Here is a 57,671-nt window from a genome sequence, read left to right on the forward strand (position 1 = left end):
TTCAAGTTTACGAATTGACCAGGACGAATTCTACCTATATCTGATTCATAAACTTCTAATCTTGCCTGCATCTTGCTGCTTTTTCCTACTTCCATCACCCCGATATCTGAGGGACGCTCACCCACTTGAGCATGAACCCGAAGGATCTGACCCTCAATCGGCGAACGTAATTGTGTTTTCTGCAAATCTGCATTAAGACCCTTTAATTGAGCCAAAGACACCAACCTTTCTTGTTGAAGCTGGATCAATTCGTCCTGTGCGTCATCAACACTCAATAAAGCCACCGCGCCAGACGAGGCTGGTTGCCGATATCGATCCAACTCACGTTCCTGAAGCTTGATCCGAGCATCAAGACCCTGGACCTTTGCCTGAATTTCCGCCATGTCCGCCAGTACCTCCTGACGATTATCAAATTCCGCTAACACTTGCCCATCGAGGACCAGATCACCTTCTTTGACAAGGAGTTGGGATATACGAGGGGCACCGACAACACCAAGTGTTGGTGCAGCGAGTTGAAGGACATCGCCTTCAGGCTCAAGGATGCCGAGAGCAGCAACAGTTCGGATTTGCGGTCGCTCGACAGGTTCAGAGGGGGCTGACTCTGAGATTTCAGAGGTTTTGCGGAATTGTAAATAGCCCAGACTTACGGCGGCTATGCCAAGACCGGCAACAAGAACAATGAGACGAGATTGCATCTGAGCGGCGCTTGCAATTAACCGTTTAACGTTTGCCCATCATAGGGGGATTAGGTTTCTGCGCTATCCATGCTGGACGTGGTCGCCGCAAGACGTGATGCCAGAATCTGTAAAGTATACATGGCATTTTTTGAGTCGTTCTGAATACAATTGATAAATTGGCGGCGACTTAGAATCATAACCTCTAAATTATTAGAGGCAACAACACTCGCCGATCGCTTCTGATCCAAGATCAGCGATAATTCACCAAAAAGATCTCCCTTACCTAAGGTGGCAACCACTTTTTTCGACCCATCAGAGTTAGAGGAAACCTCAACATTGGCGGACCCATCGACAATAAAATAAGCACAATCCCCCACCTCGCCCTCGTTAACAACAACTTCGCCGTCGTCAAAATATTCTCGAAAGAAAGGCTCCATAAATCCAATAAAGGCTTGACGCTCAACGAAATCAATAAAACTTTTACGGACTTCAAGCATATTAATTTTCATTGGCTGAATGGCAAGATCATGATGATGAGATTGAACGACATCACCAATTTTTTCAAAGCCAATACGTTGCATTACCCGTGTCAATGCTGGGTTAAATGGTGCAACACAATGGCTGATATTATTTCGGTGTGCCCAATAATAGGTTAACATCATCATGCCATTTAATATTTTTAGATTTCCACGTAGTTCAGGGTCAATCGCAAGCTGACTCAGCGACGCAGTCGCGGCGTTTTTGGGAGAAAACGATCGGAAATCGAAATATTCATCGGCGGGGAAACCAATTGTTGGATCATCCCGATTGAGTCTGGCTGTCCCTACAATCTGATCGGCCGCCATAGCAATTACAAGAACTGAAGTGCCACAGCAATCAAAACGGTCATACAAGCGTCTATCGGGTGCTGGAGAATAGCGACCATCGTGCTCGACAAATACTTTATGTCGCAATTGCAGAGCTTCATCAATCTCTGCAGCTGTCTCAGCAAGCTTAATCTTAATACTCATATCAGCCTTGTGATGAATGTTCTGACATAGCATTAATTATATATTCACCACGATGAAAACGTTGACGCAACAGACCAGAAGCCAACATACTGGCTATTTGTCGATCGTCCACACTCTCTATCAAGTGATAATGATGTTTCTCGAGGAAAGGGGAGATCAAGCTTTGTGCACATGTCCAACCAAGCGACTCTTGCTTAATACGCAAATATAATCTTAAGAGCCAGCCACTGTCATTGTTTGGGGAATCGAGAGGCTCTAATGCGGTAAAGATTAATTGTGATCTTTGACTTGTCAATTGGGAAACAGAAGACAGCAAAAGCTCAACATCAGACAAAGATAAATACATCAACACACCCTCGCACACGAAGACAGATTTAAGACTTTGATCAAAAAATTGACAACCTGATAAAGCATCAAGCAAGTTTTCACGAGCAAAGTCGACCGCAGCAAAATAATAATTTTTTGTCAATTTTATTTGTTCAACAAGAGCTTCATTCTTATCTTTGCTAGTTGCCGGATGGTCAACTTCAATAAATCGAATTGAGCCAAACTCCGTCGACAATCTCCAGGCCAAAGTATCAAATCCAGCACCAAGAACAATAACCTGTTGGGCACCATCAGAAATCGCATCACGTACACAATGTTCGATATACATTTTTCTGAGCACATAGTGAAATGCCATTCCTGGAAGCGTTAATCGCTCAAATAACCGCAGAAGCAATCTATGAATAGGACTTTCTAGACGTCGCAAAAGTTTTCTCCCCGCCCTCGAAGATCGAAGAATAAACTCGTTGCTATCTAAAAGTGACCCTGGAACGTGACCTCGATCTTCTGAATACCTGCCGCTGTAAACGATTCCCTGAGAGACCGTGTAAGCGGTTGAGCTTGCTTCGTCGGCTTTCACAGTAAATTACCAAGATGTTTAATACCTAGCCGTAGCAGGGCAAGATTGCTAAGTTCATGATAATTTCTTCGACTTTATGGCGTATTTTTTTAGGAACTGCTAACCGTCAGACGCGAGTCATGACCGCATCAATCGACCATCCACCGAACCAATTCCCCACTCGCCTAAGACAGAGCATTGTATAAACCAAAAAAGATCTTGCCAGCAACGTAGTGAATCAAAGTCACACCAATTAAATTTCTTGTTCGTGAGTAAACAAAACCGAACAACAAGCCACTTGCGAAGGTAGCAACAATCGGAGTAAAACCAAGTGGATAATGAAGGACAGAAAAAATTGCAGATGCCAACACAATTGCTAATGGCTTTCTCCACTGAAATTGAATCACTTCTTCAAGTGATGTTTGAATTGATCCACGAACAAAGAATTCCTGAAGATAGCAGTGAAGTAGATAAAAATATGTTTGCAAACGACTCAAGTGCATGGCTTCGAAAACATCAACCGCACTAATACCAAAGGCATTAGGGAAGGAGTAAATAGCGAGAAAAGAGAGAACGACTATAGAAATACTTCCAATCACACCATCGAGAAGGCTTTTAACAAAATGTTCTGATGTCACCCCAAATGCAGCCAAGGGCTGCCGCGTCGCAGCAACAAATATCAATGGCGGAGGGATTACAAATAAAATAAACAACCAACTCCATAGCCCATCAGTCGGGTAATTTATGGAAGCCATGAATGAAAGAAATATCATAGCGATACTGAAGCCGGACAAACACAGAAGTATCGTCGAAGAAGCATTCGAAGCCTTCTTTAATTGAAGCAATAAGGTTTGATTTGTTGACTCAAGCTTTCGTGCTGTGTCAACAGCGGAATTCCTCACCAATAAATTGTAAATATCAGAATATTTCCTTATCTGATTCAGAGGAAATAAAAGGCAGTTTGTCTGACCACGAGCCTCCACATTCATACTTGCAGGGCGCCCAAGCAGAGACTGACCACCAACAAATTCCCCGGGCTCGAATAAGGATGCTACGACATACTTTTGATCCCCGATTTGATCAGTAACATCAAAACGACCCTCCAATAAAATTACAAAAAAATCATTAATTTTACCTTTCTCGATGATCAATTCGTCCTGATCAAAAAGCTTTGTTTCTGCAAGCGAAAGCAGCTCTGCAAACGTCTGATCGTCCAAGCTGTTGAAGATACTTGCTGTTTTCAGACCGTTCATGCCAACAGCATCGCGATGTCTAACCAAATCTAATCAAAAAATGTTGCTTCAGCAGTAAATGTGCCAATCCAATGAAATCAAGGCTCAACATGGCTTTTCAGGATCATCAAAAAGAAGTTCTGTAATGTAACGATCAGCCCAAGTGACGTCAAAGGCTTTTTCAAGAATCCGACGGGTTTTATCATTGCGTTTTTGTTGAACGCAGTAATTAAGCTGCCCTTCATAGCGATCCAGCGTTGAACGGTGTGATGACGAATCTGGAGAAGCAGACATCACCGCTGAACCAAGACTCTCCAGGTAACGCGAAACAACAGATAGGAATTGCTTCTCCTCATCGAGACCATCGGGCCGAATGAAGCAGACATGGGGGGAAAAGATGGTTCCCCAACCTGGCAAGGTCCGCTCCTGGCGGAACGTCGGACGTGGCAGAGCAGAGAGATCGCTTTCGATCACCGCTGGGAGGTGACCACACACCGGTGACACATCAACGATTGCGGCTGAAATCCCTGCGGGACCTGCAACGACATCAGCTCCGAAGATCGGCAAATCGAATCTGGGATCAGGAAACCAAACGCAGTGCAGGATCTGCAATCCCATTCCCAGACGGGCGATCTCCAGATGCATCTTGCGCAAACCACGGCAGCGCTTGAGCTCATTGCGAATAAAAAGGCGTTCCCCGTCCAAGGAGCCACTGATCTGTTCCAAATCCGACGCCAGCCTGAGTGGCTTGAGGTCGGGTAAATCGATCCAACTGCCGCGGATGCAGTCCGCCAGCGCATAGACCAATGGGTGCATGCCCTCTGATCCATCCGTCATCGGGGGCTGCATTCAGTCAGACAGGCACAGAATGGAACTTTGCCACGCAGTTCTGAACTCCCTCCCCTCCGGTCCGTCGCTGGATCACTGGTCGTTGAACAACGGTGTGGGCTGCGTTGAGGCCCTGATGCCCGATGCCTCCCTCACCTGCCTTGATCTTTGGTGCCAGGCGGGAAGCAGCTGGGAACGGACACGGGAGGAGGGGCTGGCCCATTTTTTGGAGCACATGGTCTTCAAAGGAAGCCAGCAACTCGCGGCAGGGGCCTTTGACAGAGAGATCGAAGCCCTCGGTGGCAGTAGCAACGCTGCTACAGGTTTTGACGATGTTCATTTCCACGTTCTGATCCCAGCAGACCAGGCCAACCAGGCCCTGGACCTGCTTCTCGACTTAGTTCTTCAACCATCTCTGGCTGACGACGCCTTCGGATTGGAACGCGATGTGGTGCTTGAAGAGATCGCCCAATACGCCGATCAACCGGATGAGCAGGTCCTGCAACAACTCCTCTCCAAAGCCTGTCCAGGTCATCCCTACGGCCGGCCAATCCTGGGTAAACCCGCTTCATTGCTGGCCATGACACCTGAGGTGATGCGGGGGTTCCACACCCATCATTATCGAGGCAGCAACTGCTGTTTGGCCGTTGCCGGACCAGCTTTCAATGGACTTCGCGACAGGATTAACGCGTCGGCTCTTGCAGATCTGCCTGGCGCTTCCTACAAAGAAGTTCCCTCTCCGTTAGCGGCCGTGGAGCCCGGGCGCCATGAGATCAGGGTTGATCGGCTGGAATCCGCCCGTCTGCTAATGCTCTGGTCGATGGCTCCTGCAAGCGAGCAGACCACGGTGATGGGCGCGGATCTGGCCACCACCGTCCTGGGAGAAGGTCGGCGCAGCCGTCTCGTCTCCGAACTACGGGAGAACCTGCAGATCGTCGAAACTGTCGACATGGATCTGACCGTTCTGGAACAGGGAAGTTTGGTAACCCTGGAGATCTGTTGCAGTGAGGAGAATGTGGCCCGCGCCGAACGGGCCGTGAAAGACCAGCTCAAGCGCGCAGCAGACCAGCCGATCGAACCCTGGGAACTGGAACGGAGCCATCGCCTGGTGGGTAACGGTTTGCGATTCGCGCTCGAATCGGCCACACAGGTGGCGGGCATGGCCGCCAACCAAATGCTTTGGGATCGTCCTCAAGGTCTTCTCCAGCCGCTTGAGGTCCTGAAGAGCTGGACTGACGTCACATTGCAGGAGCGATTGTTCACCCATCTCCAACCCGATCAGGCCTGCACGCTGGTGGCTCTCCCCGGAGAGGCATCGTGACCGCCAGGCCTGAGCTCCTTCTTGAGCCCCTCAGCACGCCGGATGTGATGGCGGCCAAATTGCTGATTCCTTGTGGAAGTGCTGCGGATCCAGAGGGCCAGCGCGGCGTCCACCAGCTGCTGGCTTCGGTCCTGAGTCGTGGCTGTGGGCCCCACGATCATCTGCAACTGGCTGATCTCGTGGAAGGGAGCGGCGCCGGACTGCGCTGTGAAGCCCATGAGGATGGTCTGTTGATCAGTCTTCGCTGCGCCAGCAGCGACGCCTCCGAGCTGATGCCGTTGATGGCCTGGATGGTGACCGCTCCACATCTTGTGGAAAGCCAGATCGCCCTTGAACGCAATCTGAGTCTTCAGGCTCTGCAGCGCCAACGGGAGGATCCATTTCACCGTGCTTTCGATGGGTGGCGACAGGTTGCCTACGGCAATGGCGGCTATGGACACGATCCCCTGGGTTTGGAAACCGATGTCGCCAGCCTCGACCGGGATGCACTCCAACCCCTGGCCGAGGGCATGAAGCATTCTCCCGCCGTCCTGGCGGTGGCGGGACTCTGGCCGGATCAACTGGAATCAGATCTGATGCAGTGGCCCGGTTTCCGTGACTGGAGCTCGAGCAACAGCGAACCATCCGTCGAGCCTGGAGACCCACAGTCGATCGGACAGACCCGTCGTGAGACCTTGATCAGTCAACCGCTGGCGACGGAGCAGGTCGTGATCATGCTCGGACAGCCCACCGTTCCCCATGGTCATGCCGACGACCTGCCCCTGCGCCTGCTGCAATGCCATCTCGGCGTGGGCATGTCAAGCCTGCTCTTCCGCCGGCTGAGGGAGGAGCACGGCGTCGCTTACGACGTTGGTGTTCACTTCCCGTGCCGCGCTCACCAGGCTCCCTTCGTCATGCATGCTTCCAGCGGGGCGGACCGCTCCGACCTGTCTCTGAGGCTGCTGATGGAGAGCTGGCAGGAACTTCTCTCCGATCCCCTCTCCGACGCCGACCTCGATCTAGCGAAATGCAAGTACCTCGGGCAGATGGCTCACGGACGCCAAACAAGTTCGCAACGGGCCGAACGACGTGTTCAGCTTCGAGGACTCGGTCTGCAGAACGACCATGACGACCTCTGCAGGCAGACCATGGAGGCCGTAACGAGCACAGATCTGATCAGGGTGGCGCAAAAGCACCTTCAGGCTCCTCGGTTAAGCCTTTGCGGCCCCAGTGGTCGGCTCACCGAGCTGGAGCGCGTCTGGTCAAACAATGCAGATTCAGGGCGCTGAATCCGGCTGATCAACGCAGACAAGGCGGTCCTCAGCAATCAGGAACGTGCCGCGCCTGAACCGAACGGCAAGCACGTTGAGTGGATGGAGAGCCACTACTTCACCAATCTCCCCAGAACTGATCAAGTCAGGTGGGCGCAGCATCGGCATCGGATCGGCCGTTTTGAGATACGGAACCGAGTCCTTCAGTCGCATCTTGTCGCCGATCGAAGCCATGAGATCTGGGCAGGGATTGCATTCTCGAGCAGGATGGGCCGAAACGATCCACCCCTGTGCGGGCCCTCGCAACCTGGAGCGGTGCTTTAGCCGGACTTTTGCTGATCCTGATCGGCAGCCTCCTACCGTCGGCCATTCTTCTGCCCGTTTCCCCCCATCTCGTCGATCTACCCGCCACCTGGCAGGTTCCGTCCCTGCTCCTCTGTGCCCTGGTCAGCGGCCCACGCGCCGGGGTGATCACCGCAGTGGCCTACCTGACCATCGGGCTGGCGGATCTTGAGGTGTTTCAAGGGGGAGGTGGAGTGACTTATCTGATGAATCCTGGGTTTGGATTTCTGGCCGGATTCATTCCTGCTGCCTGGTTGACAGGACGCCTTGCTCAGCAGAACGGGATGGGCGATGTGGTCGCTCAGACCGGAGCCGCGATCGCCGGACTACTCAGCATTCAGCTGTGCGGAATGCTCAACCTGGGACTCGGGGCTCTCTTCAGCCGCTGGACCACGCCATTGCCACAGCTGCTGTACGAATTCTCCTTGGGCCCCCTTCCAGCCCAGTTGCTTCTCTGTGCAGCGGTCGGCGTGCTGGCCGTAGGGCTAAGGCGCCTGCTTCTGATTGAAGGATGAAGACCCGGGCCATCGATCGTCTTGCAGTTCTCACGCTGGCTTCTGTCGTCGTGATCCTCGATCAATGCAGCAAGGTTTGGATGACCGGTCTGCTCAGTGGAGGGCAGACAAGAACCGCTGTGCCCGGTTTGCTGGATCTACAACTGGTTCGCAACACCGGAGCGGCGTTCAGCTTGTTCAGAGACTCCACTCTGCCCCTGGCAGTGCTGAGCCTCACCGTCAGCGTGGCCGTGATCATCTGGCTCTGGAGACAGCGGCGGCTGCCGGCGTGGCAGGCGCTTGCTGTTGCATTCCTGCTGGGGGGAACCATCGGCAATGGACTGGACCGTTGGCGCCTCGGCTATGTGATCGACTTTCTGGCCCTCGTGCCGATTCGTTTTCCAGTTTTCAACATCGCCGATATCGCGATCAATCTCGCCGTGGTCTGTTTCCTGCTGGATCTACTCATGCACCGGGAGACAGCACGGCGTGACTGAGCTCCGATCTGATTTAGACACGGCAAGCCTCATCATCCACCAGCTGGATCGAGCGGATCGCCGCATTCCCCTGCATGGAGAGAGCTACCGGCTTGGCCGTGAAGGACAACTGGAGATCGCGCTGCGTCATCCTGCGATCAGCCGTCTGCACGCTCTGCTCGAACGGGACCGGAGTGGTTGGAGCCTGACCGATCAGAACTCAACCAACGGACTTTGGTGGAAAGGACGCCGTGTTCGCACCCTGGAACTCCGAGACGGAGACCAACTCGCATTGGCTCCCAGTTCGGAACCAGGTGCACCGACCCTTGAATTTCATGACCCTGCTTCCAAACGGACCCGTCGCCTGAGAGGGCTGGCTGCTGCAGTGGTGGCAACAGGACTCGCCACAAGTGGAGCAATCCTCCTGCTAGCGAATGTCAGCGTGCCTGTGCGCGGCCGCCTGGCGACAGTGCAGGGACCGATCGCGATCTACGACCTCAACGATCAGCCGATCGAATCGGTTCATTCTCAACGCCACCGCGAACTTGATTCGGTCAACGCCTTTTCCCCCGCATTGATCGAGGCCCTTCTTGCCAGTGAAGACAATCGGTTCTGGTGGCATCCAGGCATCGATGCCATCGGCACGTTACGAGCCCTGATCACCAATGTCTCCGGAGGGCAGCTGCTGGAGGGTGGCAGCAGCCTGACCCAGCAACTGGCTCGCAGCCTTTATCCAGAGCAAGTGGGAGAGGGAGACACGCTTGAGCGCAAATGGAGGGAGCTGATGGTGGCTCTGCAACTGGAAACTCGATTCAGCAAAGCCGAATTGTTACTGAGCTATCTGAATCGGGTTTATCTCGGGGTTGGCTTCGGCTTTGAGGACGCCGCTCAGGTTTATTTCAATCAATCCGCGGCTGATCTCAACCTGGATCAGGCAGCACTTCTGGTCGGTCTGCTGCCATCACCCAACGGCCATGACCCCTGCCAGTTCCCACAACGAGCCCTGGAGGCACGCAATCGGGTGCTGAACAAGATGGCCGATGAAGGACGCCTGTCGATCGATGAAGCGAGAAGAGCGCGTCGTCGTCCGATCGAGTTGTCTGCCAAGACCTGCAGCCAGGTCCATCGCAGCAATGCTCCTTACTACAGCGATCAAGTTCGACGAGACCTCACTGATCTGGTGGGTGCGGATGTTGCCGATGAAGGCAATTTCCTGATTGAAACGTATCTGGACCCTGTGCTTCAGACCGTTGTGGAACGGCAGTTGCGCACGTTGCTGAACACCAAAGCAGAACTTGGCGTCAGCCAGGGGGCTGTGGTCGTGCTCGATAGCCGAAACGGTGGAATTCTCGCCATCAGCGGTGGTCGTGACTACCGCTTCAGCCAGTTCAATCGCGCCACGATGGCCTTGCGCCAGCCCGGCAGCACATTCAAGCTGTTGACCTATCTCACCGCTCTCGAGCAGGGCATCTCGCCGGAGAGTCAGCTGGATTGCAGTCCGCTGGACTGGGGTGGTCAGCGTTTCGATAGCCCATGCCAAGGCCAGCTTTCCCTCACCCGTGCGTTCGCCTCCAGCAGCAACACCGCCGCGCTTCGCCTCGCCAAGACGGTCGGACTAGAGCAGGTGATCAGACAGGCCCGAGCCCTGGGTATCACCACAGATCTTGACCCAGTTCCCGGTCTCACCCTTGGTCAGAGCGAGGTCAGGTTGATTGAGCTCACAAGCGCCTATGCAGCCGTCGCCAACGATGGCCTATGGCTCCCACCCACAACAATCCGCCGGCTTGTGGACGCTGAAACCTGTCAGCAGGAACAGGCGCAATCGTGCCGAAGTCTTCTTGGCGCAGGTCAGGGCAGTCTGAACAAAGCACGCAGGGCCATGAAACTGCAGACGGCCCTTGCGATGCAGGGGATGCTCCGGACAGTGGTTCGAAGCGGAACTGGCCGCAGCGCCTTCCTGGGAGGTCAGGAGGGAGGCAAGACAGGAACCACCAACGAGGGGCGGGATCTGCTCTTCGTGGGCTACGAACCATCCCGCCACTGGGTACTTGGAATCTGGCTTGGCAATGACGACAACAGTCCGAGTTCCAGCTCCAGTGCGCTGGCCGCAGCCCTCTGGAGGGACATCATCCGAGCCGCTGGTCGAGGCAGCGTGACGAACTCGTGATCAACCGAAGCAAAGTGCTTCTGGTTCTCGGCGCAGGCCTGCTGGGGTTGATCGTTCTGGGAACACTGCTCCAGATGATCAGGACCCTCCTCTGGGACCTGAGTTACCTGTTGCCGGGCTGGCTGATCACTCCGGTTCTGCTGCTCACAGTGGCCCTGATCGCCGCTTTGATTGTGCAGTTCGGTTGGCCCTGGTGGCAGGCCTGGCAGCGACGCCGATCCAAGCCAAGCGAACAGCCGGCGCGCGATCTCGAGATTCCGAAGGATCGGCGTCAAGCCGCAAACCGGAGTCTTGGAAGCCTTGATCAGTTGCTCGAACGACTGGAGAATGATGTACAACGCGCTGGCCTTCAACAGGAACGTGAGCGTGTTGAACAGGAGCTGAACCGCGGCGATCTTGTCGTCGTGGTGTTCGGAACCGGATCAAGCGGGAAAACCTCGCTGATCCGGGCGTTGCTTCAGGAGATGGTTGGAACCACCAGCGCAGCGATGGGCTCAACCCGGCAAAGCAGCCGCTACCGGATGCGCCTTCATGGACTGACCCGAAGCCTCCAGTTGGTGGACACCCCGGGAATTCTTGAAAGTGGGCCGGATGGACGGAGCAGGGAAGAGTCGGCCCGACATCGGGCAGTTCGCGCTGATCTTCTTCTTGTCGTTGTTGATGGAGATCTACGGGCTTCGGAGCTGGAGGTGATCCGGTCGATTGCGGACCTGGGAAAACGCGTTCTTCTGATCCTGAACAAGCGGGATCTAAGGGGTGTCGACGAAGAGCGGAGACTCCTTGACATCCTGCGCTCCCGTTGCAAGGGAATGCTGCAACCCTCTGACATCCTGGCCTGCAGCGCTGCGCCCCAGTCCATTCCTCGTCCAGGGGGCAGACCGCTGCAACCCGATGCTGATGTGAACGAACTGCTTCAGCGTCTTGCCTCGGTTCTGCACGCTGAAGGTGAAGAGTTAATCGCCGACAACATCCTGTTGCAGTGTCGTCATCTCGATGCAAGGGGACGCGATCTGCTCACACGGCAACGCCGCCAGGAAGCGCAGAGGTGTGTTGATCGCTACAGCTGGATTGGCGCTGGCGTCGTGGCGGCCAATCCCCTACCAGGCGTGGACCTGCTGGGAACAGCCGCGGTGAACGCTCAGATGGTGATGGAGCTGGCGCGCGTTTATGGCATTGAGCTTGCCAAGGAGCAGGCCAGGGAGTTGGCGGTTTCAGTCGGTCGAACGCTGGCCGGACTGGGAGTGATCAAAAGTGCCGTGACTGTGATCGGTACAGCGTTAAGCCTCAGCCTGCCGACCATGTTGGCCGGACGGGCAATCCAGGCCGTCGCCGCCGCATGGCTGACCCGCGTGGCCGGTGCCAGCTTCATCCGCTATTTCGAACATGATCAGGACTGGGGTGATGGCGGCATGCAGGACGTGCTTCAGGAGCAATTCGACCTGAACCGCCGCGATGCGTCCCTGAAACGATTCCTGGCAATGGCTATGCGCCAGGTTGTGGAGCCGCTTCAGCAGATGAAGGCGCAACGTTTGCCGCCTCGGCCAGAGCCTCCGGCGGCGGGGGGCGCATCGGGCCGCGGGCGTCGAGAACCGTGATCATTAGGAGATAAACAAGACCGATCGCGATAGAAATCGCGCCGGTCAAGATCGCGACCCAGCGAGGTCGCTGTGACGGCTGGGGCATCAATGGGATCAGTGTTAGGTGGATCAGATCACGGATTGATTGATCAGTGAGGCCAGCTGGTCCAGATGCTCACTGGTTGTGTGGGGATTTCCCAGCACCGCTTTCAGACAATGACTGCTTCCGTACAAGGGGCGAGAGAGCATGAACCGGTGCTGGATCAAGATCCGACGGGTGGTTTCAGACCAGCGATCCGACTGCTGATCAGAATGGCCGGAGGGTCGAAAGGCCACCAGGTGAAGGGAACCGTTGTGAAGGGTGAACTGATGAGGGTCCAACCGTTGGGTGAACTGTCGGCAGCGATCGAGAGCTGAACGAAGCACCGTTTCAATGCCGGTTTCGCCGAGCTGACGCAGACCGAGCCACAGCTTCAGAACCTCTGCCGGGCGTGTGCCCTGAAGACCAACCTCTCCGCCATGGTGCTCGCCGAGAGGAGCTTCCATGTAAGGAAGCCCGGTGGAGAACGCAAGACGCAATTGGGTGGGGTCGCGCATCAGCAACAACGAGGATGCCTTGGTGATCCCCAGGAGTTTCTGCGGGTTCACGGTCAAAGAGTCGGCGCTCGAAAGGCCGCGCACCAATTCGGCGGTTGAAGGGGCAAGGCCGAACACCGCACCAATCGCCCCGTCAACATGCAACCAGATTCCATACCGCTGACACAGGCCAGCGATTTGGTCCATCGAGTCCACGGCACCACGCACGGTGGTGCCGGCGGTCGCCACCACTGCAAGACACGGGCGGCCCTGGTGATGCAATGCCACCAAACGCTCTTCAAGAGCATCGAGGCAGAGGCGCCCCTCCGAATCAACAGACAGTTGCTGAAGCGCATCGTCACGCAGTCCCATGACACGGACGGCCTTGAGCAACGACACATGAGCATCACGGCTGCAAAGCACCACCCCCCTCTGACGATGCTCGGGCTTAACGCGCTCACGAGCTGCAACCAGAGCCATCAGGTTGCTGAGCGTTCCGCCACTTGCCAAAACCCCGGTGGTGCCATCTGGAAAACCAAGTCGTTGAGCAAACCAACGACAGAGCTCGAGCTCCAAGGCGCTGAGTCCAGGTGATAGCTCCTCAGCGAGGAGATTGTTGTTCAATCCTGCACAGATCAGATCTGCAGCGATCGATGCTGTTAGCGGAGGTGGATCCAAATGAGCAAGGGCCCCGGGATGGGAGGGCTGATATGCGCCGTCCATGACGATCTGCAGATCATCCAGGAGCTGAGGCATGGAAACACCATGCAAAGCGGGGTTGACCTCCGGAGCGGGTCGAATGGTTGGCAGCGGTGTCCTCTGATCAGAACTACCCAACCAGCGACACAGCAATTCACTGGACTGGTGAAGAAAGTCACGCAGTACAGGATCAAAGGCATCCGGTGATGCGAACGGGGCCAGGTCCGTCGATCCTGATTTGAATCCGGGACCTGCGTGCAAAGGAGAAACTGGAATTCGCCCAATCCTTGCGTCTCGGGGGTCCCTGTTCACAGATCGAATGTCAATGGATCAGAGAAGACAGAGTGTGACTGACCGAACCCTGGAGCAGTGGATGAACATTCTGCTGTTGAGAGCAGAGCAGGTCGGAGAGGAGGGTGAGGTTCCGGTCAGCGCCGTGGTCCTTGATCGCACCGGGCGTTGTATTGGCCATGGGCGCAACCGCCGCGAGTTCAAGAAAGATCCATTGGGACACGCAGAATTGATCGCCTTGCGTCAGGCAGCGTTAATTCTCGACGACTGGCGATTCAACGGCTGCACATTGATCGTGACGCTGGAACCATGCCCCATGTGTGCAGGCGCCTTGGTTCAGGCACGCATGGGCAGCGTTGTGTTCGGTGCGCACGACTTCAAACGTGGAGGATTAGGAGGAAGCCTCAATCTTGCAGCCCATCCAAGCGCTCATCATCACATGCAAGTGATTGGTGGTGTTCTGGAAAAGGACGCACGCCAATTGATTGAATCTTGGTTCAAACGACGACGAGCCAAAACGAAACACACTCAATGTGAACATTTGGCGTGATGAGTATCTAGACATATTGATCTGGACGCATTGATCAGGACATATCAATCACCTTGCAAGGGTACAAGAAGTTAATAGAGTAAAACCTCAATGGCAAGAGGCAAAGTATATCTTGCCATTGAGCTTGATTTCAAATCAACGTGTGAATCCAGAGAAGCGCTCAAGGATCTTTGGACTCATCGCGGACAATGCGTCGAGAAGATCTTTTGAAGGAAATCCGTACACCGTTACAGATTTAATAGCTGCTGCAGCCAGAAAACGCTCTGCATATTTGGACCCAAAGGTCTGAATATGACCAAGAGCAGTTGGAGAATCGGCGTACCGCTCGTGGAGATGGAGCTCGCCGAAAGCGGAATCAACAGACCATTCGAAATTCAGGGTTCCTGGTTCATTGGCCAGGAAATCCGAAGACATCTCCTCAGAAAGGGAGACCAATTTGTCTCGATTTGAAGCTTGGACCTCACATTGGATAACCCAAGAAACCCACGTTTGAGAAGCTGACATAGATTCAGAGAGCGAAATTTGCAATCAAATAACAAAGGGCAAGCGATTATCGGCCTTCACGAATAATGTCAACACACTTTTCAGCAATAACATAAGCAGTCAGCATCGGATTACGACTCACATGGTCAGGGAAGATCGAGCAATCAGCAACGCGAAGATTCTCAACGCCATGCACATGAAGCGAAGAATCAACAACGGCATGATTATCAGACACTGGGCCCATTTTGCAGGTACCAGATGCGTGCCAGATCGTTGCCGATCGATCCGTGATGTACTTTTCAATGACGCGTGTATCTGCAATCATTTCATCATTGAGAACAGCAATGCCGTCTGAGATATCCTTGAGGGCACCAGTTGTCAACAACTCATAACCTTTTCGAACACCCTCAACCATCTTGCGGATGTCTTCGCCGTGAGAATTCAAGCGGTGGTCGATGCGTGGCTGGACATTCGGATCCGTTGATTCAACAATGACTCGACCACGGGATTCGGGTCGATTAATAACAACACCAGCCCCAAACATCAAGCCTCGGGATGGATCTGCACCAGGGAATCTCTCAGCACCTAATTTACCAAGGCAATAAATCTGCATGTCATCGATTGTGGCACTGCCTGTAGCCGTATACCCAATGACCACTTGGACGTCGGCATCGGATTCACTGACGATTCCTGGCTTCGGATATGAGGCAACAACAGCCAGAGAATGGTCGATCAAATTGCTACCAACACCCTGCAGGAAAAGGACATGGTCTATACCAAGGGTCTCAGAGATGTAGAAGGGACCAATCCCTGAACGCAATAAAACAGCGGGCGAGTTGATCGATCCACAGGACACAATCACTTCTCCGCCGAGAAGCGTTTCCGACTGACCTGAGGCATTGATCACCTCAACGCCAATGGCCTTTTTGCCGTCAAACACCACACGATTAACAAGCGTGCGATCCATGATCGTGAGATTGGGACGATCCTGAGCTCCCAGCAGATAAGCAACCGCACTGGAAACGCGCAGAACGCCGTCGTCGCCTCGATTCATCGGAATCGGGCCGACACCATCGCGACCAGCTGGATTGTTGTGATCGGGGATCCATTCGTATCCCAGATCCATAGCTGTACGACGGAAGGCCTTCACACAGTTGGAATATTCCTCAGGCTTATAGCGGCGGATAGGAATTGGGCCATTCACTCCATGGTGTGGCTCATAACCAAAATCAACATCGGTTTCGATTCTGCTGTAGAGCGGTGCAATATCAGCCCAGCCCCAACCGTCATTTCCCAGAGCCTCCCACTCACGAAAATCCTGTTCAAGCCCACGCAGCGCAATCGTGCCATTGACCGCTGAACAGCCCCCCGTTACTTTGCCGCGTCCGTAGGGGAACTCACGACCAGGAATCACATCAGTGATGTAGTGCCAATCGTGCTTATCGACAGAGACGGCACGGGAGCTGTAAAGATCTTCAGGCAAATCCTCCAACGAACTGTAATGAGGACCAGCTTCAACCAGCAGGACCTTGATACTGGGATCCTCAGACAAGCGAGCCGCAATGGCTGCGCCACTATTACCGCCACCAGCAATGATGTAATCGAAGGAACTCATAATGATGTGAAAAAATAGTTCAGAAAGACATAAAATGCTTCAATTGCTGTCTCAAGTGATCGGCATGTTGCCATCAGATTGAGACAGCCAACATCCAGGCAAAATCAGCGAAGAATGGATTGGGTCACAAAAAAATTAGCCATCCCCCACACACCAAGCAACAACGCAACGCTTCTTAAAGACATCGTGAGGGAAAACAGACACAACCACTGGTAGAGATCGCTAAATTCTTAAAAAATAATTTGAATCGACAAGGGAATCAAAGCTTGAATATAAAGAATTTTAGGGAATCTATAATCCCATGTCAAAGTAATTCAATCTTTTTAAATACAAGCAAAAATTCAATTCAGTGATCGAAATGAAGCAAAATTGAGAATGCATCCTTATCGATCAGCTTACAGTCAGCAGGAAAAGTAATCAACTGAAATCAGCTCGTGTAAAAGATAAATCACCTTAAAGCATTTTTCACTTGACGCACAGCATTGAACAGCTAGGTTTATAAAAAGACCTGATGTTTGATGTCTGAGCGATCTTCATACGATTATTTGGGTGTTTTAGCCGCGTCATGCGCCTTGGCGATTGGTATTGGATTGGAGCGTTCTGAATTTGCAGTCCTCGGGAACTCAATGGTGAGTTCAGGCTGGATGAAGCCGGAAAATATCGGCCAACTGGTCGGACTCAATCTAGCTGGATACATGGTGGGAGCTGTACATCAGGCACGCATTCAGAGTGATGTTGCGTCCCTGCGAGTCAATCGGCTTGGACTTTATGTCTGCATTATTTCATTTTTCGTAGAACCACTGATCCCGGCAATGGGTTGGCAAGTGCTCTGGCGACTGATATCCGGATGGGGTTGTGCCCAGCTGGTGACGGGAATTCCAAGCTTCGGAGTCAAACGTCTCCAAACCAACCAAAAGCGTGCGGCGCTTGGATTTACTTTCGCAGGTGCTGGCTTAGGGGCAGTGATCGGCTCCTTGCTGATCAGCGCATTAACCTCTGGCTCAACGATTGGATCCTGGTTTTTGATTGGTGGCTTATCGATTGTGATGGGGATACCGATTTATTTGTTGATTGAACGCGAGATGAAGTCGCTGCGTCTTCATCCTCAGGACGTAGCTGAGCAACAAGAAGCCGCAACAGAACTCCCACCACCACAGCCCAACACGTCTTCTGAAAAAATCAAGTGGTCCCCATCGCTTGTCTTATTTGCAATCACAGCATTCTTCTTTGGAGCTGGCCAGGTATCCATCCTTACCTATGAGCCCCTATTTCTCACTTCTGTATTCAAGATGAGTGAGGCTGATGCCAGCAGTTCATACTCTTTGGTGGTTTTTGGATACATGATTGGTGCAATCATAGGGGGGCTTGTTCCCAAGAAATTCAGCACAGATCTTCTCCTTCAAATTTCAGCATGGGTTGGAGTTCTCGGAACATTACTCTTCGTCGCTTCACCAGCCATTAGCATTGTGACGATTGGAGGCATACTTTTTGGCATCTGGAATGGTGCCTATATCGGCTTGCTAGTAGCCCGGTTAGGTGAGATTTTAGGTCCTGTTCTAGCACGAAAAGGCTGGGCCATTTTCAGCTTTGTGCTGAGTATTGGTTTCATTATCGTTACTTTTGTAAGTGGATATTTAGCCCAGATTTCAGTACCCATGATCTTCTACTTTGGTCTTGCACTCGTTTTGATCCATGCAATTTTAGAGAACATAACTGCCTTCATGCTTAATCGGGAAGGTCATTGATCAAAAATATGCAAAATCAAATCAAATCTATTGTTCCAAGAACAGGGGCACTCATTGCTTTTTTGGCAATTTCTCTCGGCCATTTGTGCTTACCAAGTTGGTCACAACAAAGCCCTGAACTCTCCAACGAGAATGCAGCAGAAGAACAGCTTCCGATCATTTCCAACAACCCACATGCAACTCTTAATAACTTAATCGGGAACCCAGACTGGCTTGATCTCAATTTGTCGATCCTCAGCCAGAACAACGGAACTCCAGACGCCAACGATCGAAGAATTTTTACATCATCGAATCTCGCAACACTTGATTTAAGAATTTGGTTAGATCATTGGATGGATGATAACAAAAAAAATGGCTTCAACATTCATGCCATTGGCACACAACGTGCTGGAGAAATTCTGTCATTTGAGATACCTAATAAACTGAATACGCAGTGGGGCTTTGGCAATGGACCGATAGGCCGCTTAAGCCTACTGGCGCTCGAATACGAAAATACGGAGAGCTTTATTTCGCAGTTCAAAATTGGAAAGCTCAAACAATCCGTTGATTTCACAATGGATGGAGTGATGTGCTATTTCTCAAATTTTGGAATGTGTGGATGGGCAGAAGGAACACCATCAATGATTGATATCCCTGGAAACCCTTTCAATACCTATGGTGCAATGGCTCGTGTTGGCAATCCGGATAATGTATCGTTTAAGTATGGTATTTATCAGATTTATCCAGAATCATTTGAGACGAAATATCACGGATTAGATTTCAGAATTGATAACAACACAGGTTACGCACAATTTTTCCAAATTGACGCCAAACTACCCACTCAGAATCTTATTCCAGCACGACAATCCGACGCCGGCCAAATTCGACGAACGAATCAAGGTGAGAACGCCAACGTGTTGTACCAATCACCACTCCCTCCACCAGTCCTAAAAATAGGCGGTTGGCTTGGTGGCGGTGTCTACGAACGCGTCGATGTCCTCGGAGAAACAACAAGCAACAACAATGGTGTCTATGGGCTGATGAGTATTCCGATCAACCCTGGAAAACTTGCGATGGATGGGCGGTTGTTTGCATCCGGTGGAGTAGGGCTCTCTGAAGATGTTCAAAGCTTCCGCAGAGGAGGCAACGCAGGTGTTGTACTGGCAGGAGTCTTCCCCAATCGCCCTTTTGACACCCTCGCCTTTGGATATACGTTTGCAGATTACAACCCTTCAACACCCTCGATTGGCTTTATAGCTGGAACCGAACACGCTTTGGAACTCAATTACAGTTTTAGCATTACACCTAATTTTCAATTAATGCCAAATTTGCAATTAATCATGCAACCATTAGGCGATGAATCAGCGTCAGCTGTATGGGTTGGAGGACTGCAAGCAAACCTTTCCTTCTAACTTTCGGAATGCATTAAAGTAAACAAGGGATTGATATATCATACACGGATTGAAAACCAGTATATTTTGCATTAAGTAGCAAGTGATAAAAATCTGATAACCGCATCAAATTAACATGCATTCATATACCTCAGCTGAACACACTCAATAGACACATCTTACATTGAATGAATCATACGTAGTGGAAAATAAAGTTTTTCAGTCAAAACCTAAATAAAGCTTAGAAAGTGACACGATATTGGCCGTAAAAAATAAACTATAAATAGAGATTCTCCGCTTCATGAACAAGCTTGGTCGCATCGTTGATGGATACGTGTTCAGCCATGCAGAAACCGGCGAATCCAGCTCTGGATCCTCAAATTCAGGGTCCGGCAATCATCATGATCATGGATCGACGAACTCAATACCAATCTTTGACCCTAATCCAACAAATCCTAGTTACTATCCAACCACTAATTTTAGCGATAAAAATCGATATGATGCTGATGCTCCTTACAATCAAGCTCCACACTTCAGTGTTCCGAACGGAATTGGGCTTCCATTAGCGCACAACTTTAATTTTGATACATTTATTAAAACTGAAAAAGGAAATAATCGCGACACCTACGATGCCGGATATGATCTTCCCTTATATTTTACTCTACCGAATATCACCGAAGAAGACTCCTATCAGTGGGATTCGTTTCCAGCAGGTGAGGCACAGCAGTTTCTGGTATTTAGTGTTGAACAAGATACAATTAATTCACGATCTCCCTACAATGGCGATACTGGAGAGAGCGTAGTTTTAAGGGCAGAATCAAGCTCTGATACTGAGCGTCCATTCACGATATCTTTATCTGTCACCCCATACAATGCTGGCCCCATTCCACATATCCATTGGGCGGAAGATGAAGCCTTCATCATGTTGCAAGGCGAAATGGATTCGTGGATCGGTGATCCTACGAAGGATGCTTACGAGCTTTATGAATTCCCAGAAGGAAATGACGTCACTGGTGACAATTTACCCGCAGATGTTCGAACACCACAACTAGAAGCAGACAACGTTGAAAATTACTATTACGGCCATCTGATGGCCAAGGATGGCGTTTACTTGCCACGGGGACATGCCCATGCTTACCGGAATGCAAGCCCCAATGGTGATCCACTCGTCTTCTTAACACTGTGGTCTCGCACTCCAGGATATCCAGACGGTGGAATCGAAGAATTTTTCACTCTAAGTGATCCACTTATCGGTCGTTTTTACGATACATCCAATGAGGCTGCCGGCTATGGAAATCTGTACAACAAGAATGTAGGTAGTGAAGATGGCATTAGCAATCAACAAAGATTTGTCGATTATTTTAATACGTTTCCAGAATATTATGTTGCGATGAGTAGGAATTTTGGCAGCTTTACAGCTGTTGAAAGTGACTCGATACTCGCTGCAGATGGCTCTGCTCTCACAATGGGTGGAAATTGGAATCCATCAATACCGACGGATACTGGAACATTTGCAACACCACCACCAGCGGCCTGGAATGAACAATCAGCGACACCATGGCTGGCAACACCTGGGGAAGAAGGATCGGATAGTTATTACACACCTCCCGCACCAAATGCCCCCTCAGAGGCCGTTAATTTCAGCACACCGTTTGATCCCGAGGTGATCCAGAGAGTTGCACTGCAATATGACCCTAATAATCAGAACGGTATTTCCCAGACAGACTTCAAGCAATCAACCGAGAAATTAGCCAACATTTACAACGAATCGAATGGTGTTAAATCAAGTGATCTTCTGCTTCCTCAATCAGCAGATGCAACCTATGAAATCCTGACTGTTTGGGATCGTTTTTCGAGCCTCGACAAGCTTAGAGACGATAAAGCCTTTAAAAAGACATTTCAACAACTGAAACGAGGCGGTAGCGTTACTCCAACCAACAGTAGTGTTCATAATGATCTGTCAGATAATTATGAATCAAATGCGCCAGAACAAATGCTCCTTGGCAAATTTGAAATCAAGGATGACAGCATCGATGCAGTTCTCTCCTTATCAGAAGAGCTTCGAGAAAAAACAAGGCAGGAGACTGGTAATCTTAGTTTTGATTACTACCTAGAGAAAGGCGACAATACAACAATTTATTACATCGAACATTACAAAGAAGGCAGCGATATATCACTTCACCTACAAAAGTCATACACAACTGAATTCTTTGCAGATTTCGCAAAACACCTCGAGAGTGGCTACCTGGCTGATGGACAAGTCACCATCTATCCAGTCAATACTCCGCAGGCTTCGATTTATATTGAGCAAGCAAATGGCATTGACATGTTCAAAGATATGCTCGAATCGATGCCAGATTTGAGCATGAAAGTTGAAGCACCTGAACCAAAAGATATTCAAACAGTTTACGTTACTAATCAGACAGACACCAAAGGATTTGGCTCATTTCTTCAATTCAATAATTCTCACAGCAAAAAGAAGGAATGGCTCTATGGAGTGATTGAGGTTGACAATGATTCAGGGGAAATCAATGGGGTTGCGCTTGGCGATCCAGACCAACCTTCAGAACAATGGATGAAAGAAGCAGGAGAAAATGCAACCTTGCTGTTTGAAACTTCAAGCAACAAGAATAATCATATGATGTCTCGCAGTGTTCAGGTCAACACGGGGGTCCACTATCTACCATTTAGAACCAAGTCGAAGCATCAAGACATTTTTAGTAAGAAGACCTTTGATTCTGATCTTCAACTTGATCTACCGAAGGATCGTTCCGACCTGAGTGTTGACGAAGACAAAGGAATTATCAATTATCATCACATGAGTGGTGCTTTTGGCAATGTCATCCAAGGCATGAGCAAAGTCACAAGCGTGATGCAGGAGGAAGGGTTTGCGGTGATTGATACAAGAGAGCAACCAAGACGCCAATTGCATGCGTCCTTCAGTGGCTTTGAGCCGAGTGAAGACTCAGACAAAATCAGTTTAATAAAATCCAATAAAAAAGGTAAGATCTATGACTTTGAAAAGGAGAAATTTGTTAAATCAAATTCAAACAATCTACAACGCATCATCGCTTCCGCTCTGGAATCCGATGATATGCCTTCTTTTACAAAGGATCATCTCACCATCGAAGGTGGAAATATCTATACGCCCGTTGTCCGGCATGAGGGCACTTACTTTACCCCTAACAATGCAACGACGAAGATCACTGGATCCAATGCCTTCGAAATGACAATTCACGACCAAATGTATGATTTCACATTGAATTTCTCACAATCCAATCAGATGCCGCTGTTGAACTAAGCAGTGGTGGGAGTCAGGCGCCGATGCAATTCGGCGTCTTCTCGGATAAGCCTTCTTAATTTGCGCTCAATCGCAATAAAAAAAGCCTGAGCTTTTTCAGGCTTTTTTGTTTAATCTTGCTTGTCAAGCAGCTAAGGACAATGAACCACTGAAATTGGGAAGCTCCGTCTCAAAAAGGTTGAGAAGGCGATCCACATTTTCTGGAGTTGAGTTATATCCCATCAAGCCAATCCTCCAGATTTTGCCTGCCAAGGTTCCGAGGCCCCCACCAACTTCAATGCCATGATTGTTGAGCAGATGCTGGCTGAAGGCCTTTCCGTCAACACCCTCCGGAATACGAACCGTGGTCAAGGTCGGAAGACGGTGCTTCTCTGGAACGAGCATGGAAAGGCCAAGACTTTCGAGACCAGCCCAAAGGGCCTCTGCGTTCCGGCGATGGCGAGCCCAAGCATTGTCGAGACCTTCGTCAGCGAGAAGACGCAGAGCCTCTCGCATTCCGAAATTCATATTCACCGGAGCTGTGTGGTGATAGACCCGATCACTTCCCCAATACTGATTCAGCAGGGACACATCGAGATACCAATTCGGCACCTTGTTGTTACGGGCGCTCATCTTCTCCTCAGCGCGCGCTCCCATGGTGAAGGGACCCAGGCCAGGAGGACAACTCAGGCCTTTCTGGCTGCAGCTGTAGGCCAGATCAACTTTCCACTCATCAATGGCAAGGGGCACTCCACCTAGCGAGGTGACCGTATCGAGGAGAAGCAGGCAGTCATGCTTACGGCATAAATCCCCGACCCCCGCCATGGGTTGACAGACACCGGTAGAGGTTTCGGCATGAACCATCGCAAGGATGGCGGGCTTGTGCTCAATCAGCGCAGCCTCAAGTTCCTCCAGAGAGAACCACTCTCCCCAGGGCTTTTCAATCGTCCTGACCTCGGCTCGATACCGACCGGCCATATCGGCCAACCTGAGACCGAAATATCCCTTCACCGCAACGAGGACAGTGTCGCCAGGCTCAACAGTGTTGGCGAGTGTCGCTTCCATCGCCGCACTGCCTGTGCCGCTCATGGGCAAGGTGAGGCGGTTATCGGTCTGCCAGGCGTAGCGAAGCAGCTCCTGCACCTCACCCATCAATTCGACGTACAAAGGGTCGAGATGGCCGATGGGTGTGCGCGAGAGGGCCTGGAGAACAGTCGGATGGGCATTCGACGGACCGGGCCCTAGAAGCAGTCGGTCGGGAGTCGCAATTGGAGCGAAGGCCTTTCGGTGACGGTCGTCGACGGAAGGAAGAGGGTTCGACACCAAGGACCTGAACGGTTGATCTGGCCGATGAGCCTACGCAGTCGTCCACCCCTCAAGACGGGATTACGACGGGTTTGAAACGCAGACGTCCGATCTGACTAGCGCTGACGCACATTTGTTTCGGCAAGACCACGGGCCATGTGATCAAACGGCTGTCTGATCGGAGCGAGCATTGAGGACGGAAGACCACCGGCCATCAAACGTTCGATCAGCACCTCCCCGAGCAGAACGATGCTCCGGACCGTTGGCCCCGTCGGCACGCCCAGGCTCTTGTAGGTGTCATCCAGACCATTAAGAACCCGCTCATTGAGAATGGTGATATCGCCTGCGACCAGTGAATAGCTCGCGTAACGCAGGAAGTAATCCATGTCGCGAAGACAGGCTGCCAACCGGCGTGTCGTGTAGGCATTGCCCCCTGGCAGAAGCAGCTCAGGCTCGTCGAGAAACAGGCGCTGACTGGCATCGCGAACAATTTCAGTCGCTTCGCGGTTGATCAGCTCAACCGCTGCAATGCGAACACTTGATTCATCGAGAAAGGATTCAATCCTTTCAATTGCCTGGCGATCGAGATAGCGACCGAGCTGGTCATAGCGACCAATTAACCCGGTGATGGCATCACGCATTCCCTGGGGTCTCCAGACAGTCCCTAGGCGGAAGGTAACACTGCTATTCAAGCCACCAACGACAGCACCTCGAAGTTGCTGCGAAGTTGACAGAAACGGTTACGCACTACTCCGTTCTCTCGAGCCGTGAGAAACATGGAGACAGGAGGGTGCCCCTTGATACAAAATGGGGTTTGGGGCATCTTTACGGTCCCAACTAACACTCCACAGGGCAAAACGTCTCCCCATGTCGAAAACACCCCAGGACGTTCTGCGTCAGATCAAAGATGACGGCATTGAGCTCGTCGATCTCAAATTCACTGACCTGCACGGCAAATGGCAGCACCTGACCGTATGCACGGACCTGATTGAAGAAGAGTCGTTCACAGAAGGGCTCGCATTCGATGGCTCGTCGATCCGTGGGTGGAAAGGCATCCAGGCTTCCGATATGGCAATGGTGCCTGATGCGAGCACAGCCTGGGTTGACCCGTTCTATCGCCATAAAACCCTCAGCCTGATCTGTTCGATTAATGAACCTCGAACAAATGAGCCCTACGAACGTTGCCCACGGGCACTCGCTCAGCGGGCTCTGGACTATTTGACCGGCAGCGGCATTGCCGATCAAGCTTTTTTCGGACCGGAACCGGAGTTTTTCCTGTTCGATGACGTCCGCTACAACTCCAGTGAAGGGGGTGCCTTCTACAGCGTTGACACGATCGAAGCCCCTTGGAACAGCGGACGAGTCGAAGAAGGCGGAAACCTGGCTTACAAAATTCAGTTGAAGGAGGGGTATTTCCCCGTCGCCCCGAACGACACAGCACAGGACATCCGTTCGGAAATGCTGCTGATGATGGGTCAGCTGGGTATTCCGATTGAGAAGCACCACCACGAGGTGGCCGGCCCAGGACAGCACGAACTTGGAATGAAGTTCGCCGAACTGATCCAGGCGGCAGACAACGTGATGATTTACAAATACATCGTGCGAAATGTCGCCAAGAAATACGGCAAGACCGCCACATTCATGCCCAAACCTGTCTTCAACGACAACGGTTCTGGCATGCATGTCCACCAAAGCCTGTGGAAAGGTGGCGACACCCTGATGTTTGGCGAGGGAACCGACGCGAACCTGTCTCAGACAGCCCGTTGGTACATCGGTGGCATCCTGAAGCATGCCAGGGCATTCCTGGCCTTCACCAACCCAACCACCAACAGCTACAAGCGACTGGTGCCTGGTTTTGAAGCGCCTGTCAATCTGGTGTTCTCCGAAGGCAACCGCTCAGCTGCGGTGCGGATCCCTCTCACAGGCCCTGCCCCCAAAGCCAAACGACTCGAATTCCGATCCGGCGATGCTCTCGCCAATCCTTATCTCGCCTTCAGCGCCATGCTGATGGCAGGCCTGGATGGAATCAAGAATCAGATCGACCCGGGTGCCATCGAGAAACGCGACCTGTTCTCGCTTTCTGAAGACGAGCTGCTTGAATTCTCAGAAAATCCCGAGAAGACCGTTCCGGCATCCCTGAATGGTGCTCTTGAAGCGCTGAATGCCGACCGTGCCTTCCTGACAGCTGGTGGAGTATTCAGCGATGACTTCATCGATAACTGGATCGACCTCAAGTACGAGGAAGTACAACAACTCCGTCAGCGGCCCCATCCGCACGAGTTCACCATGTACTACGACGCTTGATCAATAGGGCCTAGTAGCACTGGGGTACTTGACTTTCACCAAAAATCGTCACCAAAATGGTCACCAAAACAAGGTGATCCATGCCACGGCGTGACGCCCCAACCAGAGTTCAATCAACCCGTCACGGTCTTGGCTTGTATCGCAAGCAGGGTCGCGATGGGTTTTTCTTTATCAAGAACCTGTCAGCACAGGCAAAGCTCTACCCAGGCCAGATCCAGCCGAAGTACATCGACGAGTGGATCAAGAGAGCTGACGGCACGATGGTCACGAGCCAGAAGGAGGCCGAGAGCTATTGCCACCGGCGCAATGGCCAAATCCAAGAAATGCTGCTCACACTGGCTGGCGACACCGTTGACTACAGCGGCGCAGACCTAGAGGGAATCGCTCAACAGCTGGCCAATCAATGGATCTCAGCTGCACAGCGTGGATTGAACCTGCAGGACATGGACTCCACTGTCTTGCAAGCCTTTGCCAATACGGCTGCAGGCGGGAAGGGTCACCACGAAACAGAAGACGGGAAGGTTCTATTTGCAGAGATACAGCTGAGCGAGCGAGAAAAAGCGTTCTACAAAAAGCATCCGCAGCTAGAGCACAAGCCCTTTGTTCAGCAAACAAGGGAAGAGCGGGAGTTACTAAAGGAGTTCCTGCTTGAGCCAATCACCCTTGACGATCTGGACGTGGATGGCGGCATCTATGTCATCGACAAAGCAAAGCTGGAAGAAGGCAGGAAGCTCGAACATCTCTGCTGGGATAACGGCTTCAGGCCTACAGAAAACGGACTAAATCGCATCCTGGAACGGTTCTCTGATCTGGTTAAAGACCACATGGAGATCGCCGACGTTGCCCGCGTACAGGGTCGACTGAAAGCACCAAAACCAGCACTGGAAGAGAAGAGCACCACCTGGCAGAGATTGCTGGGGGCCAAGGAAGTGGAAGGCGTTGCTGTCGGCACCCTGGCTGGCATGACAAAGGCCGCTGAACGACTGGAGGGCTGGACTAAAGCGAACTACTCCCTGCACCTTCCAGGAGCCATCGACGATGAGGTTGCGAAGCAGTACCGGAGCTGGCTTTTCAGTGGTGATTCCGGCCTCTCGTCTTCAAGTGTCAGCAAAGAGGTTCGCTACCTGAACTCCATCTTCAATGCTTCTGTCCGGCAAGGCCTTCTAGATGAGAACCCATTCAGGAACCTGCCAGAGGATCGACGGGCTGCGATGCAACAGCAGGTGGATGCCCGCAAGACGGTTGATTCAAACAAGGTGATCAGCCCTGAGGAAGCGCGATCGATCTACGAACGGATGAACAGCGACAAGCGCGGCAACCGTGATTCAGCGTTTGATCTCTTCTATCTACAGACCGTTACTGGCACCCGAATCCAGGAGGTGGCGGGTCTCAGGCGATGTGACTTCACCGAGCGCAAGTTCGACGGCAAGACCTACAAGTGCATCGAGATTGTGCGGTGGAACAAGAGGGGCATTGCGGTTCTGGGCGAGCGTGGCGGCCTCAAGACTCCACAGTCAGAACGGATCGTTCCTTTACCCAAGTGCGCAGAGGAGATCTGGAACAAACACGCTGGGCCAAAGAGCAAAGAACCTGCATTCCCGAAGGAAGAGCCCAAGACAGAACGCGCTCACTGGGGGGACAACCTGGCGCGAAGGATGCGGGACAAGATCCCTGACTTTCCCGGTACCCATGCTTGGCGGGAAACGCTGATCAACCACCTGCTCAATAGTGCGGTCCCTGCCCGGATCGTGGAGATGGTCACAGGCAAGACGGGGAACACACCGCTCAGCCAATACACCTCTGATGACCTGCCATCAATGGCGCGGGCGATCGAGCTACATGCCGCCCACCTTGCACTGCCTGCTTACAAGGGGGAGCAACAGTAATGAGAGCAACCAACCTCCATGCATTCACGGTCTCGCTGAGGCAAGAGTTTCCGGAAGCTGAGTCATTGCGAATCAGGAAAGCGAAGCGGGCATCAGGCACCGTCTGGCAGCTGGTGGGAGTCCACGGCAACGGCGACACCATCGCAAGGCAACTCAAGGCCAGCAATGAATCTGAAGCCTTCCACGGTGCCAGGGAATTGATGATGCAGCTCAGTGGCCGCTCTTCATCAAAGAGTTTCACCAAACACCACCTGCGGGCTGCTCTGGAGGCGATCACTTCAAAGGGCTACCGCGACGCAACCGGAAGAGCCAAGGTTTCAGGCGTCAGAAAAGTGTGTGAGTGGCTGGCGGAAAGATCCCTGGCAGTGGATGAGAAGGCGCTACATAAGGCCGTCATGGAGCTGGCACCCGAAGAGAACCGCAAGCGTCGAAGTGTTCTGGAGGCTGCTTCCCTATTAGCCACCGTGGCCGGAGAGAACCTCGATATAGAGGGCCTGCGATTCCGGAACCCGCTCCCGACCCGAAGACCTGCCGTTGACGATCCGGCAATCTTCCAGGCGCTCGACACTGACCTGCTCAAGCTCGGGGACCCTGGCGCCATTTCGGTTTACAGAGTCGTTGTTGTGACTGGAGTTCGGGCAAATGGAGCCCTCAGCATGAAGATCCCAGGCCCGTTTGACGGTGACGAGTTTCCAGAGGGTGGGTTCCAGCCAGGAGTACAGCTCCCTTATTGGGATTCAAAGCGAGGCCGAGCCGGGTTCTGCACACCCACAGTGAGGGACTGGTGGGACCACTGGGACCTAACCCTGCCACCAAATCAACTGAAGGAATATTGGATGCCACACGACCGGCCTGCCACAAACGAACAGATCGAAAAAGCAAACAACCTGCTCAGTAACTACGCGGCAATGCTCCGACGCAAAGTTCATAAGGATGCAGCTCATTCGCTCGGATTCCGCGCCCTACGCCACGCAGCTACCGCCAGACTGTTGAAGTCAGGCATGCAACCTCTCACGGTGGCTGAGTTGATCTCCACATCAGTCGCGCAGATTGAGGCCACATACAGCGATTGTTTCCGTCAGCATGCCATCACTGAAGCTGCAAGGTTGCTCTAGTCGCCGCCAGTGAGGAATTCGAGCAGACCCCATTCAGACCACAATGCATCTGCATCCGAAAGATTCTGCTCGGCAATCCAGCACTACAGGACATCAAGATGTTCATGGGGCTCATGCAACTCTGTGTCCGCAAGCACCTGATGGAAGTCGAGCCAAGCACATGAGCCACGATCTGAAAATACGCATTCGCCACTACGGGCAGTGGACTGACGACGCTTCTACGAAGTCGGCGGTCGAAGCCTCCATCAACTCTTTGATAAGTGCGAGGTTTTAATGGCAAACAACAAAAACTTTTCCGGCACAAAAATCAATCGCTTAACTGCTATCCTCCCATCTAAAAATAGAACAAAAGACGGCAGAGCTCAATGGGTATTTAAATGTGAATGTGGTAAGATAGTTGAAGTATGCAGAGGTTCGGTAACTAGCGGAAATACCAAGAGTTGTGGCTGCTTAAAAACTGAGAAATTTAAAGCAAAGGCTGAGGATTTTAAAAATGTTCGCATCGGTAGTGTTGTAGGAATAAGGAGGATTGAAGGAAAGAGAAGACTGTGGGAATGGCAGTGTGACTGCGGAAAAAAAGATCAGGGATATGGAGCTGCATACAGGCATAGGCTCAAAAAGAATGGCTCTGTAGGCTGTAGGCATTGCGCTCTTGAAAGATCAGCAAAGGCAAGAACCAAGGATTACACCGGAATTAGATATGGACACCTTGTAGCCGTCGAAAGAATTGAATTTGACCCCGAAAAAACCCCGAAAGAATGTTTGTGGGTTTGGGATTGCGACTGTGGCAATACTGTAGAGAGAACCCCTCAAATTGCTAGAGGAAATCAAATTGACGGGAGTTGCGGATGCATGATTGGAAGCAAGACCAAAGCTAATCGCACAGGCGATCGCTTCGGCTCTTTAGTCGCCTTAAGGTCTGTTGGAAAGAAAGATGTAGATACAACATACACATGGGAATTTATTTGCGACTGCGGGAATCTTTGCCAAGCACGCCTACGAGATGCAGTCTCAGGGCAACAGCAATCATGTGGTTGCAATGTTGGAGGTCGCGACAGTATCAAAGGGATGATCGATGGGGCTTTTAGAAATCCCGAATCGAATGAGTTTGCCTATGTCTTTTACATGAAAAACTATCCAGGTTTGATAAAAATAGGAATTGCGTGGGATCTAGATCATAGATCTGATGAAGAGTACGGAGAATTATTTGACTTTATTGAATTGCCTCGTTTAGATGCTTGGCTAATTGAGCAAGCGTCCCTTTATTCGACCAGGGCTTTATGGGATTGTCCTGATGAGTTACTAAGCAAGAAATGGGCGGGTTCGACTGAATTGAGAAAAATGAATGCAGAAATGGCATTCAAAACTTTAAAGTTTTACCACGATGAATTACTTGATTCCGGGAGAAATGCCTTTGCTGCAGATTTCTTACCTACCACCCCAGGGCAAAAAGTAAAGTTACTCGCGGCCGCCATCATATAAAACAAACTACAAGACTCAATAGCTAAAGAGGGCCCAAAAAAATACTATCTACCGCCATTGGCATAGACCCTGCAGCTTCTCCCGCAGCCCCTCTATGTCAACCAAACGCTGCCACTTGTGCTGCTGCATGTGGACATGCTCGTGCAGGTAGCCATCATTGATCAGCTTGTAGAGCTGAGATCTATTAGAAATACGCTCATCAATGCGCATGGACGAGATAGAAGGTTGTCTCCAATGACTCATCCGGTTTTAAGAAAACAGGCCCTAGATGCCCTTTGTTAAGGATGTTGGTTGCCAGTGCGTAGAACGGAAGGCAAGTTTTAGGCCATTGGGCTAGTCAAACTAGTTATTAATGGCGACACATTTAAATTAAATATTAAATTAGAGAAAAAGAGAATACTTAATGCCGACAGCGGCCTTACCGAATGCACTTGGGTCTACGGTCGAGCAGTGAGCTAAGACGGAATCGATGGTGTCAAGCGTGTAATCATCCCTGGGTTCAGCTCAGGCTACACATCTTCCATGGGGTCATCCAAATGGAATCCCAGCAGAATTTCAGGCCACGTTTGTCGCTTTGAGGGCAATAACACCGCCGAGAATTCCAGGGGTTGGAGAAGCAATGGATCACCAGAAGTATTAGCGGCACCGAAACTAAGAATTAGGGCGGCAATTTGTTCTTTAGTCCAAGGTGTGGCGCACGCTTTGACTGAGCTGAATTACTGTCAGTAGTATTCTGAATTATTCGGATCAGGTAATTAATTTACGGGCTCTGCCCTCTTCGTCAATCTTATGTCGGAGGCGAGTGAACTCCTCAGAGAATTCTCTGACATTTGGAATATTGGTATTTCTTGTGAATTCCTCTTCATTCAAGTTAGAGGCACTCCAAGTAAAATTATAGCTTCCATGCCAAAGGATTTGCCCGTCAATGATGCAGAACTTGCGATGGTTGATTCCACCACGCCCATGCATTTTATTTTGATACCACCAGACACTACAGGGCATTTTGTCCCAATGCGACTCTTGGAGCTTATGATTTTGTTCGTCTTCCTGAAGGATTAACATTATAGTTAAGCCCTCTTGGTATTTTATAAGAAGCTTATCTGCAAGATCTTGGTCATTAAAGAGGTACATGCTAATCCATATGCCAAGATTTGCATCGTTCCAGTCCTTAAGCAGTGATTCCTTCTGCTTCTGGAAATGGGTCTTGGCGAGCTCTACCTGTGGCGGACCTTCATCCCTTAACTTCAATGATTCGAGAATCTTCTTGCATTCTTTATAATCGTTCATCCAGTCCCATGGATATATCTTATTCTTAACGCATCCATTTTCTAGTAGATCAAGAAGAATGCTTGCAGCCACTAAATTTGGACAATTAATGAGCATAGAACGGATTCGATCTCTCTTCGATCCATCGTCTAAGAAGTCGTGTTGATCTTGTTTGTATGTTCGAAAAAGTTCAGTTAAATTATTATGAGTAGCGAACCAATCGTTTGATGAGAAAAACTCTTCGATTCTTCGTTGTTCGAGCCAGTTGAGATCGGCCACAGGTAGTGAGTCTCTCGATTCATACAGTAGTGGCATAAGTAAGCTCGTGCTCCTCCTGCAGCAAGCAGCCGCTGGTAGATGGTTCCTTACTCCGACGGCATCTTCTGCTCAGCATCACGACAATTCGGATTACGCATCCTATAGCTCCTCGAGGTGACGTGCCAGGCGCTTCGCGGCGGCGTGCAGACACTGATGCCATACAGGCATCAATGGCGCCGAAGTTGCTTTAGCGAAAGTCTTAGGTCATCTGAAAATCATTCCGCAAGCTTCTGGGAGGCCCTTTTCAACCTCTCCAGCTCTCTACATCTCAAACAGTTTGAGTTGAGGTCTCTCATGGAATCATGACCGTACTTATATGGCTTACCTCTGTAGTAAGAAAGCCCCCTTCGCCGAGCTTCAGCCGGTGAAAGAGGTGCTTCTCGGTTTCTGATACGGACTTCCTCTTCCCGTCTTTGGTTGGCTTCGCGCTCAGCTTGAGCCGCTTCGCGTCTGGCTTGACTACTGGCTCTGTCTTTCGCTTGCTTCGCCTTCTTGGCAGCTTCTGGATCTTTGCGTGCTTCATTGCGGCGAGTCCATCTTGCGGTTTTTGCTCCGTCCCAAGAGACGTAAGCCCCCGAATCGCTGTAATAAAAGCCGCATCTCTTTCTGAGTTTCCTCGCAGGGCAAGTTGAATACTCGGAGAAATCGATCCTCCAGCTCACGTGCGTAAATGGGTAACCACGGCACCCGCAAGTACAGATCTCGCGGAATGTGGTCTTTCTGACTGATTCGTAGCCGCTACTTGTGCCTGCGGTGGATGCAGATCTCCTGGTGGATCCCCAACTCGGACGAGGAGCTCTTGACCAGGTATTGGTCGCTGAATATTGCCTTGAAGGTGCTTGTTGCAGGTCGTAAGTCTGCTTTTTTCCGGGATCTCCCAGGACTTCCCAAGCAAGCCTCATCACATCCTCGCTCTCACCAAGGCTGACCGTTCGCATTAATCGTGTCGTAGTAATACAGAACAGCCCGCCCTACGGGTTCGCGAATCAGAGATTCGCTCGTTACGAACGCCACGGCGTTCTCACCGTAGTTAGTTAATCTCACTTCGTGAGCTTTGAACAGCCAAGAACAGCCGGCTGAACAGGTAAGGATTAATCAGGGAAACCTTGATCGTGCAACGGACAAGCACAGGTGAAAGAGTTACGGAGCTGGGGGTAGTGCCTCGACTCTTTTTTATTGTTAGATGTTGCCAAGTTACATTGTCTCGATTGTGCAGGGGGGCTTCAACGCGCTTTGCAGATGCCAGCAAAAGGCCAATTACAGCCAAGAAGGTTATACCAAAAGCTGAGTAAACCGTGCTCCTGACGGAACACGGTTTATCTGCTCGATGTGAAAATCCTCCGTGCGAGGATGAATCGAAATCATTTGCTAACTATTATGGGTAGAGAAATCTAAATCAAACAGATCGTAACGGTCCATAGAGATCCTATATAAATCAACAAATGGTGTTTGGTAGGTGATAGCACCGCAAACAAGCTGCCCTTCTTCTCGACTGTCCACCGCTTCAGCATCAGATCTCTCTTGTTGGCTAACAAGGCTTGTTTCTCTCTTCTAGCTTCAATAATCTCCCTTGCATGCTCTCTAGCCCTCTCCCCAATCCGTTCTTTTGAAAATGTATCTGGATCGGGTTTGGCGGGCGCATCCATCCCCCCATGGCTGGTGTTGGTGATTATGTATCTTGCAATATATCAGCTTAAAAGTGTCTCTAAATTAGAGATTGTCTAAGGGGTGGCCCAAGTCATTTCAATCAACTGATCAATAGTAAGATTTCCTCCTATGTAGATGGCCTCAAGAGAATCAGAGGCGAAAATGCCAATACCTTTAATCGGCCGACCAGTTGCATCAACGTGTGTGGTAGCTCCAAAAGTGAGCTGCGAATCTTTAGCCCCTTGAATATTAATTTCGTCAGTAGGATCAAGGGATTTGATGATATCGGCTTTCTTATTTCCTGTGTTATTCCCTGCTTTGCCATTAAGCTGATTGACTGCAAGATGGTCGCTTTTTATATAAAGTTCATCAAAGCTTCCGTCTCTCTCGTTCTCAAATGTATTTTGTCCAAATCCCCCATACAAATCGTCTGCACCAGCACCTCCGGAGATGAGATCCTTCCCATTTCCAGCCCTGAGCGTGTCGTTGCCTCCATTCCCAATTAATGTGTCTGCGCCTCTAAAAGCTTTGAAGTGATCATCACCTATCCAGTTTAAACTGGCTTCACCAGTTGCCCCTATAAAAGATTCACTAGTATCTGTTCCGTACACAAGAGCGTCTCCACTGCTAATATTTATCCATTCAATTGATATAAACAACTTTCGTCCGTTACACCCTGTATCTTGGAATGAGTTTGAATTACCAAGGTAAATGTAATTCGCTTCTGTCGGTGGCGTTGCTGAAGAGCAACCTGTAACATACATGTCAAAACCAGTGCCGCCATCAATAATATCAGTTCCTCTAAAACCACTGATAACATCATCACCACTCCCGCCGTAAAGACTGTCGTTTCCATGGCCTCCACTTACGTAGTCATTTCCACCATATCCATAAGCTAAAGTTGGTTGGTTAATCTTCGAATTGTCAATATTTCCTTGATCCAAATCGTCTGCGAAATTTGTTCCTTTAAGAATTGGCATGTTGCAAGAGCTTAAGCATTATAAAGCTAGCAGCGGGTAGGGGTTTGGCAAACTTTTCTAGTTGCAATATGCTCAACTTGATAGTGTGTTTGGAGATGTTGATGAACTCCCTTCCAAAGTTTCGCCAAGGTGCGAGGGGCTCTAAGTAGGTCTAGTAGTACGTGCCCCGCCTCTGTGAGATGAGTAGTACTCACAGGTTCGTCTTGGCGACCCAGCCAGCGAGCGATACGGCAATCTGGCGCTGGTCGAATTCACAAAATAAGCGAGCCGTGCAGATAGACCTGAGTGACCCCTAGCTTTCTTGATGGCGGTGTTTCCCTTTCTCCAGTCGGTGACGGATCCCCAAAGGGCGTTGATCATTTGACCCTCAATGACGGAATGGTGGGCAGTAGAGGGCTGAGATGCTTGTGATAGCAGGGTGTTTGGCATGATGCAGGCGGTTAAATGGATACGCGCCTTATTTGTGAAGAATTGTCCGAATTAGCTATCTGAGCAAAGCAAATCTCTAAAGGAACAAGTGTGCACAAATTTGTAATCGCATCACGCCAATCGTTGCTATCTTGGTCTTTAGTGATGGGCAGTGGAAGCTTGCCTAACGCACGCAGAAGCATTGATTCGAATGCGGGATAGTATGTGTATCCCGCGCTCTCAGCTAATTGCTGCTTGTCTTCGTTGTCTTTATGTTCTTTGTAGTACTCAATTAGTTCTGAACCAACAAGACGAGATGTTGGATTTGTGTTTTTCATAAGAATACCTTGTACGGTTTACAGAAGTTATTTACTGATCTTACTCTAAAATCCGTTATTCGCTTGAGAAGAGATCCTAATCTTCCAAGTCGCTGACACAATGAAATAGCCCTCTGTAACAGAAAAGGAGGCGATGCCGAAAAAACTTTTATGCATATGACAAATCGTCAGGATCACTGAACCATGAAAAGATCCAGTTGCTGATCGCTTGAGAGGCTTGGCGTAGCGTATCTTTACCTACTCGATATAGATCTTTTGCGACTTTCTTGGATATTGTGTGAACACTTGAGGCGAACGATTTCCCTACAGTATAAATAGCCTTCACAGCTGTAGAAGCATTTTTAAGGACAACGTCGACGATCTTATCTAGGCCCGCTAAAATATTCTTCAGAAACTTATGTACTCTGTCCAGCCAATCGGAAATCGAATATAAAAATCTGCCGACTCTTCCGCTTGACTTGATCGTCTTGCTGGCCAGCCATCTCGTTCCCATAGCTGCAATGCCAGTAAGCCCAACTGCTGCCATAAAATAAGCAATTGGTGGAAATACAGCTATCAGGAAACCTATTAGAAGTGCCTTCGCCGCCACTTTCCATCCTCCCTCCCTGAATGCCTTCAAAGCTCTTGCAAGAGTTTTTGCTCTATATTTTGCATCAGTTTTATAATGCTTCCAGTCAACTGACTTTAGGAACGGAAAGATTCCTCCAAATCCCAATTTGAAAGTTATGTATCCAAAAGGAATGCCAATTTCGGCAAGCGCGTCAAACATTCCGTCCCAAATTGCATCTGCCGCGGCGGCATCACTCATGTTTTCAAAGATATCTTGAAAACCGTCTCCAACATCATTTGGTACTTCATAAGGCTCTTCGCCAAAAGCCTGCTTATATGCAGCGTTGTAGCCAGGGGTTCCAGGATCAGGCGTTCCAAAATCTATATTCATTCCATCATTAATATTATCAATTTGAGCATCTAGATACTCTTCATGCCCCATGGGATCGGCTTGGCGAGCTCTGTTCGGACCGGCATCTTCAAATATCCAGTTATTTGGATTGCTTGGGCTTCCACCATTTTCAAGAGATATTTTGTGTGAAATATCTTTGCTCTTAATGAACTTAAAAATTTCTATTGGATTTTCTAGTAAATGCTTTGGTATTTTCATTAATAATTCTTGAGGCGGTATCCCGTATCTCCCCCCGTTTGACATTATGAAAGATTGAAGGACTTCGGGGAGATTGCCGAAAATCTGAATTGCTTCTTTTATAGATACAAACTCCATAGTCATACAAAGAGTTTTAGTAGAAAATCTGCTCCTAGGGTATGCCATCGGAAGCAGACTCGCTTTAGTAATTGATATTTGTTTTTTAAGAAGATCCTTTTAATACATTGATATCTTTAAAGAACTCCAGAACACTTCTTCACTCTGTTGTTAGGTTATTACTGTGATGCTCCTCAACGATGTGGCACATTGCTACTGCAATCAGGGTGTCGTCCTTCACGATCCCGTGAGCTTTGACATTGAAGGTTTCTCTGAATGAGTAGTGACGTAGACGTTCATCGCGGGTCGCATATTCCTTTAAGAAGTCCTGATATTAATGCGAGTTCCGCAGGACACGCCGAGGATTTTCCACTGACTTTAGTCGGCAGCGTTAGCTGATCCCAGCCTTGCACAAGATCGAATGTGGTGCCTTTGACGGCCACCGCCTCTATCCAGTGTTGGCCTGTCTCCTTCTTCAGACCACTGCGATTGTTGTATGTCTTGCCCTTGGTAATGCGGAGATGGAGTTCGATGTCGTCGTTCTAGAGAGCTCAACTTCAGCTATATCTCTGGCCGTCAAGGATATAACTTGGAGTATGCCGATCGAAGGTGGTACTTATTCTCTGAGCCTTCACTGGAAGGACAGTACGTAAAATCACAAGCGGCACATGGTTGAGCAACCAATTATTGAAATTCCAAATCTTGTATCCGTACTGCCGCGGTTAAAAGATCAGCCAAGCATGGCAAGTCGCACTTTCAGACCACATATTGGCATTATCTTGACGACAAGTTTGATCGAATTTATTGAGTTTTGCAATAGCTGGCTAAAGCAAATGAAGTTGAAATAATGGTGAGTCCTAAAGAGTAAGCAACAATTTCTTGGATTTTAGCAATTTAATTTTTTGTTCCCCAAGCAAGAATCAGTTTAACCTGCGCTGGCCACCCTTAGGCTTAAATGATTTTGCCTCTTCGACTTTCGCTCGACATTTCTTGATCAAATCCCATATTGCCTCTTTGCTGATTAATGGCTCGATTTCTGTATACGGATCCCCTATCTCGCCACCTCCTGCAACCAATTTGTTGTAGCCATTAACCATGTGACAATAACCTTCAGTGTATTCATATATCTTGACCTCTGACGTCGCGGTCCATCTCGTTGCAAAAAAGCTTACCGGCTCATTGAATCTGACAAATATTGTCCAAACAATTAGGCCACTATTCTTGTTATACTTGAACATCTGGGCAATTTTTTGATTCTTATTCGGAAATGACATTTTGGCTTTTGTTTTTTGTAGTTTAATCGATATTTGAAGATTAATCCAATTCTTTCAATAGCTCTGATACTCCTATGGCAGTCGCCTCGATATTCATAGCCCCCTCCAATGCTTTACAAGCTGCGCTCATTACTGAGGGAAGTTCTCTGAGCTGGAGCATGTTCCCTGTTTCGAAATGATGCTGCAAACTGCTTTCCACCATTTGAAGTAGCTCTTCAGCTCGATCTCCAACCATTCGAGCCCGGGTGAGTTGTTCCTGACGGAACGTCTCCAGCTGGTTCTTGTAACGCTCTAGTTCAGCCTCAGTTCGCGCTTCTGATGCTTGCTGAAGCATCCCCGAGTCGTAGTCAGCCAGACGCTCGACCCAGTTCCACTGTTCTGCCCGTCGGCGCAGGGTCGATTCAGAACATCCCACGAAATCCGCTGTCTGACTGAACTGGCGGCTGGGACCAAAGTCTCGATGGAGCAGGAGCTGCTCGTAGGCATCTGCTGGCTCGTCGGAAAGCTGGAGAAAAGAGTTCATCGACTTGTGCGCTTTCCAACAGGCTTCCAACGGGCTTCAACAAGCCCCAATGAGTTGCAGGCCAGAAGCGCAAACACAGCGAAAGTGCTTCCGAGCCTTGTCCGTAGCCAATAACTCCAGAGTTCCAGTAGGAAAAGCCGGAGTTATTAGCTACCGATCCCCTGGCAACACCCATCGGTACAGCTGCTGCTGCGCTCCCCTGGGCCCCACTCTCTTTGCATCACTCACACCACCCAGGCTGCGCACAACAGTCCCGATCGTCCGCGCCGGTTTGGCACCTGTGCCCTTTATGTCGACCTGTAGCCAGGTCGCATTACGCAGCATCCGAACCGCCTCAGAAGTTTGCAGGGCCTCCGCAACAGACTTGACCAGCGCGTCGTCTCCCGCACGATGCTCTCCATCACATAACCGCCCCAGCCCAGCGCTGAGCAGCAGCTCCTGCACCTCGCTCAGGTTTGCGGACAGCAGGTCCGCGCCCGCGCTTCCGACCCTTGCCTGCTTCGTCGCTGCCATGGCCTCTGCCTTGGTCTCGGCTACCTCTTGCTCAGCTCCGGCTGCCTGCAAACGCAAGCTGTGCACCAGCAGCTGACGCCACGGGTCCAGCTCCCGGTAGTTCATCGGCTCGGTGCGTTTCTCCCGCTGACCCCCAGCTCCCTTCGGCCGATGGAGTGGCTCAACAGTTGCCAGCTCTTCTGTGGCCCAGCCGTCCACCGCCGCGTAGTGCAGCGTGTAGTCCCGGAACAGGGCCAGTTCTTCGATCTGGCGCTGGGCTGCCAACACGTAGACCCTTTCCAGCAGCTCGATCTCCCATCCATCTGCAACGGCGAGATCAGCCGCTTGCTCACGCGCCTGGCGCAGCTCCTGTCGGATCGTCTCGATCTCCCGCCCCATCAGCGGCAACGACCGGTCCCATGACGCCGTGGGTACATAAGCCACGCAGGTAGTTGCGGTCCTTTCGCGCCGACCCGCCTGGCCGCCACAGATGTTCGGCGGCAGTGTTCTCCCGCCCGCAACAAACACCGTCTCGGCAAATGCCCCAACCCAGCTCACCCCGGACTGAGCCACCGGTGTGCAGATCACCACGTCCCAGTTCTCCACCTCACCCCGGAGAACTCGCCGGGCTGCTTCGTTGTCTTTGCTCTCGGCATCGATGACCAGCACTCGGATGGCAGGCACCGCCTGAAGCAGAGCATCACGCAGCCCCCTGGCCGAAAGCCCGCGCTGTCCCTCCCCGTCCTTGCCCCTAGCACCTGTCACAACAAGCAGAGGTTTGTCTGTTGCAGAGCGGGCCTTGGCATGGCCCAGCAGGCAGTCCCGCCAACGGTTCTGCTTCGAGGTCCAGTGCATCAAGCGCGTGGGAGCTGCAGGTGGGCACCCCAACACCCGCGCTGCCTCTCGACGACCAATGCCGCCCAGCAACTCCCGCTCAGGCTCACCGGCCTGCGCATCCATGGCCAACACCACCCCGGCCGCAGCTATAGACCTCACCAAAGCCACTCCAGCTCGCCAACGCTCAGCAGGGGTCTCCCACATCGTCCCCGGTCCACTCGATGACAGCAGCAAGTCGGTGATCATCTGCCGCACCTCGTCCAGGATCAGGACGATGGCCATCACACCCTGTCCGGTTAATACCGGTAGCCGGCCGGTGTCGCCGTAGGACCAGAACTCTCCCCACACCTCAGGCCCGCCATTGCGCTTGGACGGGTTTCCCAGCGACTTAAGACAACAGACATAGCGATCGGGCTGGGTCCCCGGCTGAGAGAAGGGATCGCCTCTGCCTGTTTTCTGCCCTGAGACGTTCACGGCCCGCAGTTGTGGGGCCAGCTGACTGTTGATCGTCCGCCTCGGCGTGATTGCCACCACCGAGAACTTGCATCTGGCACCCACCCAGGTCTCAGCCAGGCGATCCACATACCCACAGGCCCCTTGGGTTTTACCCGTGCCCGTCCGGCAGACCACCATTGCTCCACCCATCGTCCAGAGTGCTTCGCTGATTGCCTCAGGGGTCGGCTCCACCAGCTCGGTTGGCTCCAGAACACCCTGAAGCTGCAGTGTTGGCCGCTTCCAGCCGAACTCCCGCTCTGCCCAAGCCGCCAGCCAGGCCAGGTGATCTGCAGTCCCCGCAGCATCCAGATCGAATGTTCTGCACCACTGCCGCAGGCCATCCAGCGATGACCGACCCTCCTTGTCCAGATGACCGGTTCGATGCAGGACCTCTGCCGCGGTCTCCGCTCCCAACGCTCTGCTGAGGGCGCTCACCAGCGATAGCACTGCTCCATAGGTGCCGGCTCCAGGTATCCGCACCGGCACCGCACGGGCGAGGTCCACCAGCGCATCGATCCGGTCATCACCGCTGAGGCCCAGGAACTGCCTGCCCTCGCAACTGCGGGCGAGCGCCTGTTGGGTAACGCTTCGCGGCACAGCTGTTCGCTTGGCCCATTCCTCCACTTCCGGCCAGGACAACCCGAGTGCCCCCAATGCCACTGAGCCCTCTCCCCACTGGATCACCGCCGCTACTTTCCCGGTTTTGCGGTGCACCGCCCCCGGCAGTCGCATCACCTGTGTGGGGCGATGGCAGGCCACATCCAGTGCTCCCTCTGGCAGCTCAAGCCCCGCTTCCCGTGCAGACTCCGTGATCAGCGCATGCCAACGCTTTGAGGTCTCTCTGTAGCGATCCACAGGGATCGCCTCGGCAGCAGGAATCCATGCGTGCAAAGACTTCCCGCCGGTATCGAGAAGCGTGAATCGGATGCCGTAGCGCTCTTCCACCGCTGCATAAACCTGCCGCTGTAGCTCGTGGCTATCCGGTAGATCGATCTCGGCACGCAAGCCATAAACGTGGGTGATCTGCGATTTCTTCGAGCCGCCCACCCCGGCGATAAACCCCAGTTGGCGTCCTTTCTTCAGCTCAATGAGCAACCTCTCCTGCACCTCCTGAGAGAGCGCCTCATCCCAGATCACCGGTAAGGCGCCGCCGCCATCAGCGTCTGGACGCCATCTCAGGTGCCTACTGCCATCACCCCCGTAGAAGGTCACCACGATGGGCCATCCATCTTGAAAACCAGCGGCTTGCTTCAGGAAGTACGGAACTGTCTTGAGTGCATCCCTCACAATCTCCATCTCTTAGGGCAGAGTTTGTTGCGTTGCGAAAAGAAGTTCGCACTAAGCAGTAACTTATTCATAGCGCATAGCAATTTTTATCTGAATAGTAAATACAATACTTTCATTGAAAATTAGTTTTCAATGAAACTCGTCTAAGAGTTCTACTAACTTGCCTCTGCATTAGGCATGATTCACTGAGTTATGGATCGGCTTTCGGAGGCTTGCGAATACCCGAGAAAAAGATTGAAGCGATATTCAAGCTCAGGCCTATGCTGAGAAAGCATCAGGCGTTCAAGTGATAACTAGAATCCAGCCAAGCCGGTACCATTTGAGGTACCACTTCCTGCCGCCAACTGACTTCTTGACTTCCTTGCTAGCAACTATAGGGCGAAAAGTCAAGGAAGCGTCTTCAGGCATCTTGCTAAATGATGTTAAACAAGTTGGCCCGTAGCGTCTGCATTCTCGCGACTGATCGACTACCATATTTAGTGCTTATAGTGCAAATCAGGCTCCAATACTAATAACAACTCAATAATATTAGGTTACTGTTATTAACTCCCCCGCCCCGAAATACATTTATGGCGGCTATTCAGGCACACCCCTTCAGCACATGCCAGGACCTCCTACTGGCTGAATCAGTGGCTATCTCGGTAGGCAGCTGCTGCAGGTGGCGATGATATTTCCGAAGCTGGCGATCTCAGCCACATGGCCGATGCCCTCGGATACGCCTGCATAGCGCTCCAGAAAGGATTGCTGCCCTGGAGCCTTGGCATCACCGGCTTTCGCGTGAGCTGAGTGATTGGACGTTGAAGGAATCGGGCTAATGGGGTTTTGCAGCAAGTAGTTTTCGCCGTTCGAGTGGGGTAACAGTCAGATACCGAACGGCAAATTCTTCTCTGCCTAGAAGCTGAAGCTCTTCATGCAGGCTGAGTGCAATTTCAAAAATTTCCTCAGGCTTCATTTTCCTAACTTCTCTATATCCTTCCCACTTTGTTTTTGCCAGCCGAGGTGGACAATCTGAGGCTCTGGTTGTGGCGATCAAAATGGCTTGTTCCACAAGCCATGCCTCTAACCTAGGCAAGGCAATGAAGTCATAAAGTTCTCCGTATTCACCACGTGAACCTTTCTTTCTGGTCTCCAAGTCATCAGCGATACCAGGCTTTGCAAACTCAGGATATTTTTTGAGTGGGAAGACATAGAAATATCCATCAATTTCAGGGTTTCTGAAACTTCCTTCAAGCCAAGCTCCGATACTGTCCCATCCGCCTTGTTTGCATCCACAAGATTGCTGCAAGCCCGATACAGCATCTCTCAGTCTTGCTTGACAAATTGTTCCGCAATCGCATTGAAATTCCCACGTATATGTGGCTTCGCCTGGCTTTTTCCCCAGGCTCCGCAGAGCTACGAGAGAGCCAAATCTCTCACCTGTCCGATCAGCAGCGCTTGTAATTTTGCTGCAACCGCAGTTGGCGTTGCGGTGAATCCGAACGTTGCCAACGTAACGCTCGCAGGTATTGCCGCAATCGCATTGCCAAAGCCATTTGGCCTGAGCAGGTGACTTGTTTTTGGATATCTGTTTAAGAGCAACCAACATGCCACAGCGCTTGCCTGTTTGGTCAATACTTCTTGACTCAGCTTGCCGTTTATCTCCACAATCACTACATCCAATGAATCCTTGTTTCTTGAATCGATGTGTAATTGTTGATGCGGCTTGTGTTAACTCATTTCCGCATTTGCATCGCCAAACATACATTGCAACACCTTTGTTGCCATTGGCTTTTGTTCGGTTGTGGCTGAAACGAATAGCAGTGAGGTCACCAAAGGTTTTGCCTACAACATCAAGGCGTTGAGTCTCTGCAACGCGGTCTTTGCCGTAGCAGCCGCAGCTGTTGGTGTTGCCACTGATAAGTGCAGGAGCTGTGACTTTGGTTGTTTTCCCACAATCACAGCGACATTCCCAAAGGCGAGCCTTGTTTTTCCCGTAGTTGTGGCTTCCCAAATCACGGATAGCAACCAACCTTCCGAAACTCATATTGGTGAGGTCCTTCCTGGAGGCTTCTCCAGCTTTTCTCATGGGCACGCCCATATGTTTCAGGAGGAAGCGAATGGTCAGGCTTCCGGTGCCATGTGCTTTTCCAACTTCCTCGACTCTCGCTCCCCTCAAATACATTTCTTCGATCGATTTGCGCTGAGCCGCATCAAATCGAGCAATTGTTTTTTCTGATGGAGGTGTGCCCATGTCCCTTATATATGCGATGAGCGGATTTCACAAAACCCCCAATCGGGTGATCTCTTCAGTCAATGGATGGAAGGATGTGCGTCACCAGATCAGCGTTGACCCAGCGGATCACGCCAGAATCCACATCGGCGATCTGAAAGAGGTTGTGGATCTTCGGGTCACGGGCAGCACCGCCGCAGTGGATCACCTGCCCCATCCACCAATCCTTCTCGGCCTTCTCTCCGGTCTGAAGGTCGTGCTGGACGATGACCGTCATCCCTGGGGCCACGTCCAGGAACATCGGCCTGTCTGACTCGGGCGAGCTGTAGACCCCGTGATCAACCGACACGCTGGCGAGGCTAGGACACCAGTACTAGCCACTCAATGATGAACTGGTCGGCTGTCACCAAAAACCGCCACCAAAGCTGTCACCAAAAACGTCACCAAAACGGCAGAACCGCGATACAGGCAAAATGCAGGCTGCAACTGATGTTTTAGCGATGTTGACAGTGTATTACGACATTCACCATGTACTACGACGCCTGATCATTCAGATCTGACAGCGCTCAGTCGCTCGACATAGTTCAAGTTTTGAGCCTACAAAGCCCTCCTGGATGGGGGGCTTTTTTATGCAAATAATCCCATGAAGAATGCAACCAACCTTGCCACCTGACCAGAATTCGCCTGCCATTCAATGGAGATGAATGGCTTTAGGGAAGAGATGAGAACCATCACAAGAACGCAGGGCAAAACATTGAACATGCTTGGTTGCAGCCACGCGGAATCCGCTGAACCATGGTCAAATTGGTTTGTCCTTTTTGACAAAACTAGACATTTGAAATCAATCGACAATGCTTCTCAGTTTTAGAATTTGTCGAATCAAAGGTTCACGTCCGAACAATTAAGGCAGGATCATATGCAACCTCAAGCCAATCAGGGCGACGGGTTCCAAGCATCAAATGATTTCAATCTCCAATTAATCTCTCAGAAACCCTCAGAACAACCGTCGAATGATTGTTTGTTTAATCAATATCACTTGACACCAACCAAGCCACCCACAAAATTGGAAATTTTTGTAGAACAATGCAGTGATTTGCATTGCTGAAACATCAAGGGGAAACTCTTGATCTATCCGAAACCTGTCGGTCAAAAAATGCTCTCCATTCCAGTCAACCGTGATTGATCAGGGGCGATTGAGGCGGCGACGAGATTGATCACCACGTTCTTCAAGGGATCGACCCCAACCTTCCAGCATGAAGCAGGACACGACATCTGGTCACGTCAGCGGGTGATTTCGGCTGTAATGGTCGGTGTTTCGCTGAGGTCCATGGCGTCGACTCCTCTTAGCAAGCTGGCGTACCAGACCCTCCAGCAGGGAAAAACCATCGCCGGTCTCGCCCATAAGGAGCTCAGCACCAAGCTGATGGAGTTGATGGCACCGGAAACGGTTCCGAAGACGGAACCGGTGTCATCTGAACTACTCGATGAGCTGAGACGGTCCATGTCCGCCTTACAGGAGCGTGATTGGCAGGACGCCGAAGAGGGCGTCTATCCAGTGGATCTTCTTTTCAAAGCACCATGGCTCGATTGGGCCAGCCGCTATCCGCTCGTTTGGCTGGACCTGCCCTCAACCTGGGACCGCCGCCGTGATCGGAACGTCCGGGATCTTCCCGATGAAACGGAGGCTTCGATCTATCCGGACTATTACCTCCAGAATTTTCACCACCAGACCGACGGCTATCTGAGCGATCACTCTGCAGCTCTCTACGACCTGCAGGTCGAGATCCTGTTCAACGGAACTGCCGATGCCATGCGTCGCCGTTTGCTTGCCCCTCTGAAACGGGGGCTTCGCCACTTTTCCGACCGCTCCCCGTCTGCACTGCGGGTTCTTGATGTGGCGACAGGAACAGGTCGGATGCTTCAGCAGATTCAACGCACCTTGCCCCATGCGGAATTGATTGGAGCCGATCTCTCTGCGGCTTATCTCAGACAGGCCAATCGCTGGTTAAACGACAGCAATGACCACCTTGTTCAATTGGTCCGCTCCAATGCCGAACAGCTTCCGTTCAAGGATCACGGATTACAGGCTGTCACCTGTGTGTTTCTTCTGCATGAACTACCTGGTGACGCCAGACAAAATGTTCTGAATGAGTGCTGCAGAGTTCTTGAACCGGGCGGAGTTCTGGTTCTTGCCGATTCAGTGCAGCTGGCCGATTCGCCCCAATTCGACACCGCGCTCGACAACTTCCGCAAGGTGTTCCACGAGCCTTACTACCGGGATTACATCAGTGATGACATCGAGACACGTTTATCCGATGCAGGTTTTGACGGTATTCACGCCGAATCCCACTTCATGACTCGTATCTGGTCTGCAAAAAAACCTCTTCCAATCGAGGTCTGAACGCATTCCCTGACACCACACCTTGCGGGGTTCACGCGGGGCCATAGGGTAAGCGCGTTCCATGAGGACTCTCATGACCAATCCCTTCAGAGTCCGATGGCTGAAGGGCTGGCAGTTCCAGGTTGTCCTGATGGAAGGGCACGTGCAGGTTGAAGCCCATGGTTTCGGTATCTGCCTGAGAACTGCAGTGCTTCCTGGTGAAAGTCCGAGCGCGGCAGCAGATCGTCTTGTCCTGGGAGAAGATCGGCGCCGTCGAGCCCTCCATCACGCCTGGTTGCGTAGTCAAGATCTCCCTCAACCAGCCGAACTTCCCGTTCCACCGCTGGCAGATTCCGAATCAGAGCGTCCCGTTTCTCTCGTGGTCGTCGAGCAGAACAATCCGGAATTGGTTGCATAACGACTCTGCAACCTTCGTATTGATCACTCAAAGTTTGGCCAGGAACCAAGCAGCGGCAAATCCGGTTCCCCCCCAACGCAGAATCCTCCAGAATTGAGCTCCTCCCTGGGGCTTGATCATCCAGCCTGTGGGACGATTCTGAAGCAGGAGTTCACCCGTTGCCTGCCGTTGTTTCCAGCGTCGGCTCGCAACACCGCTGAGCTTGCATGCTTTGGACTGGCACTGGCCCTGCTGAATCAGTTTTGAGGCAGCATGCAACCAGCGCAGCGGATGTCTGGGCCTCCCTGGTCCAACGCCCCGTTCCGCCTGCATGCTTGTAATGCAACTGGATCCATCCTGACCATCCGGCATGAGCGGACAACCCCCTGTTTGGCCTGAAGGCTCACTGGAGAAATCCAGAGAGCTTCACGCAGATCTGAGCATCGGTGATCGCCAATGGCATCAGTTGAAAACACGCCGTGATCGCCGTGCGGCTGAATTGCTGTCAGCTGCGTTGGCGCGATTGGTCAACAACGGACCTGATACGGAGGTTGAGCAACTAACAGCACAGGCCCTGAGCTGGCTCCGGGGAGAACTCAAAGATCCAGGTTGTCCCCATCGTTGACCGGACGTCGACAGGCCAATTGCAGACGATTGCCGCGCCGACTCCAACGCACGTCGTCGAAGCATTGATGAATCAGAAACAACCCGCGCCCGCTTCGCGCATCCAACTGCTCCGGCAAGACAGATTGCCGGGCATGGTCTGGTAGTCCGACGCCTTCGTCCTGAACCTGCCAGATCAACCAGTTGGGGGTCAGGATGCGTCGAACGCGCACCTGTTTGCTCGGGTCCTCGCTGTTGCCATGCCGAACCGCATTGACGAGCGCTTCGTGGAGGCCCAGTTCGACCCTCTGACACGTCACAAGACATCCAACTGGCTCGATCAGCAGCTCCATTAGTGGAGTTAACTGAAGGGTGGAGGGGAGGACAAAATCCGCCCATCGAAACCGGACCCGGCGGGGTGTATGGACCAACCGGCAGAGCATTCACTTCTTCTGAACCTAATAGGTCTGGGTCAACCGGTCAGTCGAAATGACAACCATTGGGTCAACGTCGATCACACAGGGCTGGATGGTTCAGCAGAGCATCCATGAGTCGAACCCCTCTCAACTGGTTGATGAGTGGCATGTGACCCTCCGGCGCTTGCATCGACCAAGTGAAGGCGCCTGGGTAACGCGTCCAAACCCCATCCTCTTTCCACCCGATGCGCGGCCACAAACGCTCATAGCGACCATCAAAACCAGCCAGCAAACGTGCTTGAACGGAGAATCCAAACCGTCCCTGCGAATAGGCCATCCAGAGACGATCCAGCGTCTCTAAGTCCTGACCTGCCATGGATGGAACTTCACTGAAATAGACGTACCCGCGACGCTCTGCCTGGGAACCAGCCAACTGGCGCAGGACAGCACTGGTGAACCGATCAGCGGCTTCAAACTCCTCGCGAAGAAAGTGCTGCTGCAGTGGCGCGTAATCGATACCGACAGCCGAGTCGGCTTGAAACCAGCCCAATTCCGATGAAGGGAGCAGAGCGTTGAGCGCTGCGGGTTGATGACGCTGGAGAACCTGAAGAATCCAACCGGCGGCCCAGTCATCCCCGCTCGGGTCGAAAGGACGCATCACGTCCGGCCCCAAGTCAGCAAGATCACTTGCGCGGGACTCCACGCTACGGATCAGTGAACGCCGTTGGCGGGCGCTTCCCGCTGCGAACCGATCAAGCAACTGATCGGCACTGAGGCTTGTGGTGGAAGAAGAACCAGACAGCATGAGTCGCAACCGGCCCTGACTGGCATGGCGTTGGCCCACTATGTCAAACATGGCAGACGTGCGTTCTGAACCGATTGATGTCCTTCGCGCCAAGGACGGAGTGATCATCGATGTACGGAGTTCGTCGGAATACGCCAGGGGGCATTGGCCTGGAGCGGTGAATCTGCCGCTGTTCAGTGATCAGGAACGGGCCGACGTCGGAACCACCTACAAAAAATGCGGCCGACGGGATGCCATTCACCTCGGCCTGTCTCTCACCGGACAAAAACTCACGACTCTCGCGGATCAACTGGAAGCTCTGCGGAATCAAGGACCTCCACGGATTTATTGCTGGAGAGGCGGGATGCGATCCGCGAGCATGGCCTGGTTGGCCGACCTTCTCGATCTCAACCCCTCACTCCTCAGCGGCGGCTACAAGAGTTATCGGCACTGGGTCCGCGAGCAGTTTTCCAAAGCTTGGCCGCTCCGCCTGATGGGTGGCCGGACTGGGACAGGGAAGACGGACCTATTGCTGGGCCTCCGGGGGCGAGGTGTTGCCGTCGTCGATCTGGAAGGACTTGCCAACCACCGCGGCAGCAGCTTTGGCGGACTGGGGTTACCACCACAACCAACGACAGAGCATTATGAAAATCTCCTGGCCGAAGAGTTGGATCACTGGCGTCTGAATGGTGCAGAGGCAATCTGGCTTGAGGCGGAAAGCATTCAGGTGGGGTGCTGCCGAATTCCCGCCGAGTTGTTTCATCAAATGCAACAGGCCCCGGTTCTTGAGATCCAACGCGGTCCTCGCGAACGGGTGAAGCAGCTGGTTGGCGTCTATGGGCAGCAGGGACAACAGGCCCTGGCGGACGCTACTGCACGGATCAGCCGTCGGCTTGGTCCACAACGTACGGCCCAAGCGCTGAAGGCGATTGCGGAAGAGGACTGGACAACAGCCTGTGAAGCGATGCTGGATTACTACGACCGTTGCTACGACCGTGAACTGAAGCTGTCGCCCGAGCGCACTTTCCTCGACATCAGTGGACTGGATGCGGACCAGGCCGCTGAACGCATGCTGGAGCTCAACTTGGCTTGATTCTGCGCCTAAGATCCCGCTTCTTGATAATGATGAAATGAGTGACGCATCCGGCAGCGCCTACATACAGTTCTTCCGTGGCGTCAACGAACCTGTCGTTCCCGACATCCGCCTCACCCGCAGCCGAGACGGAAGGACAGGGCAGGCCAAGTTCGTGTTCGAACAACCCCAGGCCCTGGCTCCGGAAACCCTCGGTGATATCGGCGGGATGTGGATGGTGGATGAGGAAGGGGAGATGGTCACCCGCGAAGTGAACGGCAAGTTTGTCAATGGCAAACCCAGCGCCTTGGAAGCGACCTATACCTGGAAGACCGAAGACGATTTCGAACGGTTCATGCGATTCGCGCAGCGCTATGCGGCGGCGAATGGTTTGGGATATTCACAAAATCAAAATTCCAGCGAGTCTGAAGAATCCCCAGAAGCTGACGGGTGAAACTGCCGCAATGGCTTTCGCTGGCGGCCCTCATTGCGGCAGTTGCTCTGATCTGGAGCTTGAGAGAGGTCGTGCTGATGCTGTTTGCAGGGATCGTCATCGCGATGGCCCTCTGCACCCTGGTAGGCCTCTTGCGTGCCAGGCGTCCTATGGCCAGGCCAACCGCCCTGTTGATCTGCCTTGGGGGTGTCATCGCGCTGATCGCCGTCGTTTCGGCCGTGGTGATTCCACCATTCATCGATGAATTCACAACCCTGCTCCAACAACTTCCGAAAGCTGCCCGGGAGTTGGTTCAACTCGCCCTGGGTGGGGTTGATCAGATCAGTGATGCGATCTATGGAAATGACGCCATCCCCGATCTGGATCGAAAGGGCCTGAACAGCACTGGGCTCATCCCGGATGGCGGCACTCTTGCCTCCGGTGTCAGTTCCGGTCTTGTGGGTCTTCTCGGTCTGGCTGGAAACCTTGGCAACGTGGCCCTGAGGATTCTGTTCACCCTGGCTGTGGCCCTGATGGTGAGCGTGCAACCCAAGGCTTATAGGGACGTCGCCATTCTTCTGGTCCCCTCGTTTTATCGGCGTCGGGCGAAGTCGATTCTGTTGCAGTGCGGCGAAGCGCTCAGCAGCTGGATGGTTGGTGTCCTGATCAGTTCACTTGCTGTGTCACTTCTCTGTGGACTGGCGTTGACCTTGCTGGGGGTGAAACTGGTGCTGGCCAATGCATTGCTCGCAGGTCTCCTCAACGTGATTCCGAATGTGGGGCCGACCATGAGCACCGTGTTTCCCATGGCTGTTGCCCTGCTGGAAGCGCCCTGGAAATCAGCTGCGGTGCTGGGGGCTTACATCCTGATTCAGAACATCGAGAGCTATGTGATCACCCCTTCGGTGATGCAGCACCAAGTCAAACTGCTGCCGGGGCTCACTCTTGCTGCACAGTTCATTTTCACGGTGATCTTTGGTCCGCTCGGACTACTGATGGCGTTGCCCCTTGCCGTGGTTCTTCAGGTTTTGGTCCGCGAGATCCTGATTCGTGATGTCATGGATCGTTGGAGGCCTAGGAGGCTGTCGGCATGAGTGCACGAAGTGTCCTGGTAGCGCTGACATTTGTTGTGCTGGCCTTGCTGATCTGGCATCTCCGCTGGGTGCTTTTGGTGTTGTTCGGCGCTGTCGTCATCGCAGTCGCCCTGGATGTATTGATCGTTCAGCTCCAGGCCCGCAGCCGATTGAATCGGCCCCAGGCTCTGGTGTTGGTCGTTCTGATGTTGGTCCTAACGAGCGCCTTGATTGGCAGTCGTCTGTTTCCTGAGCTGGTTCTGCAGATTCAGCAACTCGGCCAAGACCTGCCTGAACTGGTGAACAAGATTTCCTCCATCCTCAGCGGCGATCCGAGGCTGCAGGAATTGGAGGCATCCATCAACGGCAGTCTCAATTTCGAACGATTGCAACCAATTGGAGCCCAGTTGCTGGGCGTGGCTGGAGGAGCTGCCAATTCATTGGTACAAGCCTTCCTGATGGCACTGCTGGCCTTGCTCCTGGTTCTTGATCCACAAGCCCACAGCAGCATGCTTCTCGCCATCACACCCCGACCTGCACGGGATCAGATGGCCGTTCTGCTGACTGACTGCCGCAGTGCCCTGGGTGGATGGCTCGCTGGAATGACCATCTCAGCGATGACCGTGTTTCTGATGACCTGGGCAGGACTGGCCTTGCTGAAGGCACCCCTGGCGCTGCTCAGTGCACTGGTCTGCGGACTGCTCACCTTTGTGCCCACCATCGGACCGACAGCGGCAACACTCTTGCCGACTGGTCTTGCCCTGCTCCAGTCTCCACAACTGATGGTGACAGTGCTGATGTTCCGCCTGGTGCTGCAGAACCTCGAGGCGTTTCTGCTAACCCCTCTTCTCTTGCGCAAGACGGTGAACCTGCTTCCGACCGTCGCGTTGATGGCCCAGTTGAGCCTTGGAGCGCTCTTGGGGCTTCCCGGTGTTCTTCTGGCTTTGCCCCTCGTTGTTGTTCTGCAAGTGGTGATGCAGAAAATCGTGGTGCAGCAGGTGATGGATCGCTGGGTCTGACGGCATTCAGCGCTGGGCTGCACCACCGTTCCAATAACGTGATGAGATCTCCGGAGCAGCGCTCCACGCATGGAAGTCATCTTCAACTTTTCTCGCTATGAGGAGCTGCGCCAGGCCGTGCGACAACTCCTTCAGGAAAGCTTCGATGAAGATCATCTCTACGACGAAGCCCACGATCTGTTCGATGCCTGGTGGGAATCGAATCAAACGTCCAACGGTTGGAGCGAGGAGGCCAAAAAACGTGCATGGCAAGCCATGACGGAGGAATTCATGACAAGCCAAAGCTAGGCTGGTCTTGAAGGGCGGTGATGTCACGTCAACCGAAGCAACGCGAAGAAAAGTTGGACTGGCCCCTGAGAATTCTTGTACCAGGGAACTGATCCAAATCAGTAGCGAACCAACAGGATCCAATTCATTCATTGATGAGGTCTGAAATAAAATCTTCAGTAGAAAGAAAGGGCGAGATGAATCTTGAGATTGTCATCAGCCTAGACCTGTTAACCAATGGACTAAGACAACAACGGACAGATGGAGTCATCTATAACATTGAAAATGACAGATATAAGCCAAAAAAACAATGTTGATTATCCTCATCAAGGCTAACCAACGGATATTGAACGTTTAAGACCTATTCTTATTGCCTCTCTCCTTCTCGTCGCAACAGTTTTCGTTCAAGCTAATAGTAAATTCGAGGAAGTCAATGCGTGCCCAGAACTGCTTACGCTGTGCCAGAAAAGCGTCTATTAGATAGATAGAGTAGAAGGATACGTCAGACTACAATCCGCCAATCCGCCACGATGCAATATGCGAGAGTAATAATAACTTGAAAAGGAAGACACTCGGTATGAATGTTGAAGTTAGGGAGAAAAGCGTTGCAGCTACATGCATACTACGATCTATTTATTCCATTTCGAATAACCAGACAATCATTCAAAAGCGCTTCTCTGTTATGCAAAGGAAAAAACTTTACTAAATCAGGTCCTCTGATCTCTTAGAGTCATGGTGCTAACATAGGTGCATTGATACCAGACCCTAGTCAAAAGGCATCCAAAAAATTCAAGACAACGAATGGCAATCAATTCTATCATCACTACTATATAAAAAAAATTCTCTTCACGATACATCTCTCAATGCCAAAACTAAGAGCTTCATTAAACATTTTATTTCTCATGAGGCTTCTTTTTCCTTCCTGCGTTTCTTTTTTATCTCTCCGGTAATGGCGGCAACAGAGAGAGAAAGAAGCTGCTATGTAAAACACTTGAGAATACTGTCAGGAATAGTAAAGTTATTACTGCATCGTCCGTTCTGCAACATTGTGCTTGCATCAACAACAAAGAAAAGAAGATTCATTTTACAACGACATGCTTTCCGATTGGGCAGGTAACGAAAACAAGATTCAACCAGAAATTTGACAAGCGAAACTTCTTATTAACCAACAGCAATGAATAGCGAGCATAATATCAAAACACAAAATAATCCTGGCGCATGCTTATCAGCTCAATATCGCCGAAGCCAGGCAGATGCCGATACCAGCAACAATAAGCATCAAACAACAAACAATATCGATCGAATACAGCCATCCACGAGGATCAAGGCAATACGATAACTTGATTAAGAATAAGAGTTGAGTTCGTACAAAAAATTACAACTGCGATAATCCTGGGTCAATATAAATATATTGACTCAAATAGATAAAGCCGCAGAAAACCAGGACGATATTATGCTTAATCTGCGCAATCGAAACGCTAAATCAACGATTAAAGTAATCCATGGATCACTTCAAATTATATTCCACATCAATTGGATGCACGAGGATATCCATCCATGCATTCAAACAGGGTATGGCTCATAACTGACGAATATTGAAGTGCCGTTCGAAAATAACAGCCAGCAGGTTAAACCACTTGACGTCCTTCAAACGTGTGAATATGAAGTAATCCAGAAGCAGCAGCACAGGGAAACAATGACTGATCTCGATGCAGCAAAGGGGTGGTCAAACCAGGCCAGGCCCCCTGACCCCAACAACAAATGAAGAGGGTCTAGAGAAATCGTGGCAAAGGACCTAAATGAGAAAGTTAAATGACTTTATACTCGCAAAAAAATAATCGTTCAAAATGTTATAATTAAAATTTGGCATAGAGCGAGATGGCAGGTTATTTACCCAAAATTCTTGTATCAAGCAGTAATAATGCTCAGGAAAATTCAAAGTTCATCATTACATTTCCGATTAGGGATGCTCAGACAAACAATATTCTTAATAATCCTCGGATTTCTTGTAGCCAGCAGGCAGGCTGCTGGTCGTTTTCAATGCAAAAATACCCTATAGTCTTTTCAGGACCAGCAGTTTCAAAGAAATATGCTCAAACAAATGTCACTAACGCAACATTTACAACCCCAAACGTAACTCTATCTCCAGCGACAGTTTCGCAGAGTCTTGACACAACCCAGTTGTTTTATGCGAATCAATTAACGTGGGATAATAAGTTAAAGAGTTACCCGATGGTGATAAACTTTGAGACTATAAAAATGAATAAATGGCAACCAATGAGCCATTACAATATAACATTCGGACGTGCTGGTCAAAATCTTCTAGCAGATAGATTGCCACTTGCCAATCAAATCAAAAAAAGCATTTTTGTTGCTGATAACAGACCGCAACTTAGCCTTGGTAATGGGGCAGTAAGAATAATCAGTTCTTCATCTGATTCATCATCAAAAATAGTTCAGTTTGATCAAGATGGCATTAATGAGGGAGTCACAAATAATGTTGGTATTGAAGATTTTTCAGGGTTAAATGATAATGTAGTGATTCAATGGACTACATATGTACGCATTCCAATTACTGGTCAATATCAGTTCGATTTAGAAGGGTCTGGTTCAACAAAAACAATGACAGTAGAGGGTGGAAAGAAATTCAACAATTGGACAAAAGGAGATATTGTTGAGATCAATGTAGAGTATCAAACGGGAGATTCAGGTACAAATAGTGTTCAATTGAAGTGGTCAAGACCCGACGAAAATGGAAACATTATCTCGGAAAGCGTACCGGCTACTTCAATGTTTCTAACTGAGGAGGCTGCAAGTAGTACAATCGTTGAAGGGAGCAATAAAGACATCAAGATCTATGCAACTTCCAAACCAAACGCCTCAATTGACGTCAATCTTAAAAGTTCAACCTCCTCAATTGTACCCCACATAGATGATCAATTTGCGACAAGGCAAATCAAATTATCCGATACAAAGGGTGATGATTATGCTCTAAAACCACCTTCATCTTCTGATCAAAGTAACACAATATGGTGGAAAGGTAAAAAAATTGGTGTGTCACAAAGGAATCCACTTTCGAGTTCATTTTATTCCCAGAATTTAATGAATGGCCTAGCAGCTTGGGGATTGTCACCATTTTCTGGATACATTCACGCAGCAACAATCAGCCAAGGCAATATTCAATCACCAACAGGGAAGCACCCGTTAAAAATGTCCAACATGGGTTTTAATCCCTATGTATGGCAAAATCAAAGCAAAAAAGTTACAGCTAAGAAGGGAGAGACATGGACATTAAGCGCCTATGTTAAATCAACGCTGGCAAATACTAGCGCTGTACAAATGTATATTATGGAAGAAGGAACAGCACCTGTGGCAAGTAGTGATTTTCCAGTCACAACTGAATGGTCAAGGATAGAATTTCCTTATAAAGTAAAAAACAATACAAATTTGCTTGTTAGGCTCGACGGGCCAACATCAAGTGCTGATGGAAATATTATCTATTGGGATGGGTTGCAGTTAGAGAAGGGAAACAAAGCCACTGACTTTCAAGAATCACTATCGCAAACAAATTACGATTTTAGTTGGTTTATACCATCAAATTTAACAATTTCTAGTTCCCAATTTACAAGTGAGCCAGATTCAGTAATATATTCTGCAAAAGCAGTAAAGGTTCAGACATATAACGATATTTTTGCAGAAGAGGAAGAATCGATACAGTTCAATCTCGACTATAATTCAGATAACAATACTTATGGTATTGACGGTGAAAATATCTATGAGATTAAAATCAAGGATGATGCACCTGTTGTTTCAATAGGTCAAGACTATTTAAATGCTACAGAGGGAGATTTTGGCTATTTTACAGTCAATGTATCTGAAAAAGTTCTAGAGCCAGGGCTTTATGTTGACTACAGCATTGAAAGCTCATCTAGTGCAACAGAAGAAGAAGATTTTTATGCCCCAATGGCCTATTATCCCAAAAGATATGATGAGAATCCAGTACCAATAAGGTCTATCTATATACCCTATGGGCAATCAACTGCAAAGGTTTATATTGCCGCAATTGATGACGCAATCCATGAAAGTAGTGAATCTGTTGATATACAGTTAAAAGAAAGAACAAACTCATCTCCTATTAAGATTTACAGGCCTCAATATCCTAATAAACCAGACAATCAAGAGGTAGAATATAAGGCTTATCGCGTCGACAAACAATCTGATACAGGATCCATAGATATTATTGATAAGGCAACTTCTGATTTTAATTCAAAGAATGCATTTTCGTTATTTTTTAACACTCAGGATCTTTTTAGTGGTGATGAGAGCACTGGATTAATTCCATTTCCTTCAGCAATACCTGGTTACACTCACGCAGCAACAATCAGCCAAGGCAATATTCAATCACCAACAGGGCAGCACCCGTTAAAAATGTCCAACATGGGTTTTGATCCCTATGTATGGCAAGACTTCAGCAAGTTTGTTTCAGCGAAGGAGGGAGAAACTTGGACATTAAGTGCCTATGTGAAATCAAAGTTGCCAAACACCAGCGATGTGCAAATGTATATTCAAGATGAAATTAGCACACAAGACGTTGAAAAGGATTTTCCAGTAACAACTGAATGGACGCGTATAGAGTTTCCCTACAAAGTGAATACGGATACAAATTTACGAATTCGGCTTGATGGCCCTACAACAAGTGCAAAAGGAAATATAATCTATTGGGATGGGTTGCAATTAGAAAAATCAGATGGTGCTACTGAGTTTGTACCATCAAGTGAAAATTTGCTTCTTAATCCTGAAATAATTATCACTCCAGTTGAACGATCAAAAAAGGAGGGCATCAAAACAGATCAGCAAGGCAATGGGTTATTTAATGTTCATATCGGGACGCAACCGATCGATAATGTCACAGTGAGTGTTAGCACCGGGATCGGAAGCCT

Annotated in this window: 46 protein-coding genes (2 of these 46 cut by a window edge); 23 read left to right on the forward strand and 23 right to left on the reverse strand. The window is 50.8% G+C overall.

Features of this window, described 5'->3' with window-relative positions; all coding sequences use genetic code 11:
- From SIB64_RS10695 to SIB64_RS10715, 5 genes are all read right to left on the reverse strand, one after another.
- Window positions 1–695, reverse strand: partial view of an HlyD family efflux transporter periplasmic adaptor subunit gene (locus SIB64_RS10695; RefSeq protein ID WP_413440194.1) — the 5' portion only. The gene continues 211 nt to the left of window position 1, outside the view; 695 of the gene's 906 nt are visible here — the first part of the coding sequence; the start codon lies at window positions 693–695; the stop codon falls past the left edge of the window.
- Window positions 696–745: 50 nt separating this feature from the next.
- Complete coding sequence (locus tag SIB64_RS10700) at window positions 746–1,687, reverse strand: N-acyl amino acid synthase FeeM domain-containing protein (RefSeq protein WP_413440195.1); 942 nt, start codon at window positions 1,685–1,687, stop codon at window positions 746–748.
- Window position 1,688: 1 nt separating this feature from the next.
- On the reverse strand, window positions 1,689–2,591 hold the full coding sequence (locus tag SIB64_RS10705; RefSeq protein ID WP_413440196.1) for a class I SAM-dependent methyltransferase: 903 nt from the start codon (window positions 2,589–2,591) through the stop codon (window positions 1,689–1,691).
- Window positions 2,592–2,755: 164 nt separating this feature from the next.
- Window positions 2,756–3,823 carry a type II CAAX prenyl endopeptidase Rce1 family protein gene (locus tag SIB64_RS10710; protein ID WP_413440197.1) on the reverse strand — a complete coding sequence of 356 codons (1,068 nt, stop codon included), beginning with the start codon at window positions 3,821–3,823 and terminating at the stop codon, window positions 2,756–2,758.
- 84 nt (window positions 3,824–3,907) lie between these two features.
- Window positions 3,908–4,651, reverse strand: coding sequence for a phycocyanobilin:ferredoxin oxidoreductase (locus tag SIB64_RS10715; protein ID WP_413440198.1), 744 nt, complete (start codon window positions 4,649–4,651; stop codon window positions 3,908–3,910).
- Window positions 4,652–4,670: 19 nt separating this feature from the next.
- Here SIB64_RS10715 and SIB64_RS10720 point away from each other — a divergent pair, with 19 nt between their 5' ends.
- Entirely contained in the window at window positions 4,671–5,951 is a 1,281-nt protein-coding gene (locus SIB64_RS10720; protein WP_413440199.1) for a M16 family metallopeptidase, read from the forward strand.
- The gene (locus tag SIB64_RS10725) at window positions 5,948–7,219 is read left to right on the forward strand and encodes a M16 family metallopeptidase (RefSeq protein WP_413440200.1); all 1,272 of its coding nucleotides are present in this window, start codon (window positions 5,948–5,950) and stop codon (window positions 7,217–7,219) included. Before SIB64_RS10720 ends, SIB64_RS10725 begins: the two co-directional genes overlap by 4 nt.
- Here SIB64_RS10725 and SIB64_RS10730 read toward each other — a convergent pair.
- Complete coding sequence (locus tag SIB64_RS10730) at window positions 7,208–7,435, reverse strand: NAD(P)H dehydrogenase assembly family protein (RefSeq protein ID WP_413440201.1); 228 nt, start codon at window positions 7,433–7,435, stop codon at window positions 7,208–7,210. The two genes, SIB64_RS10725 and SIB64_RS10730, sit on opposite strands and share 12 nt — an antisense overlap.
- Before the next feature lie 56 nt (window positions 7,436–7,491).
- Between SIB64_RS10730 and SIB64_RS10735 the strand changes: the two genes are divergently transcribed.
- The 4 genes from SIB64_RS10735 to SIB64_RS10750 are packed head-to-tail and all read left to right on the forward strand — an operon-like array spanning window position 7,492 to window position 12,275.
- On the forward strand, window positions 7,492–8,058 hold the full coding sequence (locus SIB64_RS10735; RefSeq protein WP_413440202.1) for a biotin transporter BioY: 567 nt from the start codon (window positions 7,492–7,494) through the stop codon (window positions 8,056–8,058).
- Window positions 8,055–8,534 carry a signal peptidase II gene (lspA, locus tag SIB64_RS10740; protein WP_413440203.1) on the forward strand — a complete coding sequence of 160 codons (480 nt, stop codon included), beginning with the start codon at window positions 8,055–8,057 and terminating at the stop codon, window positions 8,532–8,534. The genes SIB64_RS10735 and lspA overlap by 4 nt, the downstream gene beginning before the upstream one ends.
- The gene (locus tag SIB64_RS10745; RefSeq protein WP_413440204.1) at window positions 8,527–10,680 is read left to right on the forward strand and encodes a transglycosylase domain-containing protein; all 2,154 of its coding nucleotides are present in this window, start codon (window positions 8,527–8,529) and stop codon (window positions 10,678–10,680) included. The genes lspA and SIB64_RS10745 overlap by 8 nt, the downstream gene beginning before the upstream one ends.
- A complete protein-coding gene (locus tag SIB64_RS10750; RefSeq protein ID WP_413440205.1) occupies window positions 10,677–12,275 on the forward strand; it encodes a YcjF family protein in 1,599 nt (532 codons plus the stop codon). Before SIB64_RS10745 ends, SIB64_RS10750 begins: the two co-directional genes overlap by 4 nt.
- A 111-nt stretch (window positions 12,276–12,386) precedes the next feature.
- Here the strand turns inward: SIB64_RS10750 and SIB64_RS10755 are convergent, their stop codons facing one another.
- On the reverse strand, window positions 12,387–13,793 hold the full coding sequence (locus tag SIB64_RS10755) for a pyridoxal phosphate-dependent decarboxylase family protein (protein WP_413440206.1): 1,407 nt from the start codon (window positions 13,791–13,793) through the stop codon (window positions 12,387–12,389).
- 64 nt (window positions 13,794–13,857) lie between these two features.
- Between SIB64_RS10755 and SIB64_RS10760 the strand changes: the two genes are divergently transcribed.
- Window positions 13,858–14,373, forward strand: coding sequence for a nucleoside deaminase (locus SIB64_RS10760; RefSeq protein ID WP_413440207.1), 516 nt, complete (start codon window positions 13,858–13,860; stop codon window positions 14,371–14,373).
- Window positions 14,374–14,508: 135 nt separating this feature from the next.
- Here SIB64_RS10760 and SIB64_RS10765 read toward each other — a convergent pair whose 3' ends face one another.
- Together SIB64_RS10765 and SIB64_RS10770 are read right to left on the reverse strand one after the other, a co-directional pair.
- Window positions 14,509–14,877 (reverse strand): antibiotic biosynthesis monooxygenase, encoded by a 369-nt coding sequence (locus tag SIB64_RS10765; protein WP_413442992.1) that lies wholly within the window; start codon window positions 14,875–14,877, stop codon window positions 14,509–14,511.
- A 46-nt stretch (window positions 14,878–14,923) separates the two neighbouring features.
- Window positions 14,924–16,471 (reverse strand): GMC family oxidoreductase, encoded by a 1,548-nt coding sequence (locus SIB64_RS10770; protein WP_413440208.1) that lies wholly within the window; start codon window positions 16,469–16,471, stop codon window positions 14,924–14,926.
- Window positions 16,472–16,989: 518 nt separating this feature from the next.
- Between SIB64_RS10770 and SIB64_RS10775 the strand changes: the two genes are divergently transcribed.
- The 3 genes from SIB64_RS10775 (at window position 16,990) to SIB64_RS10785 (ending at window position 22,887) form a co-directional block, all read left to right on the forward strand.
- On the forward strand, window positions 16,990–18,216 hold the full coding sequence (locus tag SIB64_RS10775; RefSeq protein WP_413440209.1) for an MFS transporter: 1,227 nt from the start codon (window positions 16,990–16,992) through the stop codon (window positions 18,214–18,216).
- 8 nt (window positions 18,217–18,224) lie between these two features.
- On the forward strand, window positions 18,225–19,607 hold the full coding sequence (locus tag SIB64_RS10780) for a carbohydrate porin (protein ID WP_413440210.1): 1,383 nt from the start codon (window positions 18,225–18,227) through the stop codon (window positions 19,605–19,607).
- 280 nt (window positions 19,608–19,887) lie between these two features.
- The gene (locus SIB64_RS10785; RefSeq protein WP_413440211.1) at window positions 19,888–22,887 is read left to right on the forward strand and encodes an antibiotic biosynthesis monooxygenase; all 3,000 of its coding nucleotides are present in this window, start codon (window positions 19,888–19,890) and stop codon (window positions 22,885–22,887) included.
- A gap of 123 nt (window positions 22,888–23,010) precedes the next feature.
- Here the strand turns inward: SIB64_RS10785 and SIB64_RS10790 are convergent, their stop codons facing one another.
- Both SIB64_RS10790 and SIB64_RS10795 read right to left on the reverse strand, forming a co-directional pair.
- Window positions 23,011–24,189: a pyridoxal-phosphate-dependent aminotransferase family protein gene (locus tag SIB64_RS10790; RefSeq protein WP_413440212.1), complete on the reverse strand. Its 1,179-nt coding sequence runs from the start codon at window positions 24,187–24,189 to the stop codon at window positions 23,011–23,013.
- Window positions 24,190–24,287: 98 nt separating this feature from the next.
- Window positions 24,288–24,812 (reverse strand): allophycocyanin subunit beta, encoded by a 525-nt coding sequence (locus SIB64_RS10795; RefSeq protein WP_413442993.1) that lies wholly within the window; start codon window positions 24,810–24,812, stop codon window positions 24,288–24,290.
- A 226-nt stretch (window positions 24,813–25,038) separates the two neighbouring features.
- On the opposite strand from SIB64_RS10795, the gene glnA reads away from it, so the two are divergent.
- The 4 genes from glnA (at window position 25,039) to SIB64_RS10815 (ending at window position 30,958) form a co-directional block, all read left to right on the forward strand.
- Window positions 25,039–26,475: a type I glutamate--ammonia ligase gene (gene glnA / locus SIB64_RS10800; protein ID WP_413440213.1), complete on the forward strand. Its 1,437-nt coding sequence runs from the start codon at window positions 25,039–25,041 to the stop codon at window positions 26,473–26,475.
- Window positions 26,476–26,555: 80 nt separating this feature from the next.
- Entirely contained in the window at window positions 26,556–28,361 is a 1,806-nt protein-coding gene (locus tag SIB64_RS10805) for a tyrosine-type recombinase/integrase (RefSeq protein ID WP_413440214.1), read from the forward strand.
- Window positions 28,361–29,476: a hypothetical protein gene (locus tag SIB64_RS10810; RefSeq protein WP_413440215.1), complete on the forward strand. Its 1,116-nt coding sequence runs from the start codon at window positions 28,361–28,363 to the stop codon at window positions 29,474–29,476. Before SIB64_RS10805 ends, SIB64_RS10810 begins: the two co-directional genes overlap by 1 nt.
- Window positions 29,477–29,749: 273 nt before the next feature.
- Window positions 29,750–30,958 carry a hypothetical protein gene (locus SIB64_RS10815; protein ID WP_413440216.1) on the forward strand — a complete coding sequence of 403 codons (1,209 nt, stop codon included), beginning with the start codon at window positions 29,750–29,752 and terminating at the stop codon, window positions 30,956–30,958.
- 747 nt (window positions 30,959–31,705) lie between these two features.
- Here the strand turns inward: SIB64_RS10815 and SIB64_RS10820 are convergent.
- From SIB64_RS10820 to SIB64_RS10860, 9 genes are all read right to left on the reverse strand, one after another.
- Window positions 31,706–32,503 (reverse strand): phospholipase D-like domain-containing protein, encoded by a 798-nt coding sequence (locus SIB64_RS10820; RefSeq protein ID WP_413440217.1) that lies wholly within the window; start codon window positions 32,501–32,503, stop codon window positions 31,706–31,708.
- 1,430 nt (window positions 32,504–33,933) lie between these two features.
- A complete protein-coding gene (locus tag SIB64_RS10825; RefSeq protein ID WP_413440218.1) occupies window positions 33,934–34,188 on the reverse strand; it encodes a hypothetical protein in 255 nt (84 codons plus the stop codon).
- A 75-nt stretch (window positions 34,189–34,263) separates the two neighbouring features.
- Entirely contained in the window at window positions 34,264–35,169 is a 906-nt protein-coding gene (locus SIB64_RS10830; RefSeq protein WP_413440219.1) for a hypothetical protein, read from the reverse strand.
- 894 nt (window positions 35,170–36,063) lie between these two features.
- Window positions 36,064–37,191 carry a hypothetical protein gene (locus SIB64_RS10835; RefSeq protein ID WP_413440220.1) on the reverse strand — a complete coding sequence of 376 codons (1,128 nt, stop codon included), beginning with the start codon at window positions 37,189–37,191 and terminating at the stop codon, window positions 36,064–36,066.
- Window positions 37,192–38,090: 899 nt separating this feature from the next.
- Window positions 38,091–38,267, reverse strand: a complete 177-nt coding sequence (locus tag SIB64_RS10840) for a hypothetical protein (RefSeq protein ID WP_413440221.1) — start codon at window positions 38,265–38,267, stop codon at window positions 38,091–38,093.
- Window positions 38,268–38,484: 217 nt separating this feature from the next.
- Complete coding sequence (locus SIB64_RS10845) at window positions 38,485–38,967, reverse strand: hypothetical protein (protein WP_413440222.1); 483 nt, start codon at window positions 38,965–38,967, stop codon at window positions 38,485–38,487.
- 150 nt (window positions 38,968–39,117) lie between these two features.
- Window positions 39,118–42,087, reverse strand: a complete 2,970-nt coding sequence (locus SIB64_RS10850; protein ID WP_413440223.1) for a hypothetical protein — start codon at window positions 42,085–42,087, stop codon at window positions 39,118–39,120.
- A gap of 802 nt (window positions 42,088–42,889) precedes the next feature.
- On the reverse strand, window positions 42,890–44,308 hold the full coding sequence (locus tag SIB64_RS10855; protein ID WP_413440224.1) for a hypothetical protein: 1,419 nt from the start codon (window positions 44,306–44,308) through the stop codon (window positions 42,890–42,892).
- Between the two features lie 55 nt (window positions 44,309–44,363).
- The gene (locus tag SIB64_RS10860; RefSeq protein ID WP_413440225.1) at window positions 44,364–44,636 is read right to left on the reverse strand and encodes a DUF3104 domain-containing protein; all 273 of its coding nucleotides are present in this window, start codon (window positions 44,634–44,636) and stop codon (window positions 44,364–44,366) included.
- 978 nt (window positions 44,637–45,614) lie between these two features.
- On the opposite strand from SIB64_RS10860, the gene SIB64_RS10865 reads away from it, so the two are divergent.
- Window positions 45,615–46,688 (forward strand): class I SAM-dependent methyltransferase, encoded by a 1,074-nt coding sequence (locus SIB64_RS10865; protein WP_413442994.1) that lies wholly within the window; start codon window positions 45,615–45,617, stop codon window positions 46,686–46,688.
- Window positions 46,689–46,761: 73 nt separating this feature from the next.
- Window positions 46,762–47,085, forward strand: a complete 324-nt coding sequence (locus SIB64_RS10870; RefSeq protein ID WP_413440226.1) for a copper-binding protein — start codon at window positions 46,762–46,764, stop codon at window positions 47,083–47,085.
- Between the two features lie 27 nt (window positions 47,086–47,112).
- On the opposite strand, the gene SIB64_RS10875 is transcribed toward SIB64_RS10870, so the two are convergent.
- Window positions 47,113–47,397: a hypothetical protein gene (locus SIB64_RS10875; RefSeq protein WP_413440227.1), complete on the reverse strand. Its 285-nt coding sequence runs from the start codon at window positions 47,395–47,397 to the stop codon at window positions 47,113–47,115.
- A 37-nt stretch (window positions 47,398–47,434) separates the two neighbouring features.
- Between SIB64_RS10875 and SIB64_RS10880 the strand changes: the two genes are divergently transcribed.
- On the forward strand, window positions 47,435–47,689 hold the full coding sequence (locus tag SIB64_RS10880) for a DUF6439 family protein (protein ID WP_413440228.1): 255 nt from the start codon (window positions 47,435–47,437) through the stop codon (window positions 47,687–47,689).
- Here the strand turns inward: SIB64_RS10880 and SIB64_RS10885 are convergent.
- Complete coding sequence (locus tag SIB64_RS10885) at window positions 47,661–48,110, reverse strand: ATP-binding protein (RefSeq protein ID WP_413440229.1); 450 nt, start codon at window positions 48,108–48,110, stop codon at window positions 47,661–47,663. The genes SIB64_RS10880 and SIB64_RS10885 overlap by 29 nt on opposite strands.
- A gap of 61 nt (window positions 48,111–48,171) precedes the next feature.
- Window positions 48,172–48,888, reverse strand: coding sequence for a GUN4 domain-containing protein (locus tag SIB64_RS10890; RefSeq protein ID WP_413442995.1), 717 nt, complete (start codon window positions 48,886–48,888; stop codon window positions 48,172–48,174).
- A 40-nt stretch (window positions 48,889–48,928) separates the two neighbouring features.
- On the opposite strand from SIB64_RS10890, the gene mnmH reads away from it, so the two are divergent.
- The 6 genes from mnmH to SIB64_RS10920 all read left to right on the forward strand — a co-directional run.
- A complete protein-coding gene (gene mnmH, locus SIB64_RS10895) occupies window positions 48,929–49,960 on the forward strand; it encodes a tRNA 2-selenouridine(34) synthase MnmH (protein WP_413440230.1) in 1,032 nt (343 codons plus the stop codon).
- A 37-nt stretch (window positions 49,961–49,997) separates the two neighbouring features.
- Window positions 49,998–50,393: a photosystem II reaction center protein Psb28 gene (psb28, locus tag SIB64_RS10900; RefSeq protein ID WP_413440231.1), complete on the forward strand. Its 396-nt coding sequence runs from the start codon at window positions 49,998–50,000 to the stop codon at window positions 50,391–50,393.
- Entirely contained in the window at window positions 50,390–51,466 is a 1,077-nt protein-coding gene (locus tag SIB64_RS10905; protein WP_413440232.1) for an AI-2E family transporter, read from the forward strand. The genes psb28 and SIB64_RS10905 overlap by 4 nt, the downstream gene beginning before the upstream one ends.
- Window positions 51,463–52,464, forward strand: coding sequence for an AI-2E family transporter (locus SIB64_RS10910; RefSeq protein ID WP_413440233.1), 1,002 nt, complete (start codon window positions 51,463–51,465; stop codon window positions 52,462–52,464). Before SIB64_RS10905 ends, SIB64_RS10910 begins: the two co-directional genes overlap by 4 nt.
- Before the next feature lie 69 nt (window positions 52,465–52,533).
- Window positions 52,534–52,752, forward strand: a complete 219-nt coding sequence (locus SIB64_RS10915) for a hypothetical protein (RefSeq protein WP_413440234.1) — start codon at window positions 52,534–52,536, stop codon at window positions 52,750–52,752.
- Between the two features lie 1,857 nt (window positions 52,753–54,609).
- A protein-coding gene (locus SIB64_RS10920) for a PA14 domain-containing protein (protein ID WP_413440235.1) crosses the window boundary here: on the forward strand, window positions 54,610–57,671 show its 5' portion. The gene runs 9,247 nt beyond the window's last position; the window shows 3,062 of its 12,309 coding nt (coding positions 1–3,062); it begins with the start codon at window positions 54,610–54,612; the stop codon falls past the right edge of the window.

Source organism: Synechococcus sp. MIT S1220, from assembly GCF_047303025.1.
Lineage (GTDB): Bacteria > Cyanobacteriota > Cyanobacteriia > PCC-6307 > Cyanobiaceae > Parasynechococcus.

Excerpts from the sequence above, each read along its gene's own strand:
- SIB64_RS10700 (WP_413440195.1), bottom strand. The coding sequence starts at position 1,687 with ATGAGTATTAAGATTAAGCTTGCTGAGACAGCTGCAGAGATTGATGAA.
- SIB64_RS10710 (WP_413440197.1), bottom strand. The coding sequence starts at position 3,823 with ATGAACGGTCTGAAAACAGCAAGTATCTTCAACAGCTTGGACGATCAG.
- SIB64_RS10715 (WP_413440198.1), bottom strand. The coding sequence starts at position 4,651 with ATGCAGCCCCCGATGACGGATGGATCAGAGGGCATGCACCCATTGGTC.
- SIB64_RS10720 (WP_413440199.1), top strand. The coding sequence starts at position 4,671 with ATGGAACTTTGCCACGCAGTTCTGAACTCCCTCCCCTCCGGTCCGTCG.
- SIB64_RS10730 (WP_413440201.1), bottom strand. The coding sequence starts at position 7,435 with ATGGCTTCGATCGGCGACAAGATGCGACTGAAGGACTCGGTTCCGTAT.
- lspA (WP_413440203.1), top strand. The coding sequence starts at position 8,055 with ATGAAGACCCGGGCCATCGATCGTCTTGCAGTTCTCACGCTGGCTTCT.
- SIB64_RS10760 (WP_413440207.1), top strand. The coding sequence starts at position 13,858 with ATGGATCAGAGAAGACAGAGTGTGACTGACCGAACCCTGGAGCAGTGG.
- SIB64_RS10765 (WP_413442992.1), bottom strand. The coding sequence starts at position 14,877 with ATGTCAGCTTCTCAAACGTGGGTTTCTTGGGTTATCCAATGTGAGGTC.
- SIB64_RS10770 (WP_413440208.1), bottom strand. The coding sequence starts at position 16,471 with ATGAGTTCCTTCGATTACATCATTGCTGGTGGCGGTAATAGTGGCGCA.
- SIB64_RS10775 (WP_413440209.1), top strand. The coding sequence starts at position 16,990 with ATGTCTGAGCGATCTTCATACGATTATTTGGGTGTTTTAGCCGCGTCA.
- SIB64_RS10780 (WP_413440210.1), top strand. The coding sequence starts at position 18,225 with ATGCAAAATCAAATCAAATCTATTGTTCCAAGAACAGGGGCACTCATT.
- SIB64_RS10785 (WP_413440211.1), top strand. The coding sequence starts at position 19,888 with ATGAACAAGCTTGGTCGCATCGTTGATGGATACGTGTTCAGCCATGCA.
- SIB64_RS10795 (WP_413442993.1), bottom strand. The coding sequence starts at position 24,812 with ATGCGTGATGCCATCACCGGGTTAATTGGTCGCTATGACCAGCTCGGT.
- glnA (WP_413440213.1), top strand. The coding sequence starts at position 25,039 with ATGTCGAAAACACCCCAGGACGTTCTGCGTCAGATCAAAGATGACGGC.
- SIB64_RS10805 (WP_413440214.1), top strand. The coding sequence starts at position 26,556 with ATGCCACGGCGTGACGCCCCAACCAGAGTTCAATCAACCCGTCACGGT.
- SIB64_RS10810 (WP_413440215.1), top strand. The coding sequence starts at position 28,361 with ATGAGAGCAACCAACCTCCATGCATTCACGGTCTCGCTGAGGCAAGAG.
- SIB64_RS10815 (WP_413440216.1), top strand. The coding sequence starts at position 29,750 with ATGGCAAACAACAAAAACTTTTCCGGCACAAAAATCAATCGCTTAACT.
- SIB64_RS10825 (WP_413440218.1), bottom strand. The coding sequence starts at position 34,188 with ATGGATGCGCCCGCCAAACCCGATCCAGATACATTTTCAAAAGAACGG.
- SIB64_RS10830 (WP_413440219.1), bottom strand. The coding sequence starts at position 35,169 with ATGCCAATTCTTAAAGGAACAAATTTCGCAGACGATTTGGATCAAGGA.
- SIB64_RS10835 (WP_413440220.1), bottom strand. The coding sequence starts at position 37,191 with ATGGAGTTTGTATCTATAAAAGAAGCAATTCAGATTTTCGGCAATCTC.
- SIB64_RS10840 (WP_413440221.1), bottom strand. The coding sequence starts at position 38,267 with ATGGTTAATGGCTACAACAAATTGGTTGCAGGAGGTGGCGAGATAGGG.
- SIB64_RS10845 (WP_413440222.1), bottom strand. The coding sequence starts at position 38,967 with ATGAACTCTTTTCTCCAGCTTTCCGACGAGCCAGCAGATGCCTACGAG.
- SIB64_RS10850 (WP_413440223.1), bottom strand. The coding sequence starts at position 42,087 with ATGGAGATTGTGAGGGATGCACTCAAGACAGTTCCGTACTTCCTGAAG.
- SIB64_RS10855 (WP_413440224.1), bottom strand. The coding sequence starts at position 44,308 with ATGGGCACACCTCCATCAGAAAAAACAATTGCTCGATTTGATGCGGCT.
- SIB64_RS10865 (WP_413442994.1), top strand. The coding sequence starts at position 45,615 with ATGGCGTCGACTCCTCTTAGCAAGCTGGCGTACCAGACCCTCCAGCAG.
- SIB64_RS10870 (WP_413440226.1), top strand. The coding sequence starts at position 46,762 with ATGACCAATCCCTTCAGAGTCCGATGGCTGAAGGGCTGGCAGTTCCAG.
- SIB64_RS10875 (WP_413440227.1), bottom strand. The coding sequence starts at position 47,397 with ATGCAGGCGGAACGGGGCGTTGGACCAGGGAGGCCCAGACATCCGCTG.
- SIB64_RS10880 (WP_413440228.1), top strand. The coding sequence starts at position 47,435 with ATGAGCGGACAACCCCCTGTTTGGCCTGAAGGCTCACTGGAGAAATCC.
- SIB64_RS10885 (WP_413440229.1), bottom strand. The coding sequence starts at position 48,110 with ATGCTCTGCCGGTTGGTCCATACACCCCGCCGGGTCCGGTTTCGATGG.
- SIB64_RS10890 (WP_413442995.1), bottom strand. The coding sequence starts at position 48,888 with ATGCTGTCTGGTTCTTCTTCCACCACAAGCCTCAGTGCCGATCAGTTG.
- mnmH (WP_413440230.1), top strand. The coding sequence starts at position 48,929 with ATGTCAAACATGGCAGACGTGCGTTCTGAACCGATTGATGTCCTTCGC.
- psb28 (WP_413440231.1), top strand. The coding sequence starts at position 49,998 with ATGAGTGACGCATCCGGCAGCGCCTACATACAGTTCTTCCGTGGCGTC.
- SIB64_RS10910 (WP_413440233.1), top strand. The coding sequence starts at position 51,463 with ATGAGTGCACGAAGTGTCCTGGTAGCGCTGACATTTGTTGTGCTGGCC.
- SIB64_RS10915 (WP_413440234.1), top strand. The coding sequence starts at position 52,534 with ATGGAAGTCATCTTCAACTTTTCTCGCTATGAGGAGCTGCGCCAGGCC.